38 protein-coding genes and 1 tRNA gene (1 of these 39 cut by a window edge) are annotated in these 45201 nt (G+C 60.5%); 8 read left to right on the top strand and 31 right to left on the bottom strand.

Annotation, left to right across the window (positions count from 1 at the left end; all coding sequences use genetic code 11):
* Positions 1–22: 22 nt before the first annotated feature.
* The 3 genes from def to gltX all read right to left on the bottom strand — a co-directional run bounded on the left by def (position 23) and on the right by gltX (position 4717).
* Entirely contained in the window at positions 23–559 is a 537-nt protein-coding gene (gene def / locus DW732_RS02645) for a peptide deformylase (RefSeq protein ID WP_117742857.1), read from the bottom strand.
* A gap of 18 nt (positions 560–577) precedes the next feature.
* Positions 578–3031: a primosomal protein N' gene (priA, locus tag DW732_RS02640; RefSeq protein WP_118098556.1), complete on the bottom strand. Its 2454-nt coding sequence runs from the start codon at positions 3029–3031 to the stop codon at positions 578–580.
* A 210-nt stretch (positions 3032–3241) separates the two neighbouring features.
* The gene (gltX, locus tag DW732_RS02635) at positions 3242–4717 is read right to left on the bottom strand and encodes a glutamate--tRNA ligase (protein WP_117735086.1); all 1476 of its coding nucleotides are present in this window, start codon (positions 4715–4717) and stop codon (positions 3242–3244) included.
* A gap of 332 nt (positions 4718–5049) precedes the next feature.
* On the opposite strand from gltX, the gene metK reads away from it, so the two are divergent.
* The 7 genes from metK (at position 5050) to DW732_RS02600 (ending at position 15315) form a co-directional block, all read left to right on the top strand.
* Complete coding sequence (gene metK, locus DW732_RS02630) at positions 5050–6330, top strand: methionine adenosyltransferase (RefSeq protein ID WP_118098554.1); 1281 nt, start codon at positions 5050–5052, stop codon at positions 6328–6330.
* Between the two features lie 344 nt (positions 6331–6674).
* Positions 6675–8282: an L-serine ammonia-lyase, iron-sulfur-dependent, subunit alpha gene (sdaAA, locus tag DW732_RS02625; RefSeq protein WP_118098552.1), complete on the top strand. Its 1608-nt coding sequence runs from the start codon at positions 6675–6677 to the stop codon at positions 8280–8282.
* 149 nt (positions 8283–8431) lie between these two features.
* A complete protein-coding gene (locus DW732_RS02620) occupies positions 8432–10147 on the top strand; it encodes a L,D-transpeptidase (RefSeq protein WP_158567321.1) in 1716 nt (571 codons plus the stop codon).
* Positions 10148–10279: 132 nt separating this feature from the next.
* On the top strand, positions 10280–11701 hold the full coding sequence (locus DW732_RS02615) for an efflux RND transporter periplasmic adaptor subunit (protein ID WP_158567320.1): 1422 nt from the start codon (positions 10280–10282) through the stop codon (positions 11699–11701).
* Positions 11701–12474, top strand: a complete 774-nt coding sequence (locus DW732_RS02610) for an ABC transporter ATP-binding protein (RefSeq protein WP_118098547.1) — start codon at positions 11701–11703, stop codon at positions 12472–12474. The genes DW732_RS02615 and DW732_RS02610 overlap by 1 nt, the downstream gene beginning before the upstream one ends.
* On the top strand, positions 12471–13685 hold the full coding sequence (locus tag DW732_RS02605) for an ABC transporter permease (protein ID WP_118098545.1): 1215 nt from the start codon (positions 12471–12473) through the stop codon (positions 13683–13685). Before DW732_RS02610 ends, DW732_RS02605 begins: the two co-directional genes overlap by 4 nt.
* A 196-nt stretch (positions 13686–13881) precedes the next feature.
* Entirely contained in the window at positions 13882–15315 is a 1434-nt protein-coding gene (locus tag DW732_RS02600; RefSeq protein WP_118098543.1) for a radical SAM protein, read from the top strand.
* Between the two features lie 56 nt (positions 15316–15371).
* Here the strand turns inward: DW732_RS02600 and DW732_RS02595 are convergent, their stop codons facing one another.
* From DW732_RS02595 to DW732_RS02555, 9 genes are all read right to left on the bottom strand, one after another.
* Positions 15372–15983, bottom strand: coding sequence for a TetR/AcrR family transcriptional regulator (locus DW732_RS02595; RefSeq protein WP_118098541.1), 612 nt, complete (start codon positions 15981–15983; stop codon positions 15372–15374).
* Positions 15984–16099: 116 nt separating this feature from the next.
* Positions 16100–17407, bottom strand: coding sequence for a lysylphosphatidylglycerol synthase transmembrane domain-containing protein (locus DW732_RS02590; RefSeq protein WP_118098539.1), 1308 nt, complete (start codon positions 17405–17407; stop codon positions 16100–16102).
* 150 nt (positions 17408–17557) lie between these two features.
* Positions 17558–17634: transfer RNA gene (locus DW732_RS02585), tRNA-Glu, on the bottom strand.
* Between the two features lie 227 nt (positions 17635–17861).
* A complete protein-coding gene (locus DW732_RS02580; protein WP_118098537.1) occupies positions 17862–19256 on the bottom strand; it encodes a CCA tRNA nucleotidyltransferase in 1395 nt (464 codons plus the stop codon).
* Positions 19257–19454: 198 nt separating this feature from the next.
* Positions 19455–20387 (bottom strand): 1-phosphofructokinase family hexose kinase, encoded by a 933-nt coding sequence (locus tag DW732_RS02575; RefSeq protein WP_118098535.1) that lies wholly within the window; start codon positions 20385–20387, stop codon positions 19455–19457.
* Between the two features lie 189 nt (positions 20388–20576).
* The gene (locus tag DW732_RS02570; RefSeq protein ID WP_117735074.1) at positions 20577–21509 is read right to left on the bottom strand and encodes a 1-phosphofructokinase family hexose kinase; all 933 of its coding nucleotides are present in this window, start codon (positions 21507–21509) and stop codon (positions 20577–20579) included.
* Between the two features lie 74 nt (positions 21510–21583).
* Positions 21584–23287 carry a phosphoenolpyruvate--protein phosphotransferase gene (ptsP, locus tag DW732_RS02565; RefSeq protein WP_117735073.1) on the bottom strand — a complete coding sequence of 568 codons (1704 nt, stop codon included), beginning with the start codon at positions 23285–23287 and terminating at the stop codon, positions 21584–21586.
* 133 nt (positions 23288–23420) lie between these two features.
* Positions 23421–23684, bottom strand: coding sequence for an HPr family phosphocarrier protein (locus DW732_RS02560; RefSeq protein ID WP_022094575.1), 264 nt, complete (start codon positions 23682–23684; stop codon positions 23421–23423).
* 420 nt (positions 23685–24104) lie between these two features.
* Positions 24105–26114 (bottom strand): fructose-specific PTS transporter subunit EIIC, encoded by a 2010-nt coding sequence (locus DW732_RS02555; protein ID WP_117762928.1) that lies wholly within the window; start codon positions 26112–26114, stop codon positions 24105–24107.
* A gap of 272 nt (positions 26115–26386) precedes the next feature.
* On the opposite strand from DW732_RS02555, the gene DW732_RS02550 reads away from it, so the two are divergent.
* A complete protein-coding gene (locus DW732_RS02550) occupies positions 26387–27244 on the top strand; it encodes a MurR/RpiR family transcriptional regulator (RefSeq protein ID WP_118273438.1) in 858 nt (285 codons plus the stop codon).
* Between the two features lie 59 nt (positions 27245–27303).
* Here the strand turns inward: DW732_RS02550 and DW732_RS02545 are convergent, their stop codons facing one another.
* The 19 genes from DW732_RS02545 to DW732_RS02455 all read right to left on the bottom strand — a co-directional run.
* Positions 27304–28932, bottom strand: a complete 1629-nt coding sequence (locus tag DW732_RS02545) for a DNA repair protein RecN (protein ID WP_117762926.1) — start codon at positions 28930–28932, stop codon at positions 27304–27306.
* Positions 28922–29782, bottom strand: coding sequence for an NAD(+)/NADH kinase (locus tag DW732_RS02540; protein ID WP_117762925.1), 861 nt, complete (start codon positions 29780–29782; stop codon positions 28922–28924). Before DW732_RS02540 ends, DW732_RS02545 begins: the two co-directional genes overlap by 11 nt.
* Complete coding sequence (locus DW732_RS02535; protein WP_233539338.1) at positions 29779–30582, bottom strand: TlyA family RNA methyltransferase; 804 nt, start codon at positions 30580–30582, stop codon at positions 29779–29781. The genes DW732_RS02540 and DW732_RS02535 overlap by 4 nt, the downstream gene beginning before the upstream one ends.
* Positions 30583–30616: 34 nt before the next feature.
* Positions 30617–30856, bottom strand: coding sequence for an exodeoxyribonuclease VII small subunit (locus DW732_RS02530; protein WP_006233978.1), 240 nt, complete (start codon positions 30854–30856; stop codon positions 30617–30619).
* Between the two features lie 2 nt (positions 30857–30858).
* On the bottom strand, positions 30859–31446 hold the full coding sequence (gene nusB / locus DW732_RS02525) for a transcription antitermination factor NusB (RefSeq protein WP_147326609.1): 588 nt from the start codon (positions 31444–31446) through the stop codon (positions 30859–30861).
* A gap of 3 nt (positions 31447–31449) precedes the next feature.
* Entirely contained in the window at positions 31450–31812 is a 363-nt protein-coding gene (locus tag DW732_RS02520; RefSeq protein WP_118098533.1) for an Asp23/Gls24 family envelope stress response protein, read from the bottom strand.
* A gap of 24 nt (positions 31813–31836) precedes the next feature.
* On the bottom strand, positions 31837–32400 hold the full coding sequence (gene efp, locus DW732_RS02515) for an elongation factor P (RefSeq protein ID WP_006233983.1): 564 nt from the start codon (positions 32398–32400) through the stop codon (positions 31837–31839).
* Between the two features lie 159 nt (positions 32401–32559).
* A complete protein-coding gene (locus DW732_RS02510; RefSeq protein ID WP_118098531.1) occupies positions 32560–33690 on the bottom strand; it encodes a Xaa-Pro peptidase family protein in 1131 nt (376 codons plus the stop codon).
* A 133-nt stretch (positions 33691–33823) separates the two neighbouring features.
* A complete protein-coding gene (locus DW732_RS02505) occupies positions 33824–34933 on the bottom strand; it encodes a hypothetical protein (protein ID WP_118098529.1) in 1110 nt (369 codons plus the stop codon).
* Entirely contained in the window at positions 34930–35463 is a 534-nt protein-coding gene (locus DW732_RS02500; protein WP_117735064.1) for a shikimate kinase, read from the bottom strand. Before DW732_RS02500 ends, DW732_RS02505 begins: the two co-directional genes overlap by 4 nt.
* Before the next feature lie 8 nt (positions 35464–35471).
* On the bottom strand, positions 35472–35969 hold the full coding sequence (locus DW732_RS02495) for a YqeG family HAD IIIA-type phosphatase (protein ID WP_118098527.1): 498 nt from the start codon (positions 35967–35969) through the stop codon (positions 35472–35474).
* A 1-nt stretch (position 35970) separates the two neighbouring features.
* A complete protein-coding gene (mltG, locus tag DW732_RS02490) occupies positions 35971–37356 on the bottom strand; it encodes an endolytic transglycosylase MltG (RefSeq protein WP_233539332.1) in 1386 nt (461 codons plus the stop codon).
* Positions 37349–37777, bottom strand: coding sequence for a Holliday junction resolvase RuvX (gene ruvX / locus DW732_RS02485; RefSeq protein WP_118098524.1), 429 nt, complete (start codon positions 37775–37777; stop codon positions 37349–37351). Before ruvX ends, mltG begins: the two co-directional genes overlap by 8 nt.
* 17 nt (positions 37778–37794) lie before the next feature.
* The gene (alaS, locus tag DW732_RS02480; RefSeq protein WP_118098522.1) at positions 37795–40452 is read right to left on the bottom strand and encodes an alanine--tRNA ligase; all 2658 of its coding nucleotides are present in this window, start codon (positions 40450–40452) and stop codon (positions 37795–37797) included.
* A gap of 151 nt (positions 40453–40603) precedes the next feature.
* Positions 40604–42013, bottom strand: a complete 1410-nt coding sequence (locus DW732_RS02475; RefSeq protein ID WP_118098520.1) for an AI-2E family transporter — start codon at positions 42011–42013, stop codon at positions 40604–40606.
* On the bottom strand, positions 42010–42801 hold the full coding sequence (locus DW732_RS02470) for an RNA polymerase sigma factor SigF (RefSeq protein ID WP_118098518.1): 792 nt from the start codon (positions 42799–42801) through the stop codon (positions 42010–42012). Before DW732_RS02470 ends, DW732_RS02475 begins: the two co-directional genes overlap by 4 nt.
* Before the next feature lies 1 nt (position 42802).
* Positions 42803–43180, bottom strand: a complete 378-nt coding sequence (locus DW732_RS02465) for a hypothetical protein (protein WP_022094590.1) — start codon at positions 43178–43180, stop codon at positions 42803–42805.
* 1 nt (position 43181) lies between these two features.
* Positions 43182–43760: a hypothetical protein gene (locus DW732_RS02460; RefSeq protein ID WP_118098516.1), complete on the bottom strand. Its 579-nt coding sequence runs from the start codon at positions 43758–43760 to the stop codon at positions 43182–43184.
* Between the two features lie 95 nt (positions 43761–43855).
* Positions 43856–45201: the 3' portion of a replication-associated recombination protein A gene (locus DW732_RS02455; RefSeq protein WP_199569711.1), read on the bottom strand. 4 nt of this gene lie beyond the right edge of the window; the window shows 1346 of its 1350 coding nt (coding positions 5–1350); its start codon lies off the right edge, out of view; its stop codon occupies positions 43856–43858.

Here is a 45201-nt window from a genome sequence, read left to right as displayed (position 1 = left end):
GCCCCCCCGGGGACGGACAAATCTACTCAGTCTCGCCCGGTCGAGCGCCGCGGGCCAGGGCGTCCTGGTACTCCTTGACAGCCTTGAGTCTCTGCATGGGCTTAAGACGCTCGAACATGGTGTTGCCGTGCAGGTGATCGATCTCGTGCTGTAGGCACACGCAGAACAAATCGCCCGAAGCCTCGTAGCGAATCAGGTTGGCGTCCAGATCGTACGCCTCGACGACGACATGGTCGGGACGCTCGATCTCGCAGTTAATGCCCGGAATGGACAGGCAACCCTCACTAAAGGGCACCAGATGGTCACTCTGCTCAACAATGACGGGATTGATAAGCACGTACGGGTCGTAGTCGTTCTTGTCGGTGTAGTCGCAGTCGATGGTGACGAGCTGAATAAGCTCGCCGATCTGCGGGGCAGCCAGGCCGCAGCCGGCGTTCTCGAACATCATCTTCTTCATCTTCTCGGCAAGCGCCTCGATCGCCGGGGTGATCTCCTCGATGACGGCGCACTCCTGGCGCAGACGAGGGTCGGGCGACAGTACGATTCCGTTGGCTTCCATGGCCATCCTTTCGGGTTGTTACATCAAATCATAGGCATCGACGTCAACGCTCACGCTCACGCCGCGCGCAGAGCCCACCTCTTTGAGGCAGGCGTCGATATCGTCAGAGACATGGTACCCCACGGGCGACTTCACAAGCAGGTGGAAGCGATAACGGTCCTTGGCTCTCTCGATTACACACGAAGCCGGGCCCAGCACCTGCGGCACGGCACTCCCCGCCCGCAAAAAATTGGGCGCGGCGGCATGCCAGCGACGCTTGAGGAGCTTCGCGATGCGCCCAATATAATCCCGTGCATCATCTGCATTCGCCGACCACACCAAAATGTTGACTAGTCGAACAAACGGCGGATACAGCGCGTCGCGGCGCTGGTCCAGGTCGTGGTCGGTAAAGATCGAACGGTCATGCTCGGCAACGGCGCGAATGACCGGGTCCTCGGGCAGATAGGTCTGGATGATGACCTCGCCGGGGCGATCGCCGCGGCCGGCGCGCCCCGCCACCTGCTCCAGCAAATCGTAGGCACGCTCCCCCGCGCGAAAATCGGGCAGCTTGAGCGCAAAGTCGGCATTGACCACGCCCACGAGCGTGACCTCGGGAAAGTCGAGCCCCTTGGCGATCATCTGGGTGCCCAGCAGCACCGCGCAATCGGCGGCATCGAACTGCTCGAGCAGCTTTTTGTGCGCGTCCTTGCCACGCGTGGAGTCGGCGTCCATGCGAATGATGGCGACGTCCTCGGGAAGCATCTGGTGCAGTGCGTCCTCGATCTGCTGCGTGCCCAGGCCCATTTTTGCCAGGTAGCGGCTACCGCATTTGGGGCAACGGCTCGTGGGCGCCGGATACGGCTGCACGCGCCAGGACGATCCGCAGGTGTGGCACTGCAGGGTGTGCGTGCGCTCGTGATACGTGAGTGCGGTGGAGCAGTGGTTGCAGGTGGGCACGCAGCCGCATTCGCGGCACATCAAAAAAGGCGCAAAACCGCGGCGGTTGTGCAGCAACACGGCCTTTTCGCGACGCTTGACCACACGCTCCAAGCCCTCCATCAGCGGCTTTGAGAACATGGAGCGGCTGCCGTGCGAAAACTCGCGGCGCAGGTCGGCAATACGGACCGTAGGCAGCACGGCTTGTCCCGGGCGCTCGGGCATCTCGACGCGCGTCCAGGTGGCACCGTTATACGTGCCGCGGCGGCAGCGGTCGAGGGCCTCGGCAGAAGGCGTGGCCGAGCCCAGCACGAGTGGGCAGCGATAGCGGCGCGCCATCTCGGCCGCCACCTCGCGCGCGTGGTAACGCGGGCTGGAGCCTTGCTTGTAACTGGTCTCGTGCTCCTCGTCAATGATAATGAGACCCAGGTCGTTAAGCGGGCAAAAGAGCGCCGAGCGTGCACCGACGACCACGCGGGCGGCACCGCTGACGACCATATCCCACTGGTCCAGGCGCTCGCCGGCCGAAAGCCGCGAATGGAAAACGGCGACCGTCTCGCCAAAGCGCGAGCGGAAGCGGCCGACGGTCTGGGCCGTCAGTGAGATCTCGGGCACCAGCACGCAGGCCGAACGGCCGGCCGTCAGCACGCGCTCAATCGCCGAAAGATAAACCTCGGTTTTGCCAGAGCCGGTGACGCCGTCGACCAGCACCACGTCGCCATGAGCGTCCAGACGGGCGCGCTCAATCTGCGCGAGTGCCTGTTGCTGTCCGTTGGTAAGGGAGACTGGCGCCTTGCCGCTTGCCGAGGACAGCGTGGTCTGCTCGCTGCAGCCACGCCACGCACGGCGCTCCTCCACCACCACGACGCCGCGCTTTTCGAGCGCCTTGATGGTCGCCGACATGCTGTTATAGAGAAGGTTGAGGTCTCGGGTCGTGACCGGCCCGCACTGGAGCGCCTCGATAAGCTGACGCTGGCGGACCGCGGTCTTGGGCGGCGTATAGCCGAAACCCTCGGGCGTGAGCATGACCCAGCGATTTTGGATGGGCTTGACGGCGGGGCGCTCGACAGCCCATACGCCGTCATCGCCCTTGACCACACGCGGGCTGCCGCCCGGAGGCAAAAACAGACGCAGACACTCGGAAAGCGTTGCGACGTACTCGCGGCTCATCCAGCGTGCGATACGGGCAGCCTCGGCGGTAAAGAGCGGTTTGCTGAGGATGGCCTCGATGGCTTTAATGCGCGCGGGGTCGAAGGCGCTGTTGCCCTGCAGGTCGCCCAGCTCAGGTGCAATGTCGACGATATAGCCCGCGGCGGCACGGTTACCAAAGTGGACCAGGACCGTGGACCCGACCTGTGCCTCGTTAGCAAGGGTTTGCGGGATGCCGTAGGCGAATGGCTCGGACAGCGCACGCGTCGGGATGTCGAGGACCACGCTCGCGTAGGCGGCGATGAGGTCAGGTGTATGCTCGGGCTTGGCCGGTGCAGCGGCAGGCACGGGCGCCGCTGGAACCTCCTCCGGTTCCGGCGAACCAAACAGCGACAGTTGTTGAGCCATACACCACCTCTAACGAACGGACCTGAAAGGGCTGGGACAAAATAATCAGTAGTGTTTGTCCCATGGCCGATACGAGTGTCGAGCGTGTTGCGTCGCTCGAACATGGGGCAAACACTACTGATTATTTTGTCCCAGCAACACGCTCATCGGTACAGAAACAAGAGCCCCGCTCGGGTGAACGGGGCTCGGATACATACGTGTGCGCAGCGATTACAGTGCCATCGTGCGGGCGCGGTCGATGCGCGCCAGGCAGTCGTCGCGGCCGACGAGCGCCATGGTCTCGCCCAACGGAGGGCTCACCATGTTGCCGCAAACGGCGACGCGCACGGTCTGGAACACCACGCGCTTCTTGAGGTCCATCTGCTCGGGCAGCGGCTCAAGCGCGGCGTCGATGTTGGCAGCCGTCCACTCGTCCACACCCTCGAGCGCGGCCTTGGCGGCATCAAGAATGGCACCCATGCCCTCCTTGGCCAGGCCCTTGTTGACGGATTTCTCGTCATACTCGAGCGTCTCGGCCGTGGCAAAGATGGGAGCGGCGACGGTCACGGTGTCGGCCGGCATCTTGGTGCGCGGCTTGACGATGGCAGCGAGCGCGTCGATCCAATCCTCGCCGTACTCGACATTACCCTCGATGAGACCTGCCTCGTGCAGCTCGGGGACCATGATCTCGTCGGCAAACTGAGCATCGGACATGCCATTGATGTACTCGGCGTTGACCCAATCGAGCTTCTTGGGGTCGAAGGTCGCCGGGTTCTTGGAGATGCGATCGAGCGAGAACTTGCTGGCCAGGACATCGCGCGGGATGATCGTGGTCTCTCCGTCGAGCGACCAGCCGAGCAGCGCCAGGTAGTTGACGAAGGCATCGGACAGGTAGCCGGCGTCGCGGTACTCCTCCACCGAGGTGGCGCCGTGGCGCTTGGAGAGCTTCTTGCCGTCGGCGCCCAGGATCATGGAGATGTGGGCGAACGTAGGCACGGGCGCGCCGAGGGCCTCGTAGACCATGACCTGGCGCGGGGTATTGGACAGATGGTCGTCGCCGCGAATGACGTGGGTGATCTTCATCATGGCGTCGTCGACGACGGTCGCAAAGTTATACGTAGGCGTGCCATCGGAGCGGAAGATGACAAAGTCGTCGAGCTCCTTGGCGTCGAAGGTCACCTCGCCGTGGACGGCGTCGTGGATACGGACGTCGCCGCGGTCCTCGGGTACCTTGATGCGCAGGACGTAGGACTCGCCGGCCTCGATGCGGCGACGGGCCTCCTCGGGATCAAGATCGCGGCAACGGCGCTGATAGCCCTGAAAGGGGTCCTTGCGCTCCTGCGCGGCCTTGCGGTCGGCGTCGAGCTGCTCCTTGGTGCAGAAGCAGGGATAGGCCTTGCCCTCGTCCCAAAGCTTCTGGGCGGCCTGCTTGTACAGGTCCAGGCGCTCAGTCTGGGCGTAGGGGCCAAAGTCGCCGCCCACCTCGGGACCCTCGTCCCAGTCCAGGCCCAGCCAACGCATGGCGCGCAGGATGATCTGCGTATTCTCGTCGGTGGAGCGGGTGGGGTCGGTGTCGTCGATGCGCAGGATGAACGTGCCTCCGTTTGCGCGGGCAAAAGCCCAGTTATAAATAGCGGTGCGGGCGCCGCCGATGTGCAGCTTGCCCGTCGGTGAGGGTGCAAAGCGGACGCGAACGTCTGATGCCATGGAAATCTCCTCGATTGCAGGATGGATGTCGAACCGTACCAGTATAAAGCAACAATGCCCACCTCCGCACAAAGGGCACCGACCCAGTCATTGGGTAGCTAATTTGGGACGGGGCTTTTTTAGCTACCCTATGTCGAGGTAGGCCTCTGGCTCCGAAGACTCCGGATTGGGTAGCTAAAAAAGCCCCGTCCCAAATTAGCTACCCCCAAAGCGATGTATGACTAGGTGCGGAAAGGGTGTGAATGTTTGATTTACGCGCTATGATATGCCCTTGCATAGAGAGCCCGGCGGAATGGTAACGGTCGCCGGGACACGTTTTTGAAGGGACTATCATGTCAGAAGAACTTCGTTCCATCCCACCCCAACACGGGTCCTTTGTTTTTACGTCGGAGTCGGTGACCGAAGGTCATCCCGATAAGATCGCTGACCAGATCAGCGACGCCATCCTCGACGCAATCCTCGCCAAAGAAATAGAGCTCCAGGAACAGGGCTACATCGCCCCCAACGGCGTGCCTGCCAACGTGGAGAACGTCCGCTGCGCCTGCGAGACCCTCGTGACCACCGGCACCGTCATCGTCGCCGGCGAGATTCGCACCCAGGCCTACGTCGACGTACAGGAAATCGCCCGCGGCGTTATCCGCCGCATTGGCTACAACCGTGCCAAGTTCGGTTTTGACTGCGACACCTGCGGCGTTATGAGCCTCATCCACGAGCAGTCGCCCGATATCGCCCAGGGCGTCGACGAGTCCTTCGAGACCCAGACCGGCGCTACCACCGACCCGATCGACCTGATCGGCGCCGGCGACCAGGGCATGATGTTCGGTTATGCCTCCAACGAGACCAAGACCCTCATGCCCATGCCACACTACCTGGCAAGCCGCCTGGCCGAGCGCCTGGCCGCCGTGCGTCACGACGGCACCCTCGCCTATCTGCGTCCCGACGGCAAGACCCAGGTCACCGTGCGCTACGAGGAAGGCAAGCCCGTCGAGGTCACGACCATCGTCATCTCCACGCAGCACGCCGCCGAGATCGAGGACATGGGAAAGATCAAGGCCGACCTCATCGAGCACGTCATCACCCCGGTCATGGCCGCCGAGAACATGCCGTGGGACAACGCGGACATCTACGTGAACCCCACCGGTCGCTTTGTCGTGGGCGGCCCCATGGGCGACACGGGCCTCACCGGCCGCAAGATCATCGTCGACACCTACGGCGGCTACGGCCGTCACGGCGGCGGTGCCTTTAGCGGCAAGGACTGCACCAAGGTCGACCGCTCCGCCGCGTATGCCGCGCGTTGGGTCGCCAAGAACGTGGTCGCCGCCGGTCTGGCCGACCGCTGCGAAGTCGAGCTTGCCTACGCGATCGGCGTTTCCAAGCCCCTCTCAATCATGGTCGACACCTTCGGCACCGCGCATGTTGCCGAGGACAAGATCGTTGAAGCCGTAGAGAAAACCTTCGACCTGCGCCCGGGCGCAATCATCCGCGACCTAGACCTGCGTCGCCCCATCTACGAAAAGACGGCAGCCTACGGTCACTTCGGCCGAGAAGACGCCGACTTCACCTGGGAGAAGACCGACCGTGTCGAAGAACTCAAAGCAGCCTGCGGCCTGTAAGCTAACCCGAAAAGCTACAGCAAATAACAACGCACCAAAAGAAGTACCGACTCCAACCGGTACTTCTTTTCTATTTAAACGGTGGTGAAGATAAGCCGACCTGGGACATGGAATAGGTCACATGCCGATAAATATTGCAGCAGAGCGACTCCAACCATGTATCCTAAGTTCCGAGGGCTTTAGTATTTGGTCGATCGCGAGTTCCGCACGAGCCGGAGGCCACTTAATGTGGCCTCCGTGCGAGCAGGACTGTCCGAGCAGGCGACCAAATACCAAAGCCCTCGGAGCGGCGGGACAGTGTATGCCCCGCCCTCGGGACGATGGGACAAAACAAAGGAGCACCCATGGCAGGCAAGCCGCAAACACTAGCTACGACCTCAGCATTCGAGATCTTGGGCCCCGTCATGGTCGGCCCCAGCTCATCGCACACCGCCGGCGCCCTGCGCTGCGCCCAAGTTGCCGCCAGCCTGCTGGAAGGCCGCATCACCAAAGTCACCTTTGGCCTGTGGAACTCCTTCGCCCACACCTACCGCGGCCACGGCACCGATCGTGCGCTCGTCGCGGGCATCCTGGGCCTCGACACCGATGACGAGAACATCAAGCAGGCCTTCGACCTCGCACGCGAGCAGGGCCTCGAATATAACTTTGACATCAAGGGCGATGACGCCTCCATCCACCCCAACACCGTCGACATCGACATGGTCGACGACACGGGCGCTACGGCACAGGTCCGCGGCGAGAGCCTGGGCGGTGGCAAGATGCGCATCAGCCGCATTAACGGCGTCGGCGTTGACATCTCGGGTATGTACTCCACGCTCTTCGTGGCGCACCAGGATGTTCCCGGCGTGCTCGCCGCGCTCACGAACCTGCTCGCCTACGCCCACGTGAACATCGCCTTCTGCCGCACCTACCGCACCGAGGTGGGCGGCCAGGCCTACTCCGTCTTTGAGACCGACGGCGCGCCCGACGACACCGTTGTCCCTATGCTGCGCAAGCTCGACAATGTCGATTACGCGACCTTTATCGAGCTCCCAGGTTCTGCCTCGTCGCTCTCCCCCGGCGTCTCAGCAAAGGAAATCTTCGACGACGGCGAGCAGCTGCTCGATGCGTGCGAGGAACTGGGACTCAGCATCGGCGCCGTCATGGCCCTGCGCGAGGCGCGTCTGACCGGCGAGGCCCACGCCGTCGCCGCCATGCGCCGCGTGCTCGACGTCATGCGCGAGGAGACCACGGCCCCCATCGTCAATCCGCAGCGCTCGCTCGGCGGGCTTATCGGCGGCGAGGCCAAGCTTGTCGATGCCACCGGCCGCAACGACCTTGGCTCCAACTTAATGGGCCCCGTCCAGACCGATGCCGTGGCCCGCGCCATGGCCGTCCTGGAGCGCTCCGCCACCATGGGTGTGATCGTCGCTGCCCCCACGGCAGGCTCCGCAGGCGTCGTGCCCGGCTGCGTGCTGGCGCTCGCCGATCACCTTCAGCTCGACGACGAGCAGGTGATAGACGCGCTCTACTGCGCAGCCGCCATCGGCCTCAACCTCACCACGAGCGCCTGCGTTGCCGGCGCCGAGGGCGGATGCCAGGCCGAGGTGGGAAGCGCCGCCGCCATGGCTGCCGCCGCGCTGGTGCAGATGCTCGGCGGCACGCCCGAGCAGGCGCTTGACGCCAGCTCCATCGCGCTAAGTAACCTGCTGGGCCTCGTTTGTGACCCCGTCGGAGGCCTGGTCGAGGTGCCCTGCCAAAACCGCAATGCCATCGGCGTGGCAGCGGCCTTTAGCTCGGCACAACTCGCCCTCGCCGGCATTAAGAGCCTGGTGCCGTTTGACCAGATGGCACATGTCATGCTCTCGGTGGGCCACGCGTTGCCGGCCACGCTGCGCGAGACGGCAAAGGGCGGCATCGCGCAGGCTCCGGCCGCGCTTTCGGCCTGTGCAAAATGCGGTGTGTGCGGGTAGTGACCAAGAACGACTCGATAGTGGGACAACTGTCCCACCTCTTTTGAATGCCACCGTTTCCGTACCACAAACAACTAGGTAATCGCTATAATGCAAGCCCAGTAAAAACACGATGAGCCGCAAGGCGAAATTCGAAGGATATGCATACGATGTCGCAAAATGATCGAACTCAACTGATTCCCGATCCGCAGCAGCCGAGCAGGCACACCGGTGGCGTTCAGTCGCCGCGTCCTATCGCGCCGAGTCACGGTCAGCAGTGTGGTGCGGCAAACGCTTCCCAACGCCCGAACCATCAACGTCAGCAGCGCCAGGCAAACGGCAATGCGCCCAGGCAGCCCCCCGCGCACGGTCGAGGCGATCGCGGCCCCGCGCGCAAACCCGCCGAGAACAATAAGTCGGGCAAAAAGACGACGCTCTTTGTCGTCCTGGGTCTTATCGTCATTGTCTATATCGTAGGCGTCGTAGCGTTTTCGCAGGTAGCCTACCCCAATACCACCATCGCCGGCGTCGACGTCTCGTTTTCCAACGCTTCGTCTGCCGCCACCAAGGTCAACTCGGCATGGAAGCACTATAAGCTCACCGTGACAGGCGATGACTTTAGCTGGACCTATCAGCCCGAGTCCGATGAGCCCATCGTCGACGGCGAAACTGCCGCAAAAGAGATTATCAGCCACAACGAAGCCTTTGTATGGCCGGTCCGCCTTGTGGAATCCTTAAGCGGAAAGACCAAAACAACCGCTACCTCCAAAGAAGTCGATCTTGATCAAGACGTCGACCTGTCCATGCTCTCCGACACTTTTGACCAAAAGAAGTTTGAGGAGGATCTGGGCGCCGCCATCGACGAGTTTAACGAGGGGCGTTCGAGCACGTTCGAGGCCAATAGCTCCTATGACGAGCAGGCCGGCAAGTTTACCGTCGAGAAGGCGCGCTCCAACGAAAAACTCGACCGCAAGCATGTTATTAAGTATGCCGAGCTCGAGCTTGCCTCGCTGTCCGAGACCGTAGACCTTTCCAAGCTCGGCAACGATGCCTATGAGCCGCTCAATGGAACGCTGACCGATGATCAGATTCAGGCCGCATGCGATGCCGCCAACAACTTCCTGGGCGTCAACGTGACCCTCAAGCTCAACGGCGAGGATGCCGGCAAGGTTGATGGCAGCTCCGTGTTGCAGTGGATCAGCTTTGCCGATCCGGCCAACCCCACACTCGATACGTCACAGATCAGCAGCTGGGCAACCGAGCTCGCCAACGGCTTTAACACCGTGGGCTCCACTCGCTGGTGGACGCGCGCCGATGGCAAGCAATGCGCAGTTGAAGGCGGCGACTTTGGTTGGTCCATCGACAGCGGCTCGCTCGCCAAGCAGGTCGAGGACGCCATTAACAACAAGCAGACCGGCGAAATCGAGATCAAGTACTCCCAGAAGGCCGACACCTTTACCGCAAAGGGAGAGCCCGACTGGAAGGCATACGTCGATGTCGATCTGTCCGAGCAGCACGCGCGCTACTACGACGAGAGCGGCAATATCGTGTGGGAGGCCAACTTTATCTCAGGAAAGCCGGGTGAGGACGCCACTCCCGAAGGCGTCTGGCAGATCAACAGCAACGACGGCGCGAGCACGCTGATTGGCGCCAAGGACCCCGAGACGGGCAAGCCCAAATACGAGAGCCCGGTGAGCTACTGGATGCCGTTTGAGGGCAACATGATCGGCTTCCACGATGCCACCTGGCAAAACGACAAGAGCTTCGATAACGCCGAGTCGTACAAGTGGTGCGGCAGCCACGGTTGCATCAACCTGCGCATGGCCGACGCCAAGGCACTTCACGACTGCATCAAAGTCGGCCTGTGCGTGGTTGTCCACTCGTAGTGCAACGGGCGCATTCATACAGCGTGGAACCGCTGCGACCAATCTAACAGTTCCGAAAGAAACCGTCCTATGCGCCCGCCCCAACCGGTGGGCGCATATACTTATCGAGGTTCTTTCTATAAAGGAGACGCTATGCCGAATGTCCCCACGATCACCCCGGGCCCGGATAATACCGAGCACACGCCCGAAGGTATCACCGAAACGCTTCCTCTGATCACAGACGTACATGCCGACAAGGAGAGCGGACGCACGAACGACACGGCCGAGATTTCCGATGAAGAGGCATATGCCAAGCTCAAGGCAAAACGTGCCGAACGTCGACGCAAAAAGCTGATTCGACGCGGCATTGCCGCCGGCATCGTGGGTGTCATCGCGCTCATTGCCATTGTCGCAACCCTGGTTATCAATGCGCAGCCACAGGGCGATAGCGGGCCTGCGACCGACGTGGTGACCGAGGGCACGTTTAGCACAACGGTCGAAGCGAAAGGCCAGCTCAAACCCATTTCGTCCTCAGTGGTCTCCCCTTCTGTCGACGGCACGGTCGATTCGATAAACGTGCAGGCAGGCCAATCCGTCAACGAGGGCGACGTGCTTATGACCATTAAAAACGACGAGCTCGATCGCAACGTTGCCGAGGCGCAGCGCGCAGTTGCAGCAGCTCAGGAAGACCTCGCCAACGCGCAGAAAGCCGCAACTGCCGCGCAGGCCACCCCAACGACGGACGTCGACGAAGCTTCCGCAGCGGCTGGCATCTCCGCCGCATCAGCGGACACGAACGCCGTATCGGCCGCACAGCGCAGCCTCGCATCGGCCCAGGCAAACCTCGATCAGGCGAACGCCAAGGCCGCCAGCCGTACGGTCACGGCCCCGAGCTCGGGCAGCATCGTGGAGCTCAACGCCAAGGTGGGCGCCACGGTAACAGGCGGCATGATCATGGGCGAAAGCGATACGAGCGGCGGCAAGCAGTGCATGCAGATCGCCGACCTGTCCAAGATGAAGGTGACGGTTCAGGTGGGCGAAAAGGATATCGCCAAAATTGCCGTGGGCCAAAGCGCCAACGTGACCTATCCCGCGTTTCCCGATATCGTGAGCCAGGGCACCGTCACGGCTATCGCCTCGGTGGCAACCTCCGACTTCTCCTCCGGGAGCGCCGGCAGCGTGACCTTTAACGTCGACATCCTCATCGAAGCACCCGACGCGCGCCTCAAGCCGGGTATGACCGCCGAGGTCTCGGTGGTGACCGAACAGCTCGACGATGTGGTGATGGTGCCGACCATGGCCCTCATGACCGAGGATGGCGAGCACTATTACGTCAACGTGGCAACCGACGGCGAAGGTAAACAGACCCGACGCGTAAAGGTGACCGTCGTGACGCAAAACGATAACGACGCCGTGGTCGGCAAAACGCAGGTCAAGCGCGACGACCAGGGCAACGAGATCAACCCTAACGTGCCGGTTACCAAGTTGCGCGACGGCGACACCATTGTGATGGATACCGGCGCGGGCATGACGGCCGACGGCGGCGACAACATGCCTGCCGACGAGGGCAAGTAATGCGTCCCGTCATCGACATCCGCAACGTGCACCGCATCTTTGAGAGCGAGGCCGGTTGCGCCCACATCCTGCATAACGTAAGCCTGGCAGTAGATCCCGGTGAGTTCGTCGCCATCACCGGCCCCTCGGGCTCAGGCAAGTCGACGCTCATGAACATCCTGGGCTGCCTGGACAAACCGACGGCGGGCGATTACTTCCTGCAAGGGCTCAACGTCGCCGAGCTCGACGATGATGAGCTCACCGAGGTGCGCGCGCTGAGCATCGGCTTTGTCTTTCGAAGCTTTAATCTGCTGCCGCGCCTGACGGTGATCGAAAACGTCATGCTGCCGCTGTCCTACACCAATGTGCCGCGTAGCCAACGCGAGATGCGCGCCGTGCACGCGCTGCAAGCCGTCACGCTTCCGGTCGACCATTGGGATCATCGCATATCGGAGCTCTCGGGCGGACAGATGCAGCGCGTCGCCATCGCGCGCGCCCTTGTCAACGATCCACCCATCATTTTGGCCGACGAGCCGACGGGAAACCTGGACTCGACAACCGGGGCGCTTGTCATGGAAACCTTCCACAAGCTCCAGGAACGCGGCAAGACCATCGTGCTCATCACACATGATCCCGGTATCGCCGCCGAGGCCGACCGTGCCGTGACCATCCGCGACGGTCGCATTCACGACGGCGCGTATATCGCGCATACACCGGATACGCTACGCGGGGCCGTCAACAATCTGCCCGCGATTTCTACAACCACCAATCAGCCGAAAGGAGCGAAGGCATGAGCAACCGCGATCTTGTCCAAGAAGCCCTTCACTCGCTCGAGGCCAACAAGGGACGCAGCCTGCTCACCATCCTGGGCATCGTCATTGGAATCGCGTCGGTCATAGCCATGACCTCGCTTATCGGAGGTATCCAAAACAGCCTAGTCAACAGCATGGGTCTTAACGCCGCCCGCATGGTGCAGATTTATTCGTCGCAAGAGCTTACCGAGTCGGACGTCGAGAAGCTTCGCAAGATGGTGCCGCAGATCGAGCAGATCGGCATCGTGGACAGCGCCTATACCGAGTACAAGGCCGGTGACAAAAGCTATACCGTCATGGCGCAGGGCGTCGATAGCGACATGCTCGACGCGGTGGGCGCCAGCAAGCTCGTCGCGGGGCGCACCTATACCCAGGCCGAGTCCCAATCTGGCGCACGCGTGGCGCTCATCAGCCGTGGCGGCGCCGACCAGCTGTACAGCAACGAGCAGGACGCGGTGGGCAAGACCATTAAGCTTTCCAACGGTGAGGTGCAGATTATCGGTGTTATCGACGGCGGTAGCGACTCCATGGGCTCGTTCAGCCTGTACATGCCGCGTGAGACCATCTCGGGTCTCTTTGGCGACGAGAACCCCTCTTTTCCCAGCGTAACGGCGCTCGCCGCCGAGGGAACGGACATGGACGAGCTGTGCAAGACGATTGAATCCAAGGTGCGAAGTATGAAGAGCATCGCGGACGACGACGAATATGACAGCGTATCGGTGACCTCAATGAAAAGCGCCATCGACGCCCTCAATTCCTTTATGGGCGCGTTTTCGCTCATCATGGGCGCCGTTGCCAGCATTTCGCTGCTCGTGGGCGGTATCGGCATCATGAACATGATGCTCACCAATGTGACCAAGCGTATCCGCGAGATCGGCATTCGCCGTGCCCTGGGGGCCAGTCGTCGCGATATCACCGCGCAGTTTTTGGCCGAGTCCTCGGCGCTGTGCGTCACCGGCGGCCTGCTGGGTGTCCTGATTGGCTACCTGCTTGCCTGGGGGCTCTCCTTCTTTGCCGCCAACTCGGGCATCATGAGCGAGTTTGGAGCCAGCGGAGCCATTACGCCAAGCTTCTCTGTTACGACCGTGCTGCTCGCCTTTGCCGTGTCCGTCGGCATCGGTGTGATCTTTGGCTTCTACCCCGCCCGCCGCGCCGCAAAGCTCGATCCAGTCGAGTGCCTGCGCTACCAGTAAGCCACTACCAATACGTTGCGGTGAAATAGTGACTGTTTATGCGTCTATTTCACCGTAACTTAGAAGGTGTTGGGGCATGACACTTCGCCCCAAATCAAATTGATTCGTTGAATAGACACATTAGGGATTCTTTAGACGCATTTAATTCCACATATGGGTATTATCTCACACGAAGTACACGTGAAAGGATATGCCCATGTCGCTTACACAGTCAGCGGAGCGCGCAGCACTCAACAAACTCATCGATTATCTCGACGACAACCCGCAGGAAAAAATTGACAAAATCATGGACCTCGTGAACAAGCTGGTCCCCGACCGCGTGTTTCCCGCGCAGCGCGAGGCGTTCACCAACGTCATCAAGAGCCGCGGCAATTGGTATGACCTGATCATGCGCGTTTTCACCCTCAATCCCAAGATGCGCGCCAAGTTGCTCAAGACGCTTATTGTCGACGGTAACCTGCTCGCTTGGCCGCAACAGGAGAAGAGCCGCGAAAAGTACCAGTGCAATATTCCGTGGGCCATCTTGCTCGATCCCACAAGCGCCTGCAACCTGCACTGCACGGGCTGCTGGGCAGCCGAGTACGGCTATAAGCAGAACCTCTCGTTTGAAGACATCGACTCCATCATCACGCAGGGCAAAGCGCTCGGCACGCATATCTACATCTATACCGGGGGCGAGCCGCTCGTCCGCAAGCACGACCTCATCAAGATCTGCGAAAAGCACCAAGATTGCGTGTTCCTCTGCTTTACCAACTCCACGCTCATCGACGAGGCATTCTGCGACGATATGATTCGCGTTGCAAACTTTGTTCCCGCCATTAGCGCCGAGGGCAACGAGCACACTACCGACGCCCGCCGTGGCGAGGGCACCTATGCCAAGATCGAGCACGCCATGAAGCTCCTGCGCGAGCGCAATCTGCCCTTTGGCATATCGACCTGCTGGACGAGCGCCAACGCCGATACCGTCGCCACCGAGGAAAACATGGACTGGATGATCGACGAGGGGGCGCTCTTCTGCTGGTATTTCCACTTTATGCCGGTCGGGCGCAACGCCACCTCAGAGCTCATGCCCACGCCCGAACAGCGTGAGCACATGTATCGTTTTATACGCGAGATGCGCGAGAAAAAGCCGCTCTTTACGCTCGACTTCCAAAATGACGGTGAGTTCGTGGGCGGCTGCATCGCCGGTGGTCGCCGCTACCTGCACATCAATGCAGCGGGCGACGTGGAGCCCTGCGTGTTCATCCACTATTCCAACGCCAACATCCACGATGTGAGCCTGCTCGATGCGCTGCGCTCTCCCCTCTTTATGAAATACTACGAGGGCCAGCCGTTCAACGACAACTATCTCAAGCCCTGCCCCATGCTCGAGAACCCCGACGTGCTGCCCAAGATGGTGGCCGAGACCGGTGCCAAGAGCACCGACCTGGTCGAGAAGGAATCGCCCGAGCAACTGCGCGAAAAGACCCGCGCCGCAGCCGAGGCCTGGGCGCCCGTGGCAGAACGCATTTGGAACGATCCCGACGATCCGCTCTACATCAAACGCCATGAGGACGAGACGCAGGGCATGGCCGACAGCGACATGCATAAGTTTGAACAGCAGGGCCGCAAGCTCAAGAGCAACTGCTAGCGCTTGATAACGGAGCAGGCAGCAAAGACGCGGGCGCCTCGGGAGGGGCGCCCGTGCTAGGACAAACGGGTCTCCAAGCTCGAAAGACCGTTCAGAGTCAGGTCGTTGGCAACCTCCGAGACGCGCTCGATGGGAACCGAGCCGTCAGACAGCGCCCACGTGCGATAGATACCGATGATACCCGATAGCAAAAACGCCAGATAGTAGTCGAACATCTCGTCCTTGAGACCTTGGGGCAGCAGATCGCGATCAGCAATCTCGTGTTCGAGCGGCACACGAAGACGAGCCATAAAATCATCGAGCGGAATATTCTCGATCAGCTGACGATTGAGCACCAGGTTGTTGCATAGCGCCTCATTAACGGTTTTAAAGAAGGTCGCCGCCGCGCCCAGGGCGCGCTCGTTGGTGTCGCCGTTCATGGAAGCAAGCGTTTTCTCGACCGAGTCGACAATCATCTCCACCACATCGACGGCAATGGCATCGAGCAGGCCGTCAACCGTACCAAAGTGAACGTAAAAGGTCTTGCGGTCGACATTGGCCTCGCGCGCGATGGCACTCACCGTAATGTCTGCCAGCGGCTTTTCCATGAGCAGGCGCTCGAAAGCGGAAAGGATGGCAGTGCGGCTGCGAACGATGCGGCGATCAATACGCGGTTTGCTGGTGGCCATGGGCGTGTCCCTTCGATATACGGGCACTCATCAACAGATGAGAGATAATCTACGTAAGAGGATTATCCCCCATACAGCACAAATATGCCCCGCATCATGAAGAACGCACGACTGCCCTACTGCGACTTAGGGTGCTTCTTCTTATTGAGTGCCGACGGAGATACGCGAATACCATCGCCTGTCTGGCGCACATAGGCTTTATGAGCCGGCTTAGCGGTCCCAGAAGCCTTCTGAGCGTGCTTCTTGGGATCAACGGTAACAGCATTCGTGGGGTGCGGCTTAGTGGGCGCAGAGGGCGTCTGAGGCGTGCGGCCGAGCTTGCGCATCACGCGATCCCAGCGCGCATGGATGCTCTCGTTGTGGGCGCTCTTAAGGCCCAGCAGGGGCGCAGCCAAAATGGTCGGCGCAATAAACGTAATGAGGCGCCACAGCAGATAGCCGGCGGTCGAAGCCGATCCAAAGAAATGACCCAGGAAAAGCGCGAAGCCACCCTCGGCACCGCCGGTGCCACCGGGCAGGGGAACAGCAGAGCTGAGGAGCTGAACAAAGGCGCTCGCGGCCATGACCGAGAAAAAGTCGACCTCGTGGTGGCCAAAGGCAAGCATCAGAAAATACGGCACCAGATAGAAAAACGCGAGCTGCAGCATGGTGATAAACACGGTGAGCAGCATGGACGAAAAATGGCCAGCCGAAAGCTTGAACTTCTCGGAGAACGAATAGACCTCGCCATCGACAAACGTGCGCCATCCCTCGATCTTAGTGGACGAGACACCTATGCGCTCGAGCCAATTAATGATGCAATGGGCGACGCGCGTGACGGTCTTAGGCATGAGCGCGACGGCAAAGATGCCTAGCAAGATGCAGCAGTGTCCGCCAAAGCTAAAGACGCACAGCAGTGTCATGTCGCCATAGCGCTCGGCGAAAAACGGCATGCGAGCAAGTAGCAGGATAGCACCCCAGGCAACAAGGCCAAACTGATACACGATAAAACGCGTGAACTGCGTGGCGCCGGCCTCGCCGACATTTTGGCCCGCTTTGGTCAGGCGGTAAATCTGGGCAGGAGTCGAGCCCATCATCATGGGCGTCAGGTTACCAAAAAAGATGCCGCTCGCCTCGACAGAGATCAGGTCGCGAATGCCGACGGGTGAATTGGGGTCGAGCCAGACGGCGATCGCATAGGCCACAATGCCAAAGAACAGATACATGAACATGCATAGACACGCGACAACGAGCCAGGGCGCCTGGACGCTCGACATAGCAGCCCAGAACTGCCCCATCTGCCCGGTTACCACCAGATAGACGATATAACCCACCAGCACAACGCCGATAAAGATGGCGCCGCGGCGTGCGCTCTTATTGTCATCGCCGCCCGAGGCCTCAACCTCGACCAGGGGCTTGGACGTATGCTGAGAGGACTCCGTCATGAGACTCCTTCTAACAGTCAAAATAACTTGGTTATTGTACCCGTAAGGGCCATAAGCAGAACGTAAAGCTCTTGTTCAAACGGGAATTGCAGACGGTTGTTTGATAATAAAAAACCCGGCCTTCCGTGGGAAGTCCGGGTATCAGATGCGTGGTAGCCCGTACCAGATTCGAACTGGTGATCTCCGCCTTGAGAGGGCGGCGTCCTAAACCGCTAGACGAACGGGCCACATGACATCTGCACTGCCGTGCTGCGAGGAAATATATTACGGGACAAAAAACGCGAGCGCAAGAAAAAATTCCAAATTGCCGAAAATTTGTCGGCAGGTTATGGAACGCGCAGTTCAGCAAGGTAGTTAATTTGGGACGGGGCTTTTTTAGCTGCCCTAGCCGTCAATCGACCGAACCGCCGGTGCTGCCGGCAGGGGTAGCTAAAAAAGCCCCGTCCCAAATTAACTACCCTAGGTTGAGATGGACCAAAAGAGCTTCGCGGTCGTTGGGGATGTTGTCCTCGATCAGGGCGTCGAGCGCTGCGTTGAGAAGCTGACCTAGCTCGGGCCCCGGCTTCACACCGGCGCGGATCAGATCGCCGCCGTTGATGGCGAGCATCTTGAGCGTATAGGGCTCCCCTGCCTCCAGTAGCTCGTGCGCCAGCGCGCGCATCTCCTCGATGGTCTCGACGTAATAGAAGCACGACGGGGCCTTGCCGAGCGTATCGGCACGCTTGAGATCCATGAGCTCGTCCATCAGGCGGGCGGTGTCGACGCCCTCGCCCGAAAGCAAGCGCATCATATTGAGCAGACAGGAACGCTCGGGGCGCAGCGGCTTGTCATGGTAATTGATGAGCAAGCACACGTCGCGAACCAAGTCATGCGAAAGCGCCAGGCGATCCATAATGACACGCGCCTTCTTAGCGCCGAGCTCGGGATGACCGTAAAAGTGGCCGCTGCCCGCATGATCGACCGTAAAACACTCGGGCTTGGAAACGTCGTGCAAAAACGCCGCCCACATCAGGCTCGACGAGGGCGCGACGCCGTCACACAGCGCCAGCTCCCCTGCCACCGTCAGCACGCGGGCGATATGCTCGTAAACGTTAAAGGCATGGTAGACGCTGCGCTGATCAAACCCGCGACCCGCTGCCAACTCGGGCACGGCGGCGCAAACAAGCTCGGGGTAGCGCAGCATGGCGTCTCCCCCGTGGCCGGTCGAAAGGATACCCTCAAGCTCAATGCCCACACGCTCGCGAGCCACGGCATCGAGCAGAGGCGCGCACTCGGCAAGGGCACGCTTAGTCTCGGGCTCAATCACAAAGTCCAGGCGGCAGGCAAAACGCACCGCACGCAGCATGCGCAAGGCATCCTCGTTAAAGCGACGCTTGGGATCGCCGACGGCACGGATCAGCTTTCGTTCCAAATCACCCTGGCCGTCGTAGCGGTCGACAAGCCCGCGCTCGGGATGCCAGGCCATGGCGTTGACGGTAAAGTCGCGGCGCGCCAGATCGTCCTCAAGCGACGCCGCACGCTCCACGCTTTGCGGATGGCGGCCATCGGTGTAAAAGCCGTCCAGGCGGTACGTAGTGACCTCGATACGCTCGCCATCACTAATGGCGGTGATGCCGCCAAATTTAATACCCGATTCAACCACCGCAATGCCGGCAGCCTCGAGTGCTGCCTTGGACTCCTGCCACAGGCCGCTGCAGCACATATCAACATCGTGGCTGGGGCATCCCATAAGGGCATCACGTACCCAACCGCCTACGTACCAAGCCTCAAGACCAGCTGCCTCGAGCGCGCGTAGGACGCGCAGGGAGGCGGCTGACGGCTGCGTAGCGTTAAGCGAAACTGTGCACATTCCTGTGGCCTCCTGCAATTGCGAGTGTATTGATTGTTGGTTCTCAAGAAGTCTAGCAAGAAACAGAAGAAGGCGCACACGCGAACCCACTTCGCGCACGATTGAGCCCCAAGGGCTCGACAGCAGGCTTAAAAAAGCACCCGTCTCGAAAATCCGAGACGGGTGCTCGACAAGCAAAGAATGTAACCGTGTGCCGCGCTAGCAAACCTGACGGATGGCAATACCCTTCTTGTACTCCTCCACCTTGGCAAAGTCACCCAGACCCGGGCACTCGACCACGTTGGCGCCGGTTGCCATCGACAGGCGCAGGGCGTCCTCGACGCGCTCGGGGGCGTCGTGCCACACGGACAGGAAAGCGGCCAGGGAGGAGTCGCCCGCGCAGACGGTCGACAGCAGCTTAACCTCAAAAGTACGGTTGGCAAACCAGATGTGCTCGCCGTTGGAGAAGTACGCGCCATCGCCGCCAAGGGTCAGTAGTACGTTCTTAGCGCCCTTGGCATGCAGCTCGGCCATGGCACCCTTGACGGACTCGTCGTCGCCACCGCTCACCTTAATGCCAAAGATATCGAGCAGCTCGTCGTCATTAGGCTTAATCAGCAGAGGCTCCATGGCAATGAGGTCTGCCAGCTGATGGCTCGAGATGTCGAGCACGAACTCGGCACCCTTTGCCTTAACACGGCGAAGCACCTCGGCGAGGAAACCATCAGAGGTGTTGGGGGGCAGTGAGCCGCTAATGACCAGGCAGGTCATGTCATCGAGTGAATCGATAAGCTCAAACATCTCCTGCTCGTTGGCCTCGTTGATGGCGGCACCGGCGTTGACCATGTTGTACTCGGTGTCGGGGCCCGCGTTGAGGAACACGTTGACGCGCGTGATACCGTCGGTCCACACGGGCTTGACGGGTACGCCCAGGGCCTCGGCGCCCTTGACGATAAACTCGCCCGAAAAGCCGGCGAAGAAGCCCAGGATCGTGGTGTCGACGCCGTAGTGATCGAGGGTGAACGAGACGTTGAGACCCTTGCCGTTGGGCGTGTAAACGGCGTTGCGGGTACGCGTGACGGTGTTGGCGTCAAGACCGTCACAGGCGATATTGTAGTCGATGGCGGGATTTGCAGTGAGCGTGTAAATCATGAATGTTCCTTTCACAAGGCAACGTGTTAATGAAAGTATATTCCACACATCGGAAAAAGGCTAGGACAACTCGGTAAACGGTGTGAAAGCGATGAAGTACGGCAGAACATGTCTCCCCCATGGGCGAACAAAAAAGGCGCCCCGGGCGAAACCGGGGCGCCGCATGCGCACGAATATGTCGCGTTTCGATTACTGACGATCGAGCTTGCGGACAGCAATGCGCTTGCTGTACTCGTCGACGTGACCAAAGTCGCCAATGCCGACGGACTCGGCAACGTTGGCACCGGTGGCCATAGCGAGCTTCATGGCCTCCTCGACGTTGTCGCGGTTCTTGTACCACTTGTGCAGGAACGCAGCGAGGGTGCAGTCGCCGGCGCAGACGGAAGAGACCAACTTGATGTTGAACTCACGCTTCGCGTACCAGATGTCCTCGCCGTTAGAGAAGTAGGCGTCGCCGCGGCTACCACGGGTGAGCAGCACGTTCTGAACGCCGGCCTCGTGAGCCAGCTTCATGGCAATGCGGACCTCGTCGTCGGTATCGACCGGCACACCGAAGATAGCCTTCATCTCGTGATGGTTCGGCTTGATGAGCAGCGGCTTCTTGTGAGCGAGCTCCTTGAGCTTGTCGGAGGACAGGTCCAGGACGACGTCGGCGCCACGAGCCTGAGCGTGCTCCATGACCTGAGCCAGGAAGTCGGGCGTGGCTTTGGGAGGCACGGAGCCGGAGACGATCAGGCACTCAAGATCGCCCGCGGTGTCCAGGATGTTGTAGAGCTCCTCCTGGTGCTGCGGCGTAATCGGAGCGCCGGGGTTCAGGATGCCGTACTCGTGCTGGCCATCGTTGACGTAGGTGTTGATGCGCGTGATACCGTCGGTCCAGACCGGGCGGCACAGGCAACCGAGGTTCATGACCTCCTCGACGATAAACTTGCCGGTGAAGCCAGCGAAGAAGCCGAGCGCGACGGTGTCGACCCCCATCTTCTTGAAGGCGAAGGACACGTCGAGGCCCTTGCCGTTGGCCGTGTAGCTGGCCGAACCGGTGCGGACGTTCTCATCGGGCTCAAGCGGAGAGCTCGAAACCGTCATGTCGACAGCCGGGTTAGCAGTTAGCGTGTAGAACATTTACAGTACCCCCTGTATACGTGAGGGCCGCGTGGCCGGCCCATTCCAGCCACGCGGTTACCTCTGATACCAAATTAGCGAGCCGCGGACTCGAGCAGCGCCTTGACCTCGGCGGCGGTGTTGCAGGCGAGCGCCTTCTCGGCGAGCTCGTCGCACTCGGCCCTGGTCCACTGGCTGATGGTCTTGCGGGCGCGCAGGATCGACGGAGCGCTCATCGAGAACTCCTCCAGGCCCCAGCTGATCAACAGCGGCTCAAGCAGCGGATCGGCAGCGGCCTCGCCGCACATGCCGACCATGATGCCTGCCTTCACGCCGCTCTCGATGATGTTCTTGAGAGAGCGGAGCACGGCGGGATAGTACACCTGGTACAGGTTGGAGATGGTGTCGTTGCCACGGTCGGCGCACATGGTGTAGCCAATCAGGTCGTTGGTGCCGATGGAGAAGAAGTCGGCGACCTCGGCCAGGCGGTCAGCGAGCAGCGAGGCGGCAGGCGTCTCGACCATAATGCCGACCTCGATGTTCTCGTTGAACTTGCGGCCCTCTTCGGTCAGCTCAGCCTTGCACTGCTCGACGAGCTCCTTAACGGCCACGACTTCCTCGACGCAGGTGACGAGCGGGATCATGATCTTGACGTCGCCAAAGGCGCTGGCGCGCAGCAGGGCGCGGAGCTGCACCTTGTACTGGTCGGGGTTGGCCAGGCAGTAACGCACGGCGCGGAAGCCCATGAAGGGGTTCTCTTCCTTGACCATGTGCAGGTACGGAATCTCCTTGTCGCCACCCACATCGAGCGTGCGGATGATGACCGGAGCGCCCTTAAGCGCACTGGCGACCTTGCGGTAGGCGTTGAACTGCTCCTCCTCGGAAGGAAGCTCGGCGGAGTCCATGAACAGGAACTCGGAGCGGAACAGGCCGATAGCCTCGGCGTCGTGATCGAGCGCGTTGGGCACGTCATCGGGGTTGCCGATGTTGCAGGCGATGATCTTCTTGATGCCATCGGCAGTCACAGAAGGCTTGCCGCGGAAGGACTCGAGGGCTGCCTTCTCGGCAGCGAAGGCCTCGGCCTTGGCGGTGTAGGCGGCAAGCGTCTCCTCGTCGGGATCGGCCTCGACAACACCCTTGCCACCGTCGACGACGACGGTCATGCCGTTGCGCAGTGCGGTGCAGCTGTTGGAAACCGAAAGGACGGCTGGAATCTCGAGGGCACGTGCGATGATCGCGGAGTGCGACGTACGGCCACCGGTCTCGGTGACGATACCGGCAACGTGAGCCTTGTCGATCGTGGCGGTCATGGACGGCGTGAGGTCGTGCACGACAACGACGGTGTTCTCGGGCAGGACGGAGAGGTCGACGACCTCCTTGCCCAGCAGCTCGGCCAGAATACCGGTGCGGATGTCGGCGATGTCGGCCGCGCGCAGACGGAACATCTCATCGTCCATGGACAGGAACATGTTCTCGAACATGGTCGAGGTGTCCATGAGCGCCTGCTCGGCGCAGGTGCCGCCATCAATGGCGGCGTTGATGGCGTCGGTCATGCCCGGGTCCTGAGCCAGGACAATGTGTCCGCTCATGATCTCGGCCTCGGCCTCGCCCACCGTCTCCTTCATGTGGTCGGCCTGAGCCTGGGTCTTATCGCAGAAGACCGAAAGAGCGGTCTGATAGCGCTCCTTCTCTGCTGCCGAATCAGCAACCTCGTGCGGCTCAAACGTCAAGTCGGGATCGACGGCGACCATGACGGTGCCGATACCGATGCCCTCAGAAGCGTTGACTCCCTGATACATTCCCATTCCTCTCTCCGTGTCATGTGATAAAGCGTTTTGCCATATCCATGACAAAAGAGCGCAGCTACCTTAAAACAGGTCACTGCGCCCCTAAACATGAACTTAGTTGTTCAACATGCGACCCGTTTGAGCTCTACTCGCCAAGACCGCTCTTGATGAGCTCGATGGCAGCAGCCAGAGCCTCGGCCTCATCAGCGCCGTCGCACTTGACCTCAACCTCGGTGCCGCAGGGGATACCAGCAGCCATGAGGGCCATCGGGGACTTGCCGTTGACCTCCTTCTCGGGGGTGACGACTGTCACGTCACAGGCGTACTTGCCCATGGTGGAGGCGAACAGACCAGCCGGACGCATGTGCAGACCCTGAGGATTAACGAGGGTAGCCTTCTCAGAAACCATAGTTGACTCCTTTTTTGTGTTTAACCCCTGTCATGCATGTGGCAGGAGTCAGATTCACGACGTTGTTTATATTAACTCACATCAAACGGTTTTTCATTGTGTTTCAGACGAATTATTGGACAGATGTGTTTGTCGTCCGCTTGCTCGCCGGGCGGGGCGGTTAAGTTTGCTGCTCTACAGTCCTGCGCAAGACGGAAAGCACATTAAGTGCTTTCCTTTGCGTGCGGAACTCGCGACAAACTTAATCGCCCCGCCCAGCGAGCAAGCTGCGGAAACTCGGTCGGTCCAGAGCAATGTCGGCTGAAAGGAATTCTGGCTGATGGGATAAACCGGTGTGTTCTCTGTTTCCGAAAAAGGCGGAGGCCCTGGAGAGGGTCTCCGCCTTTGTTACAGGGGGCGATGTAATTCGCGACTGTGGGATTAGACCAGGCGGTCGTTGATCGTCTTTGCGATCTCGGCGGCGTCGGCGGAACCCTTGACGGTGGCACGGAAGTCCTCGTCCATGAGCGCCTCGGCGACCTTGGACAGGATCTTGAGGTGCGTGGTGCCAGCCTGGGCACCCGGGATGAGCAGAGCGATGGCCACGTTGACGGGAGCGCCGTCCATGGTGTCCCAACCGGTCACGCCAGACTCGTCCTTGACGACGATGACGGCAGCCTCGGTAATGGCGTCGGACTTGGCATGCGGAATGGCGAAGCCCTCCATCATGCCCGTGGTGCCCTCGGCCTCGCGAGCCAGAAAGGCGTTCATCACGGCGTCGGCGTCACTGGCGATACCGGCCTTGACAGCCTGGTTGGAAACGAAGCTCAGAGCCTCGTCACGAGAAGTGAAGTCCTCGGCGACAAAAACGTTCTCGACCTTCACAAAGTCGGCAGCCTCGGCCTTGGGGGCCTCGACAGCAGCGGGCTTGGGAGCCTCGACCGACTTAGAGGGAGCAGCAGGAGCGGCCTTCTGATTCTTCTCGAAGTCGTGCTTCTTGAAGGCCACGAACAGGATGCCACCGACCACGGCGCCGATGAGGATCGCGAGGACCCACAGCGGACCGTTCTCGACAACGGGCAGGACCAGGAAGCCACCGTGAGGCGCCGGATCGTGAACGTTGAACATAATGGTCAGGATCGAAGCGATAGAGGAACCGAGCATCATGATGGGCATGACGGGCCAGATGTTCTTGGTCATGAACGGAATGGCGCCCTCGGTGATGTGGGTGCAACCAAGGATGAGGTTGACGATACCGGCGTCATGATCCTCTTGGCTGAAGTACTTCTTGCCGACAACGACGGCGAAGGTGGTGATCAGCGGCGGAACGATGCAAGCGGCGGAGACGGCAGCCATGAAGTTGGTACCAAAGTTGTAGGTGTCGGTGCCAACACCGGCGGCCAGGGCCTCGGTGAGCATAGCGGTACCGGTGACATAAGCAGCCTTGTTGACCGGGCCGCCCATGTCAAAGGCGCACATGCAGCCGATAGCAAGACCCAGAACAACGGCGCCAGAGGCGGACAGACCCTTGAGGAAGTCCATCATGGCGGTGTTGATGGCAGCCATGGGGCCGGAAATGCCGAGCATGACCAAGCCGACGATAGCCGTCGAGAACAGCGGGTACAAAAAGATTGCCTTGAGGCCGTCCAGGTTCTTGGGCAGACCGGCAAAGACCTTCTCGAGCAGTAGGATGACATAACCGGCGAGGAAGCCACCGACGATGCCGCCGAGGAAGCCGAAGCCCACGCCGGCGCCACCGGCGTCGATCAGGCCGGTCTCGGCGTTAACAGGCAGGCCCTGGATGGCGATCATGCCGGCAACAAAACCGGGGACGAGCGCCGGGCGCTTGCCGATGGATTCGGCGATGTAGGCGGAAAGCACGGGAACCATGAGGTTCATGGCAATGCCGCCGATGATCTTGAGCATAGCGGCGAAGCTGTTGTAGTCGGCAGCCGTCGAATCGAAGGACGTGATGCCCCACAGGAACGAAACGGCGGTCAGGACACCACCGGCGACGACGAAGACCAGCATATGGCTGACGCCGTTCATAAGGTGCTTGTAGATGACGTGGCCGATGGACTCCTTCTCCTCGACCTCGTCCTCGACATCGGCAGCGGCTGCAACCGTGCTGTCGCCCTTGGCGGCGAGCGCGCGGTCAATCAGCTTACCGGCGGCCTCAACGGACAGGGCCTTGGATACACCAACGGAAACCATGGGCTTGCCGGCAAAACGCTCGGCCTGGACATCCTTGTCAGCTGCGACGACGACGGCCTTGGCGCCAGCGATCTCGCTCTTGCTGAGCTCGTTCTCGACACCGACCTGGCCATGAGTCTCGACCTTAATGGTCAGACCTCGCTCGGCAGCTGCCTTCTCCAGCGCCTCCTTCGCCATGAAGGTGTGCGCAATGCCGGTCGGGCAACCGGTCGCGGCGATGATGTCAAACTTAGCCATGTGTCCCTCCTTTTTAAGTTTTGCGCCCGCAGGCGCTCCCCTACACGCGCGTCCTTGCGCGCTTTTCCACAACTGAAAGATACCAACCTACCGTCCGCGTGAGAAGAGACAAGGCGCAATTCTCCGGTGAAAGGTTCTTTCATAACCGTAAACGGTAGGTGAAAGTTTACCATCAACTCTTGAAACGGCAAGATGTATCTTGTAATTGAAAATCCCCCTATACTATGAGAATACAAAACGAGTCCGATTTTCATGCCAACCAGGAGCCATCCATGACCGATAGTAGCAAGAGCGCGCTTTCCCTCATTAGTACCCATCAGGGATATAGCGAGTCCGAGCAGCGCATTGTCGACTATATATTGGAGCACCAGTCCGAGGCGCCACGCCTCACGGCGGCTCAGCTCTCGCGCGCCGCCGCCACGTCCGAGGCGACCGTTTCGCGCTTCTGCCGCAAGCTGGGCTTTGGTAGCTTCCGCAGCTTTCAGTTTTCGTTGGCAAGGGATTTGGAAAGCCAGCGCAACGAGGGCCTGACTGACGAAGTCTCGCTCGACAATATGGAGCAGAGCCTCAAGAACATTCTGGCTGCCAAGGTGAGCGAGCTTAATGCGACCATCGACGGGATCGACCACGATACGCTGGCGGCTGTTGTGCATGCCCTTAAGCATGCAGGGGTTATTGAGTTTGCGGCTGTGGGCAATACGAACGCGGTCGCGCTCGATGCGACGTTTAAGTTTTCGCAGCTGGGCCTGCGCTGCATGGCAAGCACCATTAGCGAGACATCAATCGGCTTTGCGCTCACGTTGCGCCCGGGTGACGTCATCGTGCTTATCTCAAACTCCGGCAAATCGCGCCGACTGAATCGCATGGCAAAAGCGGCTCGCGACTGCGGCGCAACCATAGTCGTCATCAGCAGTGACAGCAAATCCCCGCTCGCGCGCCTGGCAGACTACACCTTTAATACCGTCAACCACGAAGCGCTGCTGACGACGGGCGACTTTGCGTTCTCTAAAATCAGCGCAACGATGATCATCGAGGTTATCTACAACTTCCTGCTGCCCGAAATCGAGGACGCGCGCGAGCATATCAGCTACTACGAGGAGCTCATCCAGCCGGACAAGGTCGTTGAGTAAAACGCGTTGTGGGACAAAAATTACAGTCTATTTTGTCCCACCAACACCGCTGATACGACCTAACCTCGAGCTTCTTCGAGCATCTGCTTTGCGTGAGCCAAGCTTGCCTCGGACTGATCGCCGCTGAGCATGCGGGCGATCTCGGCGGTACGCGCTTCGCCGGTTACCTCGTCCAAATGCGTCTGGGGAACATCGCCCGGTTCCTTGCTGACAACATAATGCTTGTCGGCCATGACGGCAACCTGTGCCAAGTGGGTTACGACAATCACCTGATGTGTAGCGGCGAGATCTGCCAGCACGCCTGCAAGCGCACGCGCCGTGGAGCCACCAACACCAGCATCAACCTCGTCAAACACCAGCGTATCGACACCGTCTGCGTTACCGAGGACAACCTTGCTTGCCAGCATGACGCGGCTTAGCTCGCCGCCCGACGCAATTCGGCGCAGGGGGCGCGGCGTCAAACCGGCACCGCTGCGGTATAGCAGCTCGTAGCTCGAAGGACCAACGGGCGTCCACTCAGCACGGGGAAGATCACGTGACTCCCAGACGAGCTCGGCACTACCCATCTCCAAGCGCGCCATCTGGCGGCCAACCTCGTGGCAGAAGCGCGGGGCCGCCGTATTGCGAGCGCGCTTAAGTGCCTTGGCAGCGGCAAACAACTCGCGCTCGGCGATCCCGAGCGCCTCACGCGCCTGTTTGATCTGTTCATCGCCATCATCGACCAGGGACAGCAGCTCTTGCGAGCGATCGCGCATGGCAAACACATCGTCCATGGTGGGACCCCACTGACGCAACAGGCCCTTGAGGTCGGAATACCGCTCACGCATGCGAGCGAGCTCGCGCGGGTCGAAGGCGATGCCATCGCGATAGGCACGAAGCTCGTTCGCGCAATCCTCAAGGGAGATACAGGCATCCGAAAGCGCATCGGCAATGTCACCCAGTTTGCGATCGACGGCAGCCATACGGGAAAGCTCTGCCACGGCACTGTTCACGGCATCGAGCGCTCCCCCTTCGGCGGCAAGCGATGCATGGCCATCGTTAGCTGTGGCAACCAGTACCTCGGCATGTTCGGAGCGCGGTAGCAGTTCCTCGAGCTCCTCATACTCGCCCGGCTTGGGGTCGACCTCGCCGATGCGCTCGAGGGCAAAGCGCGCCTCCTCGACGCGGCTCCCCTGCGCACGCGAGGCCTCTTCGACACGTCGAACTTCCTTGGCGGCAGCGCGCGATGCCTTAAAGCAGGTGCGGTACGCATCCAGCGCCTCGAGCGCAGAGCGCCCCGCCCAGGCATCGACCATCGCAACGTGATGCGCCGGGTCGAGCAAGCGCTGATGCTCATGCTGCCCGCACAAATCCATCATCACGCCAACGCGCTCCGAAAGCTCGCGCACGCTGGCGATGCGGCCGTCAATTTTTACGCGACTGCGGCCCTCGGCGGAAAGGCTGCGCTGCACGGTGAAGCCTTCCGTGTCGTGCGGCCCGTCGAACAAGCGCGCCTCGACGCTCGCCAGCGCCTCGCCCTCGCGCACCATCGACGAATCCGCGCGCTCGCCCAAAATGAGCTTGAGCGCCGAGAGCAGCGCGGTCTTGCCGGCGCCGGTCTCGCCGGTCAGGACAGTCAGGCCGGCACTCGGCACCAACGTCGCCTCGCGAATGAGTGCAATGTTAGAAACCTGCAGCTCATCGATCATGACGGACTCCGTAGAATACGCGGCTCACCGAGTTATAAAAGCTCTCGGGGCCGTAATCGAGCAGCAGCACATCTCCGGGCCCACGACGCGCCGCCACGCTCTCGACGGTCCCATCGCAGGTAATAAACTGTCCATCGATAGCGATCGCCGGAACGCTCGGGCGGTCATCAGACATAAAGATTTCGACGACATCACTCGGCGAAGTCAAAAAGGCACGGGCCTGAATGGTGTGCGGGGCAATGGGTACGCAGACCATGCCCGTATAGTCGGGGCTCACGATGGGGCCACCGGCACTCAGCGCGTACCCCGTAGAACCAGTCGCCGTGGACACGACCACGCCATCACCACGCAAGCGATCGATATGGTGGTCCGACACTGTGATGTCAAACTCGACCATATCGGAAAGGGGGCCGCGCGTGAGCGCCATGTCGTTGAGGGCGAACGTGCGCACAACATCCTTCGTGCCATCGTCGCGCACGGACACGATATCCGCGGCGATCGTGGCGCGACGGCTCACGTGCAGCTCGCCGGACAGGGCATCGCTCACGACCTGCAGGATGTCGCGCTCCTCCGGACTCGCAGCAGTTAAAAAGCCCAGGTGGCCATAGGAAAGACCGAGGATAGGAATCTCGCGATAGTTGAGGATACGAGCCGCGCGCAGCAGCGTGCCGTCGCCGCCGAGCGTAATGACCAGGTCGGCATCGTCAACATCGGGCGCGCTCTGGATCTTGGAGCGCTGATCGGCAGCCCATGCCACCTCGTAGCCCTGGCGCGAAAGCCAAAGCTCGAGCATCAGGCCACTCTCGACCGCCTCTTGCTTGTAGTAATTGGGAACCAGAAAGACCTTCATAGCGTTGCAGCTTTCTCGCTCAAAACCGATACCTGGGATTGCAGCTCATCGTCGGTGCGTTCACCGGGGGCAAACCTCGTGCCGTACAGGAAAAACTCAACGTTGCCCTTGGCACCATGAATGGGTGACACGCACACATCGACCGGGAACAGGCCCTTGGCAGCAAAGAGCTCAATCGCCGCCGCGAGTGTATCGCGGCGCACAGCGGGATCGGTCACAATGCCGCCCTCACCCACCAGCGCCGCCGGAGCCTCAAACTGCGGCTTTACGAGCGTGCAGAATGCGCCCATAGGTGCCAGGCACGCCAGCACCGCATCGATAATGTTCGCAATGCTGGTAAACGAGACATCACACACAGCCAGGTCGATGGCGCCCGCATAGCCAAGCTCGGGCAGCTGCGTCACGTTTGTGCGCTCATGCAGTGTCACGCGATCGTCCTGACGCAACGACCAATCGAACTGGGCGCGACCCACGTCCACCGAGACAACGGTCGCAGCTCCGCGCTTGAGCAGGCAATCGGTAAAGCCGCCGGTAGAGCAGCCAACATCCAGACAGGCAAGGCCCGTCGGATTGATGTCAAACGCATCAAGCGCGCCTTCGAGCTTAAGACCGCCGCGGCCGACATAGGGAATGCGCCCCTTCACGTGCAGCGGCAGACCCGGGGTCACCTTAAGGCCCGGCGAAGTCAAGCGCTCGCCGCCACTCGAGACCAAGCCGGCCATAAGAGTGCGAAGGGCATCCGCGCGATCGGCGCAGATGCCCTGTGAAATCAGTTCGTCATCAAGACGCACGCGTTTCATGAATGCCATCAACCATTCGTATCCGGAGATGCGGCTAGCTATCCTGGGATTCGTTTGCCGCGTCCTCATCGTATTCCTGCTCGAGCTTATCGGCCTCACGCGGAGTCAGCTCAAACTTGTCGACCATATCGACCGCGCGGGAGCCCAGCTCAATCGCCTCGTCAAACAGATCGAGTGAACGCTCCAAGGACGTATCCTTGGAGCGAACGGTAGCGATGATCTGGTCTAGACGGTCCGAGATCTCGTCAAAGTTGCGGACAGAACCCTCTGGCATGACTACTCCTCGACGGAGTCGGCCTCGACGGCCTCAGCAGCGTCCGCATCCTCGGCTAATACGCCGGCGGCAGCCTGAGCGGCAGCGACCTTGGCGGCCGCCTCGGCAGCCTGTGCCTCCTCGCGAGCGCGATCCTCGGCCAGCAGCTCCTGGTACAGGTCCTCGCCCGGCAGCTCCTCGCTGCGAGCGATCTTGCCCAGCACGCCGTTGACAAACGATGCGGACTGGTCGGTACCATAAGCCTTAGCGATTTCTACGGCCTCGTTGATCACGATAGCGTCCGAAACCTCTTCGTCGGTGAGGAAGCGCATCTCATAGACAGCGATACGCAGCAGATTGCGGTCGGCACCGGGCATGCGCATAAGATCCCAGTTCTTGGCGACGGCGCGCAGGGCACAGTCGATGCGATCAATATGCTCGTAGGCACCGCGGCAAAGCACCAGCGCATAGGGGTCGAGGGGACCCTTCGAGATCAGGAAATCGCCCTCGAGGACACGCTCGAGCGGGCTGTCCGTGGCCTCGGCCTGGAACAGCAGCTGCAGCGCCTGACTGCGGGCAAGCGTGCGCCCGCGATAAACCTTAAGGCTCAAAGGTTACTCCTTGGGGAAAACGAGGCCGTCGATGCAAACGTCAACGCGCTCGACCTCAACGCCCACCTGGGCATCGATGGCGGCGACCACGGCGGCGCGAACGGCCTCGGCGAGTTTCTTGAACGGATAGCCAAAGAACACCACAACACGCACGGTGAGTGCGAGCTTGTCACCGACGACCTCGGCCTCGACCGCCGGCTCGGAAGCCGGGGCCTTGGACGAGAGCATCATGGAGACAAGGTTGGTGGCAAGGTCCTTGACGCCAACGGAGGCGACGCCCTCGACATCGGACACGGCGCGCGAGACGATGGCGGTCAGAACATCGGGTGAAATGCCGATGCCGTCAATCTTGATTTCCTGGGGCATGAGTCCTCCTAGAAGAGTTGGTTGCTAGACGCGGGAGACGAACTTGCCGTCGCGGGTGTCAACCTTGATGACCTCGCCCTCGTTAAGGTACATGGGGACCTGGATGACAGCGCCGGTGTCGATCGTGGCCGGCTTGGTGGAACCCTGAACGGTGTCGCCCTTAAAGCCCGGGTCGGTCTGGACAATGGTGGTCTCGATGAACATCGGCGGGGTCACGCCCATGAGCTCATCGTCGGCGAAGAGCAGCTGGCAGATGTCGTTCTCGCGCAGCCACTTGGAGTTCTCGCCCACCATGTCCTCGGGAACGGGAACCTGTTCATAGGACTCGTTGTCCATGAAGATGTAGTCGGTGCCATCGTTGTAGAGGTACTGGAACTCACGGGTGGTGAGCATGACGCTCTCGAACTTGGTGCCGGCGTTGCAGGTATTCTCGACGACGCGGCCGCTCTTGATGTCGCGGGTCTTGTAGCGCACAAACGCGCCACCCTTTCCCGGCTTGACATGCTGGAACTCGACGATGGTGTAGACCTTGTCCTTAATGCGGAGACCGAGGCCGTTCTTGAAGTCGGCGGTAGAAATGGTAGGCATAGCGACCTTTCTTGTTATAGGCAGAACGCACAAGCGTCCAAATTACATACGACCGAAATTATACACTTGCAGACGGCGCCTGCAGCGAGCGCATAAAAAGAGAACGCGGGGCGCCCGAATCATTTCGGACGCCCCGCCCCAAACTATCTACGAAGTAGACTAGCAGTCGATAACGTGGAGGTCATGCGGGGTCTTGGTGAAGGGCTCGTAGCCGTTCTCGGTGACCACGCCGTAGTCCTCCAAGCGCACGCCGCCCACACCAGGCAGGTACACGCCGGGCTCCATGGTAATAACCGAGCCAACTTCGATGATGTTCTTGCTACGGTTGAAGTTGGGCAGCTCGTGGATGTCGATACCGACGCCGTGGCCCAGGCCATGGTTGTAGTAATCGCCATAACCGGCATCCCCGATAATCTTCTTAGAAAGCTTGAAAATGTCGTTGCCCTCGACGCCCGGATGGATGGCGGCGACGCACTCCTCGTGCGTACGGCGCACGAGCGCGTACAGGTCGAGCTGCTCCTGGGTAGGCTCGCCCATCACGACGGTACGCGTCATATCGGAGCGGTAGTCGCAATAGCCCGCGCCGTAATCCATGAGGACGAAGTCGCCCTTCTCGATCACGCGGTCACTCGGGACGGCGTGCGGGTTCGCAGTGTTGGGACCGCTCGCGACGATGGAGCCAAAGGCCAAGCTGTCGGCGCCGTTGGCGAACATAAAGTTCTCGAGCTCGTTGCGAACCTGCTTCTCGGTCATACCAGGCTTAATAAAGCCGAGCATATGCTGGAAGGCGGCGTCGGTGATCGACTGTGCGTGGCGCATGAGCTCGATCTCCTCGGCATCCTTGACGGCGCGCATCTTACGGATGTCGTCGTGCATCAGCGGCAGCATGCAAGCGACGGAGCGGTCCTCCAGGCCGCGCTGAATGCCCTGGTAGAAGTTAATCTGCATATCGTCCTCGACAGCGCAGACGCGGCACTTGTTGGCCGCGATCTTGCCGGCGACCCAACCGGGGATGGTGCCCTCGTCCATGTCGTAGACCCAGGAACTGCCGGCGGGCGTGTTCTCCTCAAAGCTGTTGAGATAGCGCGAATCGGTATGGAACAGGCACTGGTCAGCCGTAATAAACGCCGCGTGCGGAAACTCGAAGGTGTAATCGAAGACGCCCTTCACGCCCGTAAGCCAACGAAGATTTGCCTCGTCGCGCACCACGATGGCGTCGTAGCCACGCTCGACCATCAGGGCACGGACACGCTCGATACGACCGGCAGGACCGGCAGCAAACTCAGACATGCAGATTCCTTTCTTGTTGTCGTCACATAAAGACGGGACGGGCTCAATCAGCGTACGAAAACGAAAGCGATTCGTAACCGATTGAAAACCCGTCCCTCAACATGATACGAAAGACGATGGATGTCAATAAATCTTAGAGAAGTTCCTTACGAGAAGCCAGATACGCCTGGGCATGGCGCTCGAGAACCTCGTCCTCCACGCTGGTCAAACGAATAGCGCCAAGCGCCGCGGGCAACGGCAGCATGCTACGGTTCGAGCGCGCGAACTGCTGCCTGCGGAACTCCTCGATATATGCGGCGGGCTCCAGATCGAAGGCAAGTTCCTCGATGCCAAAGTCCTCCAGGCAGTCATCGACCTCAAAGACGTAATCGATATCGAAGTCGCAGGCATCATGTGCAAGGCGCGCCTCAAAGCGCATGCCCTCGGACAACAGCTGGTAGGCAGGGACCTGCGAAGCGGCATCGCCCAAGCAGGCGCGCAGGGTGCGTTCCCCCATCTTGCCAAAATCGAGCGCATGGCGAGCGCTCGGGTTCGTGGCCGTCAGCACGTCCTTGCGGGCAGTCTGAGACCATTGGACGGCATTGACGAGCGCGACCTCCTCACCAGCAAGAATCTCGGGGACAGTCTCGATAAACTGATTCCAGCGCGACTTGCTGCTCGAAAGCATGGTGCCAACAAGTACCGCATAGCCGAGCTTGAGGTCCTCGGGGTCCGCTTCGCGAACAAGGTCGAGGTCACACACGACCAAGCCCGGTTCGAGACGAAACGCGATAGCGGGAAGCGCATTCGCCGACGAAGCGACGAGCGGCTTCATGGTCGTCGCGACCGTGAGCATGGCGTCGAAGGTCGTCGGCAGCAGCGCGCACTCGGTTCGGCCACACCACTGGTTGGCGCACCAGCTAACAACCGAGCAGGTTGCGGCATCGCCAACGGCGACAACCAGATCGTCGCAGGTAACGCCGTTGGCAGACAGGGCGCCAAAGATAGCATCGGCATCGGCCAGCGCGGCACCGGCAGGCGAAACCTCGAGGACGAGCAGCGACACGGCAAAGCCGGCATCGACCAGAGCATGCTCAACGACCTCGCCAAAACGCTCTGACGTGGCGGTGTTCCAAACGACCATCGCACGCTTAGGCTTGCCCACGGCCGAGGCAAACATACGCGACAGCTCATCGAACGCGCCCAATCCGACACGGACATCGACGCTGCGGTTTTGGAAATTGATCAGTTGACGGCGAATCATAGCAGTCCACGCTCCAAAAGCATCTCGGCACAAAGGTAGGAAACGTCCTCGAAGGACTTGTTGCGAATATCAAGGGTAAGGTCGGCGGCCTGGCGATACAGCGGACGGCGATGCTCAAACAGGCGCGCGGCATGCTCGGGCGAGCGGAAATCGGGGCGCGTGTCGCACCGACGAATCTGGCGCAACGAGTCCTCAAAGTCGCCCTCGAGGTACACGCACGTACCCATTTCGTGCATCAGTTTAATGTTCACTGGCGTCTCGACGATGCCACCCCCGCACGATACCAGCAGGCTGCGCTCGCTTTGAAGCGAACGGAGTGCCGAGGTCTCGAGCTCGCGAAAACGATCCTCGCCCTCGGTCTCAAAAATCTCGGTAACCGACTTGCCGCATCGACGCACGACCAGGCGGTCGGTATCGATAAAACGCCGCTTGAACATGGTGCCGACGTTGCGCGCGAGCGTCGATTTGCCCGCGCCCAAAAAGCCGATAAAGAAGATATGGTCGCAGCCGTGTTTGATGTGCTGGGACATAGAGAGACCTATTCCTCGCAGGGAAGGTCGCGCAGGGCCCGGCGCTCAAAGATACGGAAGATCTGCGTGTACCACAGGTCCTGGGTTGCTTGCGGCTTGACCAGGATGGTATCGACGCCGGCAAAGTTGCCGCTCCACACGTCCGTGTAGAGCTGATCACCGATCAGCACCGCCTCGTCGGCCGTGGCGCCGAGGCGCTTAAGACCCGCCTTGAGGGCAAACGGCGCCGGCTTCATGGCGTGGCTGATGGCCTCGAGCCCCAACTCGCGTGCAGAGCTCATGACCTGGTCGCGATGCCAGTTGTTGGACACCATGCACAGCTTAAAGCCTTTGGCACGGGCGGCATCGAGCCAAGCGGAAACCGCGGCGGGAACCTGCTCGGTATCGCGCGGCACCAGGGTGTTGTCGCGGTCGAGCAGAATGGCTCGCTTGCCGTCGGCCCACAGGGCATCAAGGTCGATGCGATCGACCGAGGCAACGTATCGTTTGGGGCTAAAAATCCTCATGCTAATTCCAAGACTGTTGGTGCTCTTCGTAGGTCTTCGAGAAATACTCCTCGTCCTGCGTAATGTAGAAATACAGGTCATCGGAGTCGGTCGGCTCAAGGGTAGCCTTGAGCGCCTCGAACGACGGAGAGCAGATGGGCGTGGGCGGCAGGCCCTCGTGCTTATAGGTGTTATACGGGCTATCGCTCTGCAGATCGTCGGCGGTAACCTCGCCGCCGGTAACATACATCATGGTCGCATCGCTGTTGAGATAACGCAGACCGTCAAGCTTACCGGCGAGGCGGTTGTAGAAGACCGAGGCAACGTGCGACCGTTGATCGGCGTTGAGACCCTCGCGCTCAACGATAGAGGCAAGGTTAACGATGTCGTAATCGGACATCTCCACACCGTAGCGCTCCTTGATCTTGGCCTCGCAGCTGGCAAAGTCAAGCGACTTGTACTCGGTCTTAAACTGATCGAGCATGGCGCGAATCACATCATCGGCCGTCGGCGAATCGCCCAGCGAATAGGTCTTGGGGAACAAGAAGCCCTCGAGCGAATCGTTTGCAGCACCCCTAAGGAAGCTATAATCGTCCACGTAGTTGGAGGCCTTGGCCTGGTTGAGGAAGTCTTCCTTAGAGATGCTGTCGTAGGCCTGGGCCACACGGTCGGCGACTTGATCGACCGTCAAGCCCTCGGGAATCGTCAGCGCATTGGAGCCCGCGTTAGGGCCTTCCATGAGTTGCTGCACCACTTTAGTCGCATCCATGAGCGTGGTGAACGAATAAGTACCGGGCTTAAGCGACATATCGGCGTTGAGCTTTTTTACCGCCGCATAGTAATCCTTGGGATTTTCGACGATATGGTTCTCGGAGAGAATCGAGGCGATCGTATCGCCCGAAGCACCGTCGGGAATGGTCACCGTAACCTGCTGACCAGCCGTGACCTTCGAATCCTCGCCGGCAAAGAAGCCCTTGACGACTGGCACGACAAAGAACACGATCGCGACAAGCGCAAGCACGGCGACAACGCCACCGATAATCATAGGCACCGGGGAGCTTTTCTTTTGGGCACCACGGCGGGCGTGCGTGTTATAGCTCGATCGCGTGGCCGGAGCAACGCCGTGCGAGCCATGAGCGTGATGCGGATGCGATTGGGGGGCCTGCGTTCGCTGGATAGGTGCCTGCTGCTTAAAGCGGGTACCGCCTGTAGGCTGGGCTGTACGAGCAGTGGGCTGCTGACCCGTCCGCTGAGCAGGTTGGGCCGAACGAGAGGAGGACTGCACCGGGCGCGCGGCAGGCTGAGCTGCGCGCTGTGTCGGCTGTGCCGGACGCTGGCCAGGTTGGGTAGGGCGCGGCACAAGCTGTCGTGTACGAATCGGCTGGCGCGGATCGGAAGCGCTAGGCATGCGAGACCTCCTCGTTTTTACGATCAAGCCACGTCTGCAAAAACAGGCTAGCGGCAATCATGTCAATCTTGCCCCTCATCTGCTTTTCGTTGAGTCCCTGCTCGCGCAAGATGCGCTTGGCCTCTTGCGAGGACAGGCGCTCGTCCTCAAACTCCAGCGGAAGTTCGAGCTCGTCGGCAATCTTTTGCGCTACGGCGGCGACGCGCTCGGCCTGGGGGCCGGGCTCACCGGCCATAGTCAAGGGACGTCCGCTTACCAGGATATCGGGCTCATAGTCCTCGACCATGTAGCGAAACGTCTTGGCCATACCGGTGACCTCAGCAGCCGGAAGCACCTTGACAGGCATTGCCATCTTGCCATCACGGCTTGAGACGGCAATACCGATCCTAGTCTCCCCTATGTCCAGCGCGAGCGCGACCACAGCGACTACTTAGGTTCTTAGGCGCCGAGCGCGGTCTTGGCGACCGCGAGGGCATCGGCGATACCGGCAGCGTTCTTGCCACCGGCCTGGGCCATGTTGGGACGACCGCCACCGCGACCATCGACCAGGCCCGCGATCTGCTTGATCACGTTGCCGGCGTGGAAACCGGCCTTCACAGCGTCATCGGAGCCGGCGGCGAGCAGGGCCGGGGTGCCCTTCTCGGTAACGCTGGCAACTACGCAGGCGACGGGGCCGGCAACCTTCTGGCGCACGGTATCCCAGACGTTGCGCAGGTCTGCGGCCTCGAGACCCTGGAGCTCAGCGACGACGAGCTTGTATCCATTCAGCTCGACAGCGCCGTCGATGGCGCTGGAAATGGCGTCGGAGGAGCCACCGGTCAGAGCCTTCTTGAGCTTGTTAGAAGTCTCGCGCAGCTCGGCCTGCAGGTTCTCCACGCGGGCGGGAACCTCGTCGACGCGGCACTTGAGCGCAGCGGCGGCAGCGTCAACGAGCGCCAGGCGGTCGTCCATGTAATCGAGAGCGCCCTTGGAGGTCACGGCCTCGATACGCCGGACGTTCGAACCCGTGGAGGACTCGGAAATGATCTTGAACAGACCGATCTCGGCGGTATTGGCGGCATGCGTACCACCGCAGAGCTCGCGGGAGAACGGCTGATCCTCGGCGCCCACGGAGACGACGCGGACGACGTCTCCGTACTTCTCGCCAAACAGGGCGACAGCGCCGGCGGCCTTGGCCTCATCGATGCCCATGACGCGGGTCACGACCGGCTTGGAAGCGAAAATCTGCTGGTTGACCAGGTCCTCGACAGCCTTGAGCTGCTCGGAAGACAGAGCCTCGAAGTGCGTGAAGTCAAAGCGCAGGTGCTCGGGCGTCACCAGCGAGCCGGCCTGGGAGACATGCTCGCCTAGGACCTGCTTAAGCGCGGCGTCGAGCAGGTGGGTGGCGGTGTGGTTACGGCGCAGGAAACCACGGCGCTCGGCGTCGAGCGCGGCGGTCACGGTAGCACCGACGGTCAGCGTGCCCTCGGCAACGTGTGCGACGTGAGCATACAGGCCATTGTGGTTCTTGGTGTCGGCAACAGTCAGAACAACGCCCTCGGCGGAAAGCTTGCCGGCGTCGCCCTGCTGGCCACCCATCTCGGCGTAGAACGGGGTGCGGTCGAGCACGACCTCAACATCCTCGCCGGCGGCAGCGGACTCGACGGACTCGCCGTTGCGCACGATGGCGACAACCTTGGCGCCCTCAATCACATCGTTGTCGTAACCGTCGAACTCGGTCGCGGCAACCTTGTCGGAAAGCTCGACCCACACGTCGTTGAAGCTGCCCCAGGCGTCGCCCTTGGCATTGGCGCGAGCGCGGGCCTTCTGGTCCTCCATGCAGGCGGTGAAACCGTCCATGTCGACGTCATGGCCAGCAGCGCCGGCGATCTCGACGGTCAGGTCGATGGGGAAACCAAAAGTGTCGTGCAGCTTAAAGGCAACGTCGCCCGGAAGGACGGCGCCGTCGGCGAGCGCTGCCAGGGCCTCGTCAAGATAAACGCGGCCGTTGTCGAGAGTCGTGGAGAAGCGCTCCTCCTCGGAGGCAACGATACCCTTGACGAGCGCGACGTTCTTGAGCAGCTCAGGGTAGGCCTCGCCCATCTGAGCGTTGACCTCGTCGATGAACTTGGTCAGGAAGGCGCCCTCGATGCCCAGCAGGCGGCCGTGGAACACGGCACGGCGGAGCAGTCGGCGCAGGACGTACTCGCGGCCCTCGTTACCGGGCAGGATGCCGTCCGAGATCATAAAGTCGACGGCACGGGAGTGGTCGGCAATGATGCGCAGGGAGCGGCTGGCGCCGGAGTAATCGTCGGCGTCATAGGTCTTGCCGCTAATCTCCTCACCGAGCTTGATGAGGTGCTGCATCAGATCGCCGTCGTAGTTGGCGGTCTTATGCTGCATGATAGCGGCCATGCGCTCCAGGCCCATGCCCGTATCGAGGTTGCGGTGCGGCAGCTCCGGCATGGAGCCGTCCTCCTGCCGGTCGTACTGGGTAAACACGAGGTTCCAGAACTCAAGGAAGCGGTCGCAGTCGCAGCCGGGCTTGCAGTCGGAGCTGCCGCAACCGACCTCCTCGCCCATGTCAAAGTAGATCTCGGAGCACGGACCGCAGGGGCCGGTGGGGCCAGCGGCCCAGAAGTTGTCGTCCTCGCCCAGGCGGGAGATGTGATCCTCGGCAACGCCCAGAGAGCGCCACACATCGTGGGTCTCGTCGTCTTCGGTAAAGACGGTGAAGTACAGGCGGTCGAGCGGCAGCTTGAACTCCTTGGTGATGAGCTCAAAAGCCCAAGCGCAGGCCTGCTGCTTGGAGATGCCGCCAAAGGAGAAGTCGCCGAGCATCTCAAAGAAGGACAGGTGACGGCCGTCCTCACCGATGCAGTCGATGTCGTTGGTGCGGACACACTTCTGGCAGGAGATCGCGCCGATCTCCTTCATGGTCTTCTTGCCCTGGTAGTACTCCTTAAACTGGTTCATGCCGGCGTTGGCAAGCAGCAGCGAAGGATCGTCGGGGACGAGGGACGAAGAAGGATAGAGCTTAAGACCGCGCCCCTCAAAGAAGTTGAGGAACTTAGAGCGAATCTCGGCCGTAGTCATTGACGGGTAGTCAGCACTCATAGAGGGAATCTCCTCGGTTTCACATCGAAACAGTTCAAACGTAACGATATTACCATCCCACCGCGCAAGTGCAAAAAGAGGGCCGGCACAATGCCGGCCCTTCAGCGAAATTGCATGTTAGCGCGTATGAATATTGAATCGAATTACCCCGCTAGTTGTCGTCATCGTCCATGGAGCCGTCGATGCCGGTTTTGGTGTCGTCATCCGTGTTGGAATCGTCATCCTTGGCGAAGGGATTCTTGAAGAAACCCGTCGCATCGGGCTGCAGACCCGAGAGCTTAATCCAGGGATTATCGAGCTCAGGCTTGGGCATGGCCTTGGCCTCGGGCGCAGTCTCGTTGCCGATGAGCTCGGACTCGTAGATGAACGTATCATCTCCGAGCGCGTCGTAGGCGGCGACCGGGTTCCCATCGGCATCGCGGTACGGTGTGCCCTTAAACACGGCGCCGTCGTATGCCACGAGCTGACGGCCGGTCTCATTCTCGAAGTAGTACACGAAGATACCCTTGAGGGCCGCACACAACGGGATGGCAATAATCATGCCGATGGGGCCCATGAGTGCCGAGCCAATAACGAGCGCCGTGAGGCTCATGATGGGATGCACCTGCACCGAGCTCTGCATGACCTTAGGCGAAATCACGTTATCGGTGACGTTTTGTGCGACCATCGTCACGATGAGCGTCCATAACGCCAACATGGGGCTGAACATAAAGCCGAGTACCGTGGCGATTGCTGCGCTCACCCAGGGACCGACGACCGGAACCAAATGCATGATGCCGGTAAAGATAGCCATGAGCGCCGCATACGGATGGCCGATGATCATAAAACCGATAAAGGCAAGGAAGCCACCGCAGATGGACGTCACGACCATACCGCGCATGTAGCCGCCGACGGAGCGAGAAAGGATGGCGACCATAAAGCGGTACGAGGTCTCCTTCTCCTGACCGATGATGGTGCAAATCTCGCGGTGCATGCGAGGGTAGTCGCAGGCCATCCAGTAGGCAAGCACCAGACCAAGGAAGATCACGAACAACTGCGAGGCCGTATTGGTGATGAGCGGGAACACACCGCGGCCAAGCTCGGCAGCGATCTGTGACACATACTTCGATGCCACAGCGACCAGCGACGAAAGATTATCGTCCAAATACTCCTTGAGCGGCGTGTTGTTAAGCGTCTTGGCATGCGAGATCATCTCATTGAGATCGCCACCCGCAACACGAAGCTGCTCGGGCAGGCGGCTCAGGACTTCCATGATCTGACCAAAAAGAATCGGCGACAAGATGCAAACGACACCGACGAGCACGGCAACGACAACAATAAGCGCGATAAGCGAACCGATGCCGCGATTCACACCATGGTGCTCGAGCCAGTTGGTGATCGGGGACATCACAAAAGCAATAATGGAGCCGACGGCGAGAAACTCGATAACCGGTGCCAGGATGCCCATAAGGTTAAAGATGACAGCAGCAATAACAATGCAGCCGACAACAGCCCAAATGCGCAGCGTCATAATGCGGGTGCCGCGCAGCGCGCGATCGGTTTGCTGGGGGCGCTCACTCATGAACGAATCATCACTCCGTCGGGGTCGATCTTGTCCTGAATCTTCTTAAGCGTGCGGCGCAGCAGACGCGAAACCTGCACCTGAGAAATACCCAGCTTCTTGGCGATCTCGATCTGGGTCATGCCCTTCACGAAGCGCAGCTCGATCACCTCGCGCTCGCGCGGCGAGAAATCGCGAATGGCCTCCTCAATCACCAAGCGGTCATCGGTAAAGTCGAGCTCATTATCCTCGTCGGCATAACGGTCGAGAATCGAAGGCGAATCGTCGAAATCAGATGTACCGGGAGCCTCGATAGGCACCGAGGTATAGGCCGAAGACGATTCCATAGCCTCGAGGACCTCGTCGACAGTCACATCTAGATACTCAGCGATCTCCTCAACCTTGGGCGAACGCTGCAGCTCGTTGGTAAGTTTGTCAGTAGCCTGGTTGACCTTGGCCGAGAGCTCCTGCAGACGACGCGGCACGCGTACGCTCCAGCCCTTGTCGCGGAAATGGCGTTTGATCTCACCCAGGATAGTGGGTGTCGCAAACGTCGTGAACTCAAGTCCGCGTTCAGGGTCAAAGCGGTCGATAGCCTTGAGCAAGCCCAGATAGCCGACCTGCAAAAGGTCATCGAGTGGCTCGCCGCGATTCTTAAATTTGTTGGCAAGAAACCTTACCAGGTTCATATGGGACATGACGAGCTGCTCGCGGGCGTCCGGATCACCGGTCTCCTTGTAGCGGCGAAACAGCTCGCGGGTTTTCTCCTTATCCCAAGCGGTCTTGCCGCTCCGGGAACGTTCGGTCATATTAGATATCCGCCTTGAGGTCGAGGGAAAGCGTCAGGGGCGCCGCGGTCTTTTCGTAGGAGTCGCACACGCTTGCAAGGATGAGCTCGGCATACACCGCAGCCTGGTCGTCTTCATCGACAGTCGCCTGATCGCCAAAGGTAAAGGTCATGCCCACGTGCGATTCGTCGACATCGAATTTGATCGAGATATCGTCGGAATCAACAGCCGTGCAGCCAAAGATGAAGGCTTCCTCGGCAGCCATGCGGATGTCCTCGATGCGATCGACAGACATGGAGCACAGGGCACCAACGTTGGCCGCCGTCATGCGCACAAGGCGAGCGAGACGCGGGTCACCAGCAACGGTAAGCGTGATGGGGCAGGTTGCTTCGCTACTCATCTCAGGACTCCTCAGAGGTCTCGGCGGGCGTATAGGTGTAATACTGAGCCGGCCTGGCTACAGACTTGTGAGCCACATCTGCGCCACCGGCGGCCTCGTCCTCGCCAATTAGGACGCGCTCGGTGGGCTGCTCGGCCTCCGCAGCGGCAGCGGCGAGCTTGCGCTCGGCGTCAGCTGCAGGTGCCTTCACCTTATTGAACAGCTTCTGCACGGCACCGGCGGCAGAATCGGTCACGCTCGACACGGCGTTGCTGGCCTCGGCCATACTGCCCGTGACCTCGGAAATGTCGCGAACGACGGCCTCAACCTCAACGAGGTTGGACGTCAGGGCGTCAACGGCGGTCTTGCTCGACTTAAGCAGCGGCTCAATCTGGGCAAGTGCCGGTGTAAGCTCGTCGACAGCGCCGTCGAGTTTTGCCACCACCGGCTGCGCCTCGGCGATAGTGTTGTTGAGGTCGGTTACGGTCTTATCGAGCGAGTCGACAACGGTGCGGGTCTTGCGCAGCGTGAGCGCGAGCTCAGCGATAGCCCACACGCCGGCAATGGCAAGCACCAGCAGGGCAATTTGAATGGGACTCATACAAGCCTCCCGGAAAAATCGAAATACAGACGCTGTTCATGGTACCCCAAAGAAGGGGAAAGATACCCAAAGGGAATGTGCGAGGTGCCGATGACCTACTTGGGCGCGTTACCGCTACGGTCACGTTCGCTTTGCTCCACACGCCACTCTTCCCAACCGCGGCCGGCAGGCTGCCAAAAGGCACCATGTTCCAGGCCGTCGGGCAAGTAGCGCTGATCGACCCAGCCTTCGGGATAATCGTGCGGATACTTGTAAACGCCGTACTCATCGCTACCAGGGCGATGGCGATCGCGTAGGTAACTGGGCACCTCGCGAAGACCACTGCTGTGGATATCGGCTAGCGCCGCATCGATCGAGGCCTCGCACGCATTGGACTTAGGCGCCAAGCACACATAGAGCGCAGCTTGTGCCAGGTTAATGCGACATTCAGGATAGCCAATAACTTCAGCAGATTTAAAGGCAGCATGCGCCACCAAAAGTGCCTGCGGATCGGCATTACCAACGTCCTCAGAAGCCTGAATCATAATGCGGCGGGCGATGAACTTAGGATCCTCGCCCGCATCGATCATGCGCGCGAGCCAATAAATGGTGGCATCGGGGTCGCTGCCGCGCATGGACTTGATGAACGCACTGATAATGTCATAGTGCATGTCGCCGTTTTTGTCATACGAAAAACCGCGACGCGGATTGGCAATCTTCACGTCATCCACGGTAATGGGATAGCGCTCCCCCGCCGCAGGCGCTGGCGTTCCCTCGGTATCGGGACGCGTGACGGCAATCTCGCTCGCAAGCTCGAGCGTCGTGAGCGCCGAGCGAGCGTCGCCGGCGGCCAGCGTGCAGATGGTCTTAACCGTATCCTCATCGGCCGAGAACGTGCCGTTCAGACCCTGCGGCGCCTCGAGCGCACGCTCGATAAGCGTGGCGATATCCTCGTCTTTGAGGTGCTCAAGCTCCACCACGCGACCACGCGAGAGCAATGCCGAGTTGACCTCAAAGTACGGATTCTCCGTCGTGGCGCCGATCATAATGACGGTACGATTCTCGACTGCATGCAACAGGGCATCCTGCTGCGACTTGGAAAAGCGATGAATCTCGTCGATAAACAGGATGGTGCGACGGTCGTAGGTATTCAGGCGCGTCTTTGCCTCGTCAATCACGCGGCGCAGATCCTTCACAGTACCCGTGACGGCGCTGACCTCGACAAACTCGCTCTTGGTATGGTTAGCGATAATGTGGGCCAGCGTCGTCTTGCCCGTACCGGCCGGCCCGTACAGAATCACACTCGATAGCACGTCGTGCTCAATCGCGGCACGCAGCCATGAGCCCTTACCGACGGCCTTTTGCTGGCCCACGTAATCATCGAGCGAATTGGGGCGCATGCGCACCGCGAGCGGCGCATTTCTAAAGGAACGCTCGCGCGTCGAGGCAGAAAAAAGGTCGT

Origin of the sequence: Collinsella sp. AM28-11LB, from assembly GCF_003469895.1 — a bacterium.
Lineage (GTDB): Bacteria > Actinomycetota > Coriobacteriia > Coriobacteriales > Coriobacteriaceae > Collinsella.
Note: the sequence above shows the minus strand (reverse complement) of the source record. Positions and strands in the feature narration are given on the sequence as shown.

What these genes read in the sequence shown, in the direction of transcription:
- def (WP_117742857.1), bottom strand. Translation starts at nt 559, where the DNA reads ATGGAAGCCAACGGAATCGTACTGTCGCCCGACCCTCGTCTGCGCCAG.
- priA (WP_118098556.1), bottom strand. Translation starts at nt 3,031, where the DNA reads ATGGCTCAACAACTGTCGCTGTTTGGTTCGCCGGAACCGGAGGAGGTT.
- gltX (WP_117735086.1), bottom strand. Translation starts at nt 4,717, where the DNA reads ATGGCATCAGACGTTCGCGTCCGCTTTGCACCCTCACCGACGGGCAAG.
- metK (WP_118098554.1), top strand. Translation starts at nt 5,050, where the DNA reads ATGTCAGAAGAACTTCGTTCCATCCCACCCCAACACGGGTCCTTTGTT.
- sdaAA (WP_118098552.1), top strand. Translation starts at nt 6,675, where the DNA reads ATGGCAGGCAAGCCGCAAACACTAGCTACGACCTCAGCATTCGAGATC.
- DW732_RS02620 (WP_158567321.1), top strand. Translation starts at nt 8,432, where the DNA reads ATGTCGCAAAATGATCGAACTCAACTGATTCCCGATCCGCAGCAGCCG.
- DW732_RS02615 (WP_158567320.1), top strand. Translation starts at nt 10,280, where the DNA reads ATGCCGAATGTCCCCACGATCACCCCGGGCCCGGATAATACCGAGCAC.
- DW732_RS02610 (WP_118098547.1), top strand. Translation starts at nt 11,701, where the DNA reads ATGCGTCCCGTCATCGACATCCGCAACGTGCACCGCATCTTTGAGAGC.
- DW732_RS02605 (WP_118098545.1), top strand. Translation starts at nt 12,471, where the DNA reads ATGAGCAACCGCGATCTTGTCCAAGAAGCCCTTCACTCGCTCGAGGCC.
- DW732_RS02600 (WP_118098543.1), top strand. Translation starts at nt 13,882, where the DNA reads ATGTCGCTTACACAGTCAGCGGAGCGCGCAGCACTCAACAAACTCATC.
- DW732_RS02595 (WP_118098541.1), bottom strand. Translation starts at nt 15,983, where the DNA reads ATGGCCACCAGCAAACCGCGTATTGATCGCCGCATCGTTCGCAGCCGC.
- DW732_RS02590 (WP_118098539.1), bottom strand. Translation starts at nt 17,407, where the DNA reads ATGACGGAGTCCTCTCAGCATACGTCCAAGCCCCTGGTCGAGGTTGAG.
- DW732_RS02580 (WP_118098537.1), bottom strand. Translation starts at nt 19,256, where the DNA reads ATGTGCACAGTTTCGCTTAACGCTACGCAGCCGTCAGCCGCCTCCCTG.
- DW732_RS02575 (WP_118098535.1), bottom strand. Translation starts at nt 20,387, where the DNA reads ATGATTTACACGCTCACTGCAAATCCCGCCATCGACTACAATATCGCC.
- DW732_RS02570 (WP_117735074.1), bottom strand. Translation starts at nt 21,509, where the DNA reads ATGTTCTACACGCTAACTGCTAACCCGGCTGTCGACATGACGGTTTCG.
- ptsP (WP_117735073.1), bottom strand. Translation starts at nt 23,287, where the DNA reads ATGTATCAGGGAGTCAACGCTTCTGAGGGCATCGGTATCGGCACCGTC.
- DW732_RS02560 (WP_022094575.1), bottom strand. Translation starts at nt 23,684, where the DNA reads ATGGTTTCTGAGAAGGCTACCCTCGTTAATCCTCAGGGTCTGCACATG.
- DW732_RS02555 (WP_117762928.1), bottom strand. Translation starts at nt 26,114, where the DNA reads ATGGCTAAGTTTGACATCATCGCCGCGACCGGTTGCCCGACCGGCATT.
- DW732_RS02550 (WP_118273438.1), top strand. Translation starts at nt 26,387, where the DNA reads ATGACCGATAGTAGCAAGAGCGCGCTTTCCCTCATTAGTACCCATCAG.
- DW732_RS02545 (WP_117762926.1), bottom strand. Translation starts at nt 28,932, where the DNA reads ATGATCGATGAGCTGCAGGTTTCTAACATTGCACTCATTCGCGAGGCG.
- DW732_RS02540 (WP_117762925.1), bottom strand. Translation starts at nt 29,782, where the DNA reads ATGAAGGTCTTTCTGGTTCCCAATTACTACAAGCAAGAGGCGGTCGAG.
- DW732_RS02535 (WP_233539338.1), bottom strand. Translation starts at nt 30,582, where the DNA reads ATGAAACGCGTGCGTCTTGATGACGAACTGATTTCACAGGGCATCTGC.
- DW732_RS02530 (WP_006233978.1), bottom strand. Translation starts at nt 30,856, where the DNA reads ATGCCAGAGGGTTCTGTCCGCAACTTTGACGAGATCTCGGACCGTCTA.
- DW732_RS02520 (WP_118098533.1), bottom strand. Translation starts at nt 31,812, where the DNA reads ATGCCCCAGGAAATCAAGATTGACGGCATCGGCATTTCACCCGATGTT.
- efp (WP_006233983.1), bottom strand. Translation starts at nt 32,400, where the DNA reads ATGCCTACCATTTCTACCGCCGACTTCAAGAACGGCCTCGGTCTCCGC.
- DW732_RS02510 (WP_118098531.1), bottom strand. Translation starts at nt 33,690, where the DNA reads ATGTCTGAGTTTGCTGCCGGTCCTGCCGGTCGTATCGAGCGTGTCCGT.
- DW732_RS02505 (WP_118098529.1), bottom strand. Translation starts at nt 34,933, where the DNA reads ATGATTCGCCGTCAACTGATCAATTTCCAAAACCGCAGCGTCGATGTC.
- DW732_RS02500 (WP_117735064.1), bottom strand. Translation starts at nt 35,463, where the DNA reads ATGTCCCAGCACATCAAACACGGCTGCGACCATATCTTCTTTATCGGC.
- DW732_RS02495 (WP_118098527.1), bottom strand. Translation starts at nt 35,969, where the DNA reads ATGAGGATTTTTAGCCCCAAACGATACGTTGCCTCGGTCGATCGCATC.
- mltG (WP_233539332.1), bottom strand. Translation starts at nt 37,356, where the DNA reads ATGCCTAGCGCTTCCGATCCGCGCCAGCCGATTCGTACACGACAGCTT.
- alaS (WP_118098522.1), bottom strand. Translation starts at nt 40,452, where the DNA reads ATGAGTGCTGACTACCCGTCAATGACTACGGCCGAGATTCGCTCTAAG.
- DW732_RS02475 (WP_118098520.1), bottom strand. Translation starts at nt 42,013, where the DNA reads ATGAGTGAGCGCCCCCAGCAAACCGATCGCGCGCTGCGCGGCACCCGC.
- DW732_RS02470 (WP_118098518.1), bottom strand. Translation starts at nt 42,801, where the DNA reads ATGACCGAACGTTCCCGGAGCGGCAAGACCGCTTGGGATAAGGAGAAA.
- DW732_RS02465 (WP_022094590.1), bottom strand. Translation starts at nt 43,180, where the DNA reads ATGAGTAGCGAAGCAACCTGCCCCATCACGCTTACCGTTGCTGGTGAC.
- DW732_RS02460 (WP_118098516.1), bottom strand. Translation starts at nt 43,760, where the DNA reads ATGAGTCCCATTCAAATTGCCCTGCTGGTGCTTGCCATTGCCGGCGTG.